Consider the following 57671-nt stretch of genomic DNA (forward strand, 5'->3'; position numbering starts at 1 on the left):
AGGACAATATTTGCGTAAAGGTTCTCTGGTGTACATCGAAGGGCAGTTGCAAACACGCAAGTGGACTGACCAATCTGGCCAAGATCGTTACACAACAGAAATCGTTGTGAACATGACAGGCACCATGCAGATGCTAGATCGCAAAGGTGCAATGGATGGCGCACAAGGCGATTATGGCGCTCAAAATATGGGTGGATATGATCAAGGAGCCAATTATGGCGGTCAACCACAGCATTCTAGCGCGCCCATGCGCGGGCAATCTGCACCACAATCAGGCGGTTATGGCGCAGCAGCACCCACACAATCTGCGGCGCCTAAGCCACCTGCAGTGCCTGCATTTGATGAAGATAAATTTGATGATGATATTCCATTCTAAATTATCTTTAAATTACTAATGTGTAGAAAAACCCAGTTAAAATACTGGGTTTTTTTATGAAAATAAAAAAAATTCATCAAATCATTCAAATTTTGTAAAAAAACTTTTGTACAATGAATTGCGTGGTATATAATTCGCGCAAAATACGTACAAGGGGAACATGACATGATCAAAAAAGAAGAACAAGTCATTGAAAATCAAGGCACGCGCCACAAAGAGTATGCAGTACTGTTAGCGGTGGCGGTGATCATTTTTGATGTCATTTTTAGAAACACTACATCCACACCATTTTTGGTTGTGATTAACCTCGTCTCATTGGGCGCCATTTTATACAGTGCATTTAGCGTGGTGCGCCATGCGGATATCTTTGCACACCGTTTAGGTGAGCCATATGGTTCATTGATTTTAAGTTTGTCGGTGGTGATTTTAGAGGTGAGTTTGATCACCGCTGTGATGACCTCAGGCAGCTCTGCTGCCGAAAATGGTGGCGTTAGCCCATATGCCACATTGATGCGTGATACGCTGTATTCTCTGATTATGTTGGTCACCAGTGGTTTTGTGGGTGTTTCCTTATTGTTAGGCGGACGAAAATTTAGAACACAACACGTAAATTTAGCAGGCGTAACACAATATTTAACAGGCATCATTCCATTGGTGTTTGTGGTGCTCATTTTGCCAAGCGTATTACCATCAGGCACCTACAGCAATGGTCAATTATTGGTGGTGGCCTTTTTATCCGCAGCTTTGTATGCAGTCTTTTTGATCATTCAAACGAAAACGCATCAAAATTTGTTCATTTATGCGCATGAAGATCAGGATGAGGATCACGAAGGGGTGCCATCGCCGCATTCAAACATTTGGCATGGCGTTTGGCTGGTTGTGCATTTGATTTCGGTTGTGGCCATTACAAAAGTGGATTCAACACCGCTTGAAACATTGCTTGGCAACTTAGAAGCCCCGAAAGCATTAACCGGTTTAATTGTGGCCATTTTGATTTTTGCGCCCGAAGGTTTAGGTGCCATTCGTGCTGTTTTGGCCAATGATTTACAACGTGCCATCAATATGTATTTTGGATCGGTATTGGCCACGATTTCATTGACAGTGCCAGCTGTGGTGATCATTTCGTTGTTAACGGGCAATAACATTGTGCTCGGACTTGATATGGTGGATGCGATGCTCTTAATCGGGATCTTTATTCTGTGTCAGGCAACATTTGCCAGCGGACGAACCAATCAAGTGGATGGCGTTGCGCACCTTGTAATTTTTGGTGCTTATTTAATGATGATTTTAAGTTAAACGATTTAAAGGCCATAAAAAAGCGATCCTAGGATCGCTTTTTTAATGCATCAGTTTATGACTTATGCGTCTTTAGAAGCACGAGCAAAACGTTTACGATCATTTTCCGTTAAGTATTTTTTACGTAAACGGATGGATTTTGGTGTCACTTCAACCAACTCATCGTCATCGATGAATTCGATGGCTTGTTCTAACGTCATGCGAATGGGTGGCGTTAATGTCAACGCTTCATCTGTACCAGAGGCACGCATGTTTGTTAACTGTTTTGCTTTCAATGGGTTCACAGTTAAGTCGTTATCGCGTGAATGGATACCGATCAATTGACCTTCGTACACTTCTTCAGCATGGCCAATGAATAAACGACCACGATCTTGTAAGTTAAACAATGAGTAAGCAGAGGCTTTACCTGTACCGATGGAGATCAATACACCGTTCAAACGTTGACCCACTTCGCCTTTTTTGAAAGGACCGTAGTGATCAAAGTTGTGGAACATTAAGCCTGTACCACTTGTTAATGTCATAAATTCAGTTTGGAAACCGATCAAACCACGAGATGGGATCATGTATTCTAAACGAATGCGGCCTTTGCCATCTGGTACCATGTTGGTCAATTCACCAAAGCGAATGCCCATTTGTTCCATGATTTTACCTTGGTGATCTTCTTCGATGTCGAACGTTAATGTTTCATAAGGCTCAACTTTCACGCCATTTTCTTCACGAATGATGACTTCAGGACGGCCAACAGCCATTTCAAAGCCTTCACGGCGCATGGTTTCGATCAAGATAGACAAATGAAGCTCGCCGCGGCCAGAGATCTTGAAGCGATCTGGATCATCTGTTTCTTCAACACGAAGGGCAACGTTGTGTAACAACTCTTTCTCTAAGCGCTCTTTGATTTGACGAGAGGTCACAAATTTACCCTCTTTACCGGCAAATGGAGAGGTGTTCACTTGGACAGACATCGAAACCGTTGGTTCATCAACAGTTAATGGTTTCAAGGCTTCAGGGTGTGCAGGATCACACAATGTATCTGAGATGAACAAAGGATCAATCCCTGTAAAACAGATGATGTCGCCCGCTTGTGCAGATTCAAATTCAATGCGGTCTAAGCCGTGGAAGCCCAAGATTTTTTGAACTTTACCATTGCGTTTTTTACCATCTGCGCCCACAACGGTCACAGGTGTATTGCATTTGATTTGACCACGTTGAATGCGGCCCACACCAATTAAGCCCACATAAGAGTTGTAATCTAATGAGGAAACTTGTAATTGGAAAGGTGCATCGATTTCAACTTTAGGTGGTTCTACGTATTTAACAATCGCTTCAAATAATGCAGTCATGTCGCCATCACGCACATCAGGATTGTCACCTGCAAAGCCGCTTAAGCCTGAAGCATAGATGACAGGGAAGTCTAATTGCTCTTCTGTTGCGCCTAATTTGTCAAACAAGTCAAATGTTTGATCCAATACCCAATCAGGACGTGCGCCAGGACGGTCAATTTTGTTGATCACAACGATTGGCTTAAAGCCCATTGCGAATGCTTTTTGTGTGACAAAGCGTGTTTGAGGCATCGGGCCTTCAACCGCATCCACTAATAATAAAACAGAGTCAACCATGGATAATACACGTTCAACTTCGCCGCCAAAGTCAGCATGTCCTGGTGTATCTACGATGTTGATGCGATAATCATTCCAATTGATCGCCGTGTTTTTTGCCAAAATAGTGATGCCGCGTTCTTTCTCGATTTGTCCTGAGTCCATTACACGATCAGCCACTTGCATGCGTGGGTCGAATGTGCCGGATTGTTTAAGGAGTTGGTTAACGAGAGTGGTTTTGCCATGGTCAACATGGGCAATAATCGCAATATTGCGTAATTTTTCGATCACTTGAGTAAGCCCTTATCAGTGAATGGTTGTGAAAAAATGAGATCAAACATTTTAGCATACTAAATGCTCACGCTGTCAATTTTATGAATTTTATGGTAATTGGCAGCTTTTAATGAAATTAAAGGGTATATTGGAAGAAAGGAGAGCAAGCGATGACTGTATATTTAATGCAAATTGATTTTCATACACAAGGCCCGTTTGGGGAACAGATGAGTGAAGTTTATGCGCCATTGGCACAAGACATTGCCGGCACACAAGGGCTCATTTGGAAAATTTGGACTGAAAACCAGGAAACCTCGCGCGCAGGCGGTTGGTATGCATTTAGTGATTATGAATCATTAGTGGCCTATCAAGAGATGCATTGTGCACGATTGACGAGCTTTGGCATTACGGACATTGAGACGAAAATCTTCACCCCAAATGTGGCGTTGTCTGTGATTGACCATTTCCCCGCGGATTTAATTTCATAAGGAGCATGATCATGGATGAAGAGTAGATGGAGATTAAACGCATGCCTGGCATGCACATCAAAATGGAAAAAGCCTCAGAAATCTGAGGCTTTTTTTGAAACGTTCTAATGCAATAAAATTGTATTAGTATAAGCGTTTACGATGAATTGAATCACGCATGATACGCTTATAATGGCGTTTCTGAGCAGCGGCAGCCTTGCGCTTACGCTCTTGCGTTGGTTTTTCATAGAATTCACGTGCACGTACGTCCGCGATAACGCCAGCTTTTTCACAAGCACGTTTAAAACGACGCAGAGCTACGTCAAAAGGTTCATTGTCACGAATCTTGACGGAAGGCATTAAACATCACCCCAATTAGTAATTAATTAAATAAAAACGTTTTTTGAAAGTTCAAAAAACACCAAGCTCAAAATTATATAGGAAATTGATTTTAATGTAAAAGAAAAAGCGCATTTTCTTTTGTTTGCGTCGATGATTGCCTGCAAAATTGATTTACGAGAAATTTACTTTTCATGACGAATGTTTGCAAAAACGAACCTATACTGCTGCCATCACGATTGTATAAAAATTTCCATAAGGAGACAATTTTATGAAAAAACCTTGGATGGCGCGCGTTTGTGTGGGTGTGATGGGCTCGTTGTTACTGATGAGTGTTGCCGTCTCACAAACGTTGCCCGATTGGAGTACATTGTTTGAAAATAATAAATCCTCGATTGTGAGCATCACAGTCAAAGGCAAAGAGGAAGTGCCGACCATGCCGGGCTTTCCGTTCTTTTTTGATGAGCGCGATCCCTTTTCATTCTTTTTTGGCGAGCCAAGACAGCGCCCACAAAAGCCGCGTGAGCGAGTGGTGCAAGCAGGCGGATCTGGCTTTATTGTGGATCAAAATGGTTTGATCGTCACCAATGCGCATGTGGTGGGCAAAGCCGATGAAATTTTGGTGCAGTTGTCTGATCGCCGTGAATTGCCAGCAAAACTTGTGGGTAAAGATGATCGCTCAGATGTAGCAGTACTGCAAATTGATGCCAAAAATTTACCAGCTGTCAAAATTGCTGATGTGAAAGATTTAAAAGTGGGACAATGGGTCATGGCCGTGGGTTCACCCTTTGGGCTTGATTATACCGCCACACAAGGCATCATCAGCTCCCTTGGCCGCAATCTACCTAGCGATAGTTATACGCCATTCATTCAAACGGATGCAGCGATTAACCCTGGCAATTCAGGCGGTCCGCTGTTTAACACAAAGGGTGAAGTGATCGGCATCAACTCACAGATTTATACCAGTACCGGCAGTTATGCAGGTGTGAGTTTTGCCATTCCGATTGATTTGGCGATGGATGTGGTGCAGCAGCTGCAATCCAACGGTAAAGTGGTGCGCGGCTGGCTTGGCGTACAGATTCAAGATGTCAATGCGGATTTAGCGAAAACCTTTAACCTTGATAAACCACAAGGTGCGATTGTTTCGAGCATTGTGCCCAATGGCCCTGCTGCAAAATCCGACCTTCAAGTGGGTGATGTGATTTTATCTTTCAATGGTCAGCCCATTACCACATCGAGTGAATTGCCGGTGTTGGTTAGCCGTGCAAAAGTAGATCAACCTGCAACGCTAGAGATTTTACGCAATGGCAAAAAACAGCCCTTGACGGTGGAAATTAAAGCGATAGATGGTGATCAATTGGCGGTAACGGCACAAAACGGCGCACAAAATGCTTTGGGCATCAGCATTGAAGCATTGCCACAAAACAGTGTGCAGCAAGGCGTTGTGATCAGTGGCGTGACCGATGGCGCTGCCTCTGATGTGGGCATTCGCGAAGGAGACATCATCAGCCAAGTCAATGGTCAAAACATTTTGACAGTGGCAGATTTCAATCAAGCGCTGGCGGCCGTGAAAAAAGGTGATGTGGTGCGTTTATTGGTGCATCGCGGTGCAAATGCCTACTTTGTGGCCGTGCCCATTAAATAAAAATGTGAAGATTGATTCATAAATGGATGAAGAAAGCCCCGCAAAGGGGCTTTTTTCTTCGGTATACTAATGGCTTTCAATCAAAAGGTGACATCATGGCGAAGTCAAAAGTGGAGAAAACCAATGCAATGCGCGCATTGGATCAATTGAAAATCAATTATGAAGCCTTGAGTTATCCGTGCGCGGGTGATGAAGTCAAAGGCGGATTAGAAGTGGCAGAATTGCTGGGTGAATCGCCGAATGTTGTGTATAAAACACTGGTCACCCACAGTGATCATGATTATGTGGTGGCGGTGATCCCAAGTGCGGAGCATCTCTCTTTAAAACGTTTAGCGAAGGCAAGCGGGCACAAAAAATTAGAGATGATTGCAGTGGCGAAATTAGAGCCATTAACAGGCTATGTGCGCGGCGGTTGCTCACCGATTAAAATGAAAAAAACGTTTCCAACCTTTATTGCAAGTGCTGCAGAGTCTTTGCCATACATCATCATTTCAGCGGGTAAGCGCGGTGCGCAAATCAAAATTGCCCCACAAGATTTATTAAAAGCCGTGCGATGTCAATTTGCGGACATTTCCGACCTTGAAGCGGAGTGATTTGTGGTATGATCGCTTCTTTTTATTTTAGGGTTTTGAGTAAAAATGGCAAAGCGTAGACACAGACAAAAATTTTCCCAAGAACCATTTGAAGTGGCCATCACGGACATTACACACGATGGCCGCGGCGTTGCCCATGTGGAGGGTAAGGTGGTGTTTGTCAATGGCGCATTGCCGGATGAAGTGGTGATGGCGCAATACGTCAAAAGCCGCAAAGATTACGATGAAGCCAAAACCCTTGAAGTGTTAAAAGCATCGCCAGATCGTGTGGCGCCCATTTGTGATGTGTTTGGCACATGCGGTGGTTGCTCGTTGCAGCATTTAGATCCTGAAAAACAGATCTATTTTAAAGCCAAACAATTGGCTTCTAACTTAAAAAAACAGGCAAAACTGGATTTTGATGTGGCAGAACAAATGCCGCCATTAAGATCGCCAAGTGAGCATTATCGCTATAAAGCGCGTTTAGGCGTGAAATATGTGGCGAAAAAAGAGAAAGTATTGGTGGGCTTTCGTGAGAAATTTGCACCATTTATTGTGGATATGGACAGTTGCCCTGTGCTTGAAGACAAAGTGGCGAACTTATTGCCCGCGTTGTCTGCTTTAATTGGTGATTTAACGCTGTTGGATAAAATCCCACAAATTGAAGTGGCCATTGGTTCTGAGCAAGTGGCTTTGAGCTTTCGCGTGTTAGAAACGCCGACTGAAGAAGATGAAGCAAAACTCAAAGCGTTTGGCATTGCACACAACATCCTCATCTATTTGCAGCCTAAAAATGAAGCCTCAACCTATTTATTGAGTGATGTGGAAGATCGCGATGATCTATTGAATTATCAATTGCTTGATCGCTTAACGATGGCTTTTAAACCGTATCACTTTACGCAAGTTAATCCAATGATCAACCAACAAATGGTCAAACAAGCGCTCGATTTATTAAAGCTTCAAAAAGATGAAACGGTGCTTGACCTCTTTTGTGGTTTAGGCAACTTTACTTTGCCCTTAGCGTTAGAAGCCGGTAAGGTCATTGGGGTTGAAGGCGATCAGAGTTTAACTGAGTGGGCTGCGAAAAATGCGGCACGTAATGGTTTAGAAAATGTTGATTTTTATTGTACGGATCTGACACAAAACCAAGATGATGCCGATTGGATGCAATTGAAATATGATGCCATCTTGGTGGATCCGCCGCGTTCAGGTGCATTGGAAATGATGCCATATTTAGGCAAATTGGCCCCTAAACGCATTTTATATGTGTCGTGTCATCCTGCAACATTGGCGCGTGACTTAGCTGAGCTTGTGCAATATGGCTATGAAGTGACCGATGCAGGTGTAATGGACATGTTCCCACACACAGCCCATGTGGAATCCATGGCGCTGCTCGTTAAAAAATAAGGAGTCATCATGGCAATTGAGGCAATTGGTTTTGATTTAGATGGTACGTTGGTGGACAGCGCTCAAGGCTTAGCCAATACCGTCGATGGCATGTGTGAGCGTTTAGGCTTGCCTAAGCCTGGCAAAGCATTGGTCACCACATGGATTGGCAATGGCATTGAGATGCTATTGACTCGGGCATTGGCTTGGGCAGGTGCGCCAAGTGATGATGAATACCGCGCGCGTGCCATGGCCATATTGTCCGATTGCTATCAGGATGAATTACTCAGTGGCAGCCCATTGTTTCCTGAGGTCAAGGCAACGCTGGAAACACTCAAAGCACAAGACTATGAATTGGTGCTCATCACCAATAAGCCGTCAAAATTTGTGCCGGAATTGATGCGTTACTTAGGCATTGATCACCTCTTTACTGAAATGCTTGGCGCAAATGATGTGGCGCGCATCAAACCGCATCCTGCGCCCATTTTTAAAATTTTGGGGCAGTTGGGTTTAACGCAGCGTGAGTTTGTGTTTGTGGGCGATTCACGCAATGACATTTTAGCGGCGAAAAATGCCGGCGTGCGCTCGATTGCCTTAACGTATGGTTATAACTATGGGGAATCGATCGCCCATGAATCCCCAGATGCTGTGGTGGATGATTTTGCGGCGATCTTACCTGTGATCGAAACATGGAAGAATGACTGATGAGCTTTAAAAATTTATTGATTTACCGCTTTGAAGAGCCCTTTGCCGGTTCTTTTGAAGAGATGGAAGCGCAGCTTTCTGCCAAGCCGTTAACGGGCTGTTTGACAGAAGAGTTAGAGAGTTTAGGTTGGTTGCCCATTTATAAAGATGGTCAGCAGTATGTGGAAAAAGTCAATCAAGCGCTGTTTGTGCGTTTGGGGATTGAGCATAAAATTTTGCCAAACTCTGCCGTTAAAACAGCGGTTGAGAAGAAAATCGAAGAGAAAAAATTAAAAAATGTGAGCCGCTCTGAGCTTAAAGAACTGACAGAAATGGTGACCAATGAATTGTTGCCCAATGCGTTGGTCAATCGCTCTTCTATGCTTGCGTACATTGACCTTGAGAAAAATTGGTTGGTGGTGGATGCAAGCTCTGCGAAAAAAGCTTCACTGTTGACGAGCCATTTGCGTAAAACATTGGGCAGCTTGCCCATCATTCCTTTAGTGCCAGACAATTCTGTGACAGCAGCCATGACTCATTGGGTGCAATATGGCATTGAGTCCGATGCCCTTGATCTTTTATATGATGTTGAGCTCAAAGAGATGAAAGATGAAGGCGGCAATGCGAAGTTTAAAGGCGTGCCCCTTGAGGCAAAAGAGATTCAAGAGCCGCTCAAAGAAGGCTGGCAAGTGACCAAACTCTCTTTAGGGTTTGATGAACAAGTGACGTTTTCAATGGCGGGCGATTTTGTGTTTAAACGCCTGAAGTTTTTAGAACGTTTCCAAGAGAATTTAGATCATGACGATGATCCTGCGGCTGCAATGCAAGCTGAATGGTATTTAGCAGTGGATTTATACCGCAAGCTCATCGATCATGTGTATGCATTAAGCAATCACGCATCGAATGCATAATTGATCCCATTTCATTTGTTTTTAGATTAAAGAATTTATAGGTTGACCATGGCTGAAAAGAAATATACCGCAAGCTCGATTGAAGTATTAACGGGGCTTGATCCTGTCAAAAAACGCCCAGGCATGTACACCGACACCACGCGTCCAAATCACTTATTGCAAGAAGTGATTGATAACTCAGTCGATGAGGCGCTCGCGGGGTTTGCGGATCATGTCACCATCACGTTGTATAAAGATGGCTCATATGGGGTCAAAGACAATGGACGCGGCATGCCAGTGGACATCCATCCTGAACATGGCGTCAGCGGTGTGGAATTGATTTTAACCAAACTGCATGCGGGCGGTAAATTCAATCAAGATGTGTATCACTATTCAGGTGGTTTGCATGGCGTTGGCGTCTCTGTGGTCAATGCTTTGTCTGAGCGTTTAGAAGTGACGGTGTGGCAAGCGGGCATTGAGTATAAAATTGCTTTTGCCAATGGTGAATGTGTTGAATCGTTGACGCAAGCGCCGTTTGCCAATAAAAAATCAACCGGGACAGAAGTGCGCTTTTGGCCAAATGCCAGTTACTTTGATTATGACAAAGTGGCCAAAGCGCGTTTGATTCCGCTCTTAAAGGCCAAAGCCTTGTTAGCGGCAGGTTTAAAAATCACATTGATTGATGAAACCGTGGCTGAAGGCGCAGAAGGTGCATATTTAGAATGGTATTTTGAAGGCGGCATCACCGAATACATTGAAGATCAATTAAGTGGTGAAGAGATTGTGCCGGTTGCGCCCATCATTGGTGAATTCACCGGTGAAACCGAGGAATTCACATGGGGCATTGCATGGATGAAAGAGGGCACGCCATTGATGATGGAAAGCTATGCCAACTTAATCCCCACCATTGCAGGCGGTACACACGTCAATGGTTTAAAAAATGGTTTAACCGATGCCATTCGTGAATTTTGTGAGCAGCGCAATCTGTTGCCGCGCAATTTGAAAATTGCCCCGGAAGATGTGATGCACAGCCTTAACTTCTTATTGTCCTTAAAAATGGTGGAGCCACAATTTGCGAGCCAAACCAAGGAGCGTTTAAGTTCTCGTCACATTGCCAACATTGTTTCGGCGGCGGTGAAGGACTTTTTCACCCTTTGGCTCAATAAACATGTGGAAGAAGGGTTAGAGATTGTTACCCTCATCATTGAAAATGCCCATGCGCGCATTAAATCCTCAAAAGCTGTGGTGCGTAAAAAAATCTCCCAAGGCCCAAAATTACCCGGAAAATTGGCCGATTGCATCAGCAATGATGTGGCATTGACGGAACTCTTTTTAGTGGAAGGGGATTCTGCGGGCGGTTCAGCAAAGCAAGCGCGTGATAAAGAAGTACAAGCGATCATGGCGCTGCGCGGTAAGATTCTTAACACTTGGGAAGTGGATTCCAGTCAAATTTTATCCTCACAAGAGATTCATGACATCTCTGTGGCAATGGGGATTGATCCTGAATGTGAAACCCTCGAAGGCTTGCGTTATGGCAAAATCTGTATCCTCGCGGATGCGGATTCCGATGGTTTACACATTGCAACCTTATTGTGTGCATTATTCTTGCGCCACTTTAGAAAATTGGTGGAAGAAGGGCATGTCTTTGTGGCAGTGCCGCCGTTGTATCGCATCGACATTGGCAAGGAAGTGCATTACGCATTAGATGAGTATGAAAAAAGCGAGATCATAAAAAAATACAATAAAAGCCGTAAACAAATCGCTGTGACACGCTTTAAAGGGCTCGGTGAAATGAACCCGATTCAGCTCAGAGAGACCACAATGGCTCAGGATACACGCCGCTTAGTACAATTAACGATGGATGACACTGATATAAATCAAGTATTTGATCGTTTGTTGAATAAAAAATTGAGCGCTAAGCGTAAAGAATGGATTGAAAATCAGGAATTTAGCAAGGTTGAGGCATAATTAAAAAAATTGATTTTACATAATGCTACTAGTAGAATCAGGCAGCTAATTTTAAATAAGAATGAATCGAGGATAATAAGTATGGCTAAAAAGCCGAGTGTGTGTATCGGAATAGACATAGGATCATATTCAATCAAGATCGCAGAAGTGCAACGAAAAGGCAAAGATTTTCGTTTAACCCGCGCCCTTGTGTTTAACTGTGAAGGCGACTGGAAAGATGGCATGCCCGTTGAAATTGATGTGGCCGGCATCAGCTTAAATAAAGCGATGTCAGCGTTTGGTAGCTGTAAAGAGGCAACATTGGCGATCCCGACATCGGTGGCGATGGTGCGTTCTGTGCCGATGGAAACAAAGTTAAAAACCGATGAATTGTGGAAAACCATTGAGGCAAACGTGTCACAATATTTTCCATTCTCTTCTGAAGAAGTGTTCATTGACTTTGTACCGATTAAACCCTCTTTAAGTGCAGAAGGGCACACGGATGTGTTGATCGTTGCGGCGCAAAAAGAGTTTGTCAATCAGCGCGAAATCTGTGCGGACATCGCAGGGCTTAAAGTCAATGCCATCGACATCAATATTTATGGCTTATTAGATCTGTTGCACTTAAAAGGTGACATAGACAATATGTCTGATTATGATGCCGTGATGATTTTTGACATCGGTTTGATGCATTCAAGTTTAAATGTGGTCACCGGTGATCAATCTGTTTATGTGCGCGATGTGCCCATTGGCGGCGAGCGCTTAACACAGTTGATCACAGAACAAAAATCCCTCTCTTTGCAAGATGCGGAAAAATATAAATTAAGTGGCGCTGCGGACATTCAAGAGAGCATTCAGCAATTCATCTCTGAAATGATGGTGCAATTACAATCATCGATTGACGTCTATGTGGCCAATAACCCACAAGTGACATGTCATCGTTTATACATCTCAGGGGCAACCGCTTGTTATCCACAAATCCTCGATGCGTTGAGCACACAATTGACGAATGTTGAGGTGGAAGTGTTGTCACCCGACATGATTTTTGATGTGGATGACAAAGTCTATACTAAATTAAACGGCTCAAGCATTGAAGCACTTTCAACCGCAGCCGGCTTAGCAACGCGAGGATTACTCTAATATGATCGTTAAAATCAATCTATTACCGTGGCGCGAAGAGCTTAAGCTTCAGCGTGAGAAAAAAGTTAAAAGCTGGTTGGTGACAAGCTGCTTCATTGGGGCGATTTTAGCTGCCGCGGTGATCTTTTTTGTCAATGAAGAGCTTGAGTCGCGTGAAGTGCGCACCAGCATCATTGATATGGAACTTGCTAAACTCAGCCAAGTTGAAAAGCAGATGAATGAGCGTAAAGCCCAAACAGAAGCGTTAAAACAACAGCTCAATGTATTGCGTGAATTGGCCGCCCAACGCTCTGAAGTCGTTGGCATGATGGAGCAGTTTTCATCAGTGATGCCAGATGATGCCTTCTTAATCTCTTTAGCCTTTACCCTCAATCAATTGAGCTTTAATGCATTGGCGAAAGATCGTGATGTTTTAGCTGGCCACTTAGATCAGCTGGATAAAAACATTGGCCCTGCGCCGATTCCGCCACATCGTGAAGTGGTGATTGATGGCAACAACGTTGTTTCTTACAGCGTGGTTGTGGACCCTGCAAAAAAATCGGCGATTGAAGAGGATGCAAAATGAATTTAAACAGCATTGATTTTAATGAACTCTTTTCCATTGAGAATTTAGCCAAGCAACCTAAATGGACGCGTGCCCTTGTTTGTGTGGGCAGTGCCATTTTAACGTTTGCATTGGTGACGTTTGGGGCATTTAAATATTTTGAATTTGTGGATCAATTCCAAGCACAAAAAGATCGCGAAAACCAAAAATTGAGTGAATTGGCCAAAAAACTTGAGTTTAAAGCTTTAGCGGATCTTTACTTGGCTGAAATTGAGCAAGTGAACCAACTTTTATTGGAAGTGCGTAAGAAATTACCGCGTGAATTGAACGCTGCGAACTTTATCGAGCAGTTGAACATGAATGCGATGCGCGCCGGAATCGATGTGAGACAATCGATGCCATTAGCAGAGCAATCGGCAGGCTTTTACACCAAGATTCCTGTGAGAATTGAAGGGTGTGCAACATATGATCAAATTGGTCAATTTGTGGCAAACTTATCAGAAATTGAACGCATCATTACGCTCGATAACTTTGGCATCAACAGTTTTGTCCCCGTGACACAATTGCCACAAGGCATTGAGATGTTAAAAAATGTGCCAAACGTTGTGGTGCCAAATTTTGACTGCGGTGTGTCGGGTCGTCAGGCATTTTCAGCATTGATTGCAACCTATCGATATAACTCATAAGGAAAGAATGATGAATCCAAAAATTATGACAGTATTGGTATCGGCGTTCATTTTACAAGGTTGCTTTGAGCAATTTGAGCGTGGGGAACCGGTAGAAGAGCGCATCATGGATACAAAGCAATCTGTGGCACTCAAAGTAAAATCTCGTAAATTTGACAGCATCGCCAATAGCTTAGATATGGGCGATACCACCTTATTTTATATTGCCCAAGGCCGCGATCCATTTGTGGCATCGGGTTCATTTAAAGGGGTGTTTGATTATGGCGATTTTGACATCGCTGTACAAAGTAAAGTGCGTTTAAAACATGACCCTGAAAGACCTGAAGGCTATAAACCAGGGCCACTTGAAAAGTATGAGTTAGACAACCTAAAAATGATTGGTGTCATGTCATTGCAAAATGGCGAAACGGCAGCGTTGATCGATGATGGCAAAGGTAAAATCATCATGGCACGCGTCGGTGATTACATTGGCCGCGATTTTGGACGCATTAACAAAATCACAGAGCGCGACATTTTCATTGATGAAAAATTCGCCCCCGGCAATAAAGAAGATCCGAATGCATGGGTCTCTGCACCAAATAAAATATCGTTAAAAATAAAATAATTGGAGAGTATTTATGAGATTAACTCAGCCCGTTAATGGCTATCACTTAGGCGCAGTTTCAGTTGCATTGTCTGCTTTATTGTTCTCCACGGCCAGTGCGCAGCGCTTGACTGCGGTGGAATCTGTGGCATTGTCCGATGGTAATGTTGAATTGCGTTATCACTTTGATCGTGATGTGCAAGCCCCAAAAACCTTCTATTTAGACAACAAAAATTTATTGGTGCTTGATTTTGCCTCCACAGGCGTCAATCAAGTGTTGAAAAATCGTCCGATCAATAACAACATTGTCTCTGATGTACAAAACATGTACGCGAACAATAAAGTGCGCTCGACGGTTAAGCTTAAAGAGAACAGCAGCTATTCGGTCAATAGCCGCGGCAATGAAGTGGTGGTGACGTTAGCCCCTAAAAATTTATATGAAATCAATCAATCGGGTTGGGAAAATTCTGTGCAGTCGAATGTGCCAAGCGATGATTTGAAGGTCAATCAACCGATTGCCAAAGATGTGGGCTTTTTCCGTAACTCACAAGGTGCGGGCGTGATTGAAGTCTTTTTACCAAATGCCCAAACGCAAGTGCAAATGGTGGATGAACAAACACGCGGCTTAACGGTTTCTGTGCCGGGCGTTGTGTGGAATCCTGCACAAGTTCGCCGCATTGAAGTGACCGACTTTGCAACGCCTGTGTCTGCATTAGAAGTGGTGAATAATAATGGCACGGCTGCAGTGCGCATTCGCACGCAATCGAACTATGAATATAGCACGCAGCAAATTGGCTCTAAGTTTCAGTTGATTGTGAAGCCTAAGCGTCAAATGGTTGAGCAAAAGAAAAGTGCACTGGGTGACAAAGATGTGTTCACTGGCGATTTGATCAGCATCAACTTCCAAGACATTGATGTGCGCGCCATTTTACAGATCATTGCAGACTTTACGGGCTTAAACATTGTCGTGAGTGACAGCGTCAATAGCCGCATCACCATCCGTTTACAAAATGTTCCATGGGATCAAGCATTAGATGTGGTTTTGCGCTCAAAAGGTTTAGTGAAACAACAAAGCGGTAATGTTGTGTACATCATGCCAGCGAATGAAGCACGCACATTAGCGCCTGATTTGATCACAGAGATCATCCAAATCAACAATGCAAAAGCAGCAGAATTGGCACAAGTATTATCCTCTCAACAAGGCACCAATGCAGATGGTACACGCGTGCAATCCACCGGTATTTCTGAACACGGTTCTTTAACGGTGGATCCGAACCAAAACTTATTGATCGTGCGTGATACGCCTGAGCAAATGCGGATTGTGCGTGAGCTCATCAATCGTTTAGATCGTCCATTAAGACAAGTGGTCATTAAAGCACAAATTGTGGCAACAACAGATACATTTGCAAGAGAATTGGGTGTTAAATGGGGCATTCAAAGAGCCAATAGAGGCAGTTGGACAGGTGATGGGACAACAGCACCTGAAGGTGGTGGTTCAAGCTTTAATCCATGGAATCCAAACGTGCAAGGTACTTATCAACCTGGTGGTAGTAACATTTGGGGCGGTGGTATTGTAGATGCAGGCGTTGCAGGTAATACAGGGATTTTTGCATTAAATGTTTTACGCCGTAACTTTGCGGCTGCATTTGAACTGCAAGCCATGCAAACACAAGGGCGCGGCGAAGTGTTAGCGAGCCCAACATTAATGACAACGGATCGCCAAGAAGCATACATTAATGAAGGTTCACAAATTGCTTACTCAACAGTGAGTGAGAACGGCACTAATACTGAGTTTAAAGATGTGGTGATGGAGTTGAAAGTAACGCCAAGCATTACGCCAGATGATCATATTATTATGGACATTCAGATTAAGAAAGATGATCCGGATGGTGCCACACCTAAAGGTGATATCAAAATCCGTAAGCGTGAGATTAAAACACAAGCCATTGTTCGTGATGGTGAAACTGTTGTGTTAGGTGGTATCTATACTGTGACTTCTGCTGAGGATGTACAAAAAGTTCCATTTTTAGGTGACATTCCATTTGTGGGTAATTTATTTAAAAATAATATTACAACCAATAATAAAGCTGAATTGGTCATCTTCTTGACGCCGAATATTGTGAAATAAGTATTGATTCTTGCAGTAAAACGATAGAAACTATTGGTCATGAAAATGATCAATAGTTTTTTTTTAGTGGGCCCGATGGGCGTGGGGAAAACCACGGTGGGTCAAGCCTTAGCCGAACAACTCGGCTTTTCCTTTATTGACAGCGATGCCTATATTGAAAATCAGGCAGGGCAGTCGATTGCTGAAATTTTTAAAGCGCACGGTGAAACTGCATTTCGTGACCTTGAAACACAAGCGATCGATGCACTGTCGATGTTGCCGAACATTGTGTTGTCAACCGGTGGCGGTGCCATTTTGCGAGAAACCAATCGTGATTATTTACAATCACGCGGCACAGTGATCTTTTTAGATTTAGATCCAAGCGCCATTTATGAGCGCTTAAAAGGCGATCAAACCCGCCCGCTGCTAAAAACCGCTTCGCCCTTGGCAACCCTACAAAATATTTATGATGAACGTCATCCCATTTATTTAGATGCAGCGCATTATCGTATCTTGGTGGAAGGTCGATCCCCACAAGAGATTTCTGATCTTCTGTTTTCTTTGTATAATGACCCGATGAATGTTTCAGCCGATTGGTGTATTCCGTTAAAGGATTTAAAGAATTAAGTTATGAAAATTATAGATATCGAACTTGGTGACCGTTCTTATCCCATTTGTATTGCCTCTACAAATATGTTCACTGACCGCTTAGAAGATAAAGTGCGCGGCGAAACAGTCTTGGTGGTTTCAAACACCACAATTGCCCCTTTGTATATGGATTATGTGGTGGGATTATTGCCCAATAAACGCGTTGAAACATTGGTGCTCGAAGATGGTGAAATCTTTAAAAACAATGAATCCTTACAAAAAATCATCACCAAATTATTGACCTTAAAATATAATCGCTCGGCCACATTGATTGCTTTAGGCGGCGGTGTGATTGGCGATTTGGTGGGCTTTGCGGCGAGCATTTATCAGCGCGGCATTGATTTCATTCAATTTCCCACAAGTTTATTGGCTCAAGTGGACAGTTCTGTGGGCGGTAAAACGGCCATCAATCATCCATTGGGTAAAAACATGGTGGGCACGTTTTATCAACCCAAAGCGGTGTTCATCAATGTGGATGTGCTAGACACATTGCCGCGCCGTGAATTCATCAGCGGTTTATCTGAAGTGATTAAATATGGTTTGATCCGTGACCGCGACTTTTTCTATTGGTTGTGTGAGCATAAAGATGCCATTTTAATGCGTGATAAAACGGCCATTAAAGAGCTTGTGGCACGTTCTTGTCAGAATAAGAAAGAGATCGTGATGGAGGATGAGTTTGAGCAAGGCAGCCGTGCATTGTTGAACTTAGGGCACACATTTGGCCATGCCATTGAGAAAAACATGGGTTATAAAGGCATTTTGCATGGCGAAGCAGTGGCCGTTGGCATGCGCATGGCGGCGATTGTTTCTCATAAAATGGGCTTATTGAGCGCAGAAAATGTTACAAAAATCGAAGAGACATTGACTGCATTTTTATTGCCAACCTCGATGAAAGAACAATTTTCATTTGAGGCCATGTGGGAAGTGATGTTGCTGGATAAGAAAAACACAGCAACCGATATCCGTTACATTCTATTATCCGACATCGGTGAAGGGATTGTGATGGGCAATGTGCCAAAAGAGTACATTGAAGAAGCTTTCCATATGACCATGACAAAGGACGCGTAAGACATTGAGGTTAGATCGACTCCCTTGGATCAAAGTGCCACCTTATGATCAAATTTTGACGCATTTAATCGATGTTTGTCGAGCGCGTCAAACCCATTTATTGTGCATACAAGGACCGAATGGTTCAGGTAAGAGTCGATTGCTCTCTGAGTTGTTTCACGCATTGTCTGATGATCCAACATCAGCTGTGGCCCGTTTAAATGGCCATGATCATAGCATCCTGCCAAATGGCTTATCAGCATGGCCAAATTTTGATGCGCCAGATGCTGAGCATGCGTTAGAAGCATGGTTTTCTGATTTATTACAAAATAAAGGGCATGCTTATTTATTGATTGATGATGTAGAGGCGTTGCCTTATGCGCAAATGAGCGCAGTGATGACGCTGTTTTCTCATCATCCTGAACTGTTCTCAAAAGTGACATTGGTGGCCTTTATGGGCATTGCGCCGGCACACATTGAGATGCGTGGGCTCTTAAAAGGGGCAGAAGTGATCACGCTCACCTCCATGAATATGATGGAGTCAAAGCAGTTTGTGGACAGCGTTTTTGAGCATCTGAATCAAAATAGAGAGGTTTCGATTGCAGAGATCAATCAGCTGCATAATCTTTCGTACGGTTACATTGGCAGATTATTAAAATTACTGGAAGAAGAGCGCCCGCTGCCGAATAAAAGCGCGCCGCGATCCTTAAAAGGATTGTGGTGGTTAAGTGTGCCAGTCATTGGCATTGTGGGCTTTTTATCTTGGCAATGGTGGCAGAATGATCCACAAGAAACGGCTAAACCTGAAATGCCCGATTTAGCCGTTGTGGTGGAAGAAGTGATGCCGCCTGTGAAAGTGGTGGAGCCAGTGCCAAAGGTGATCACTGTGGTGCCAGAGCCGAAAGCACCTGTGAAAGTGGTCAAACCCATTGAAACGGTGATGGTGGCGCCTGCCTTAATGGTCAAGGGTGAACCGATTGTTGAGGCAGCGCATCCATCTGAAGCAATTTCGAAAGCCAAAGTCCCGCCGCCACAGAAAGAAAAAGCATCCACGAAAAACAAAAAAGTGGCAGTGCCTTACATTATTGAGCTCAGTCGTGACACAGAACGCGCAGCGCTTGAGAAGCAATTAAAAGGACGATCGATCCCCGGGCAAGTACAATATGCTAAAATCCATGAGCGGGGTCAAACCGTATGGATTGCTTTCATTGGCCCGTATGACACTGAGTCACAAGCCATTGAGGGCAAAAAGAAGCTGCCAGCGAGTGTGCAGCGCTTACCGTTGAAAGTTAGAAAGGAATCCTAAAGTGGGTAGACGTAATGATCATTCGCGCGACGAATTAAAAGAAATGGTGATTTTGGCTGCCGAAAAAATTTTAGTCGATGAGGGTTACAATAAACTCACGACGCGCCGCATTGCCAAAGAGATTGGTTATACGGTGGGCTCTTTGTACATGGTGATCAAAAATGTAGATGATTTGATGCTCTTGCTCAATGCCCGAACTTTACAACATTTGTTGGAAAAAATTGAACGTGATTTAGAGAATGGCGCACAAGATCCTGAAGCTGCTTTGATGCAAATTGCCATCAGTTATGTGGACTTTGCCTTTGAGCATAAAGAGAAATGGCAGGCGATCTTCATGCACCGCGTGACCGATGAAGCCTTGCTGACAGAAGATTACTTTGTGCACATTAAAAACCTCTTTTATGTGATCGGTCAGCAGTTGTCGCAATTGGCGCCGCATCTTTCTGAAGATGAACTTGGTTTATTGACGCGCGGCTTATGGGGCGCAGTGCATGGCGTGACCATGTTGAGCCTTGATCACAAATTTAGCATTGGTGCGCCTGTTGAATATGACACTCAGCGCGTGGTGAAAAGCGTGGTGGGCAGCGCATTATACGGGATTCAAAATAGAGCTTAATTATGGCAATTTTAACATTACACAACATTTCATTGGCTTATGGGGATCGTCCTTTATTGCAAAATTTAGATTTTGCGTTAGAAAAGGGCGACCGCGTGGCTTTAATTGGCCGCAATGGCGAGGGCAAAAGCTCTTTATTAAAAGTGATCACAGGCGATGCTGTGCCAGATGATGGCGAAGTGATTATTGATCGCGGCTATCGCATTGCGGCGCTTTCTCAAGAGATTCCTCGTGATCTAACACAAACAGTTTATGACGTAGTGGCTGAAGGCATTCCTGAGGTTGGGCAAAAATTGGTGGCGTATCATCAAATTTTATTGCAGCCAGAAGATCAGATGGATTTGGCAGAGCTCAGCCGTTTGCAGCATGAGATTGAAGCCCTTGATGGTTGGTCGCTTGATCAAAAAGTGATGACCATCATTTCGCAATTGTCTTTGCCAAAGGATGAGATCATCGCCAATTTATCGGGCGGTTGGATTCGTCGTGTGCTCCTTGGTAAAGCGTTGGTCTCTGAGCCTGATTTATTATTGCTCGATGAGCCCACCAACCATTTAGACATTGATGCCATTTTGTGGCTCGAAGAGATGCTGCTTAAGAATTATCATGGCGCACTTTTGTTCATCACCCATGACCGACAATTTTTGGGCAAGATCGCCAATAAGATCATTGAGCTTGATCGCGGTGTGCTCTCTGAGTTTCCGGGCAGTTATGACAATTATCAGCGCCGTAAAGCGGAGATGCTCCATGCAGAGAATCAAGAACGCGCGCTGTTTGATAAGCGTTTGGCTGAAGAAGAAGTGTGGATTCGTAAAGGCATCGAAGCACGCAGAACCCGTAATGAAGGACGTGTGCGTGCTTTAAAAGCGATGCGTGAGCAATTTAAAGAGCGCATTTCGCGTCAAGGGATTGCTAAACTCAATTTTGAGGAAGGTTCAACATCTGGTAAGCGCGTCATCAGTGCGGAAAACATCTCATATTCCATTGATGGTAAATCCATCATCAAAGATTTCAGCATGACGCTGATGCGTGGCGATCGTGTGGGTTTAATTGGCGCGAATGGCGCGGGTAAATCCACATTGTTAAAGTTGCTCTTTGAACAATTAACGCCAGAGAGCGGCAAAGTGGAAGTGGGTACGAAGCTTGAGATTGCCTATTTTGATCAATTGCGTTCTGCGTTAGATTTAGAAAAAAGCGTGATGGACAATGTGGCAGAAGGCAGCGACTTCATTGAGATCAACGGTAAAAAACAACATTTGATCGGCTGGCTTCAGGACTTTATGTTCACGCCAGAAAAAGCGAGAAGCCCTGTGAAAGCATTATCAGGCGGTGAGCGCAACCGCTTATTGCTCGCTAAACTCTTTGCAAAGCCAGCGAATGTCATCGTGCTCGATGAACCGACGAATGATTTAGACATTGAAACGCTAGAGGTGCTCGAAGAGTTATTGCTGAAATTTGAAGGCACGCTTTTGATCGTTTCCCATGACCGTGCATTCATTGATAAAACGGTCACTTCAACGTTGGTATTTGAAGGCGATGGCTCGGTGAGTCAATATGTGGGCGGTTACAGCGACTGGCTGGAGAGTGTGGAGAGTCAAAAGTACTTTAATCACACCGCAGCACAGGCAGAGAATCACAAGTCTGAAAAGAAAAATGTTGTGGAAAAGAAGCCGGAAACAGAAGCACCTAAACCACAAAAGGTGAAATTATCATATAAAGAGACGCGTGAATTAGAGACATTGCCCGCATTGCTCGAGCAATTAGATCAAGAGATTCAAGCGCTCTCTGAACAAACGCAACACAATGATTTTTATCAACAAGATCATGTGAAGCAGGCGGCAGTTTTAGATGCTTTAGCACGTAAGAATGAAGAACTTGACGAAGCCTTCATACGTTGGGAGCTATTGGAACAGAAGCGTTCGCAGATGTGACATATTGCTTTTCAGCAAATTACTGTATAGTATCTTGAGCTACAAATAAGTTACAACTAGAAAGATTAATTAGGAGGATGTTTATGGAACAGTTAAAAGCGCAAGCGGCCGGTAAAATTCGTAATCCAAATTTTGAAAATAAAATTGTCTCGGCAGAAGAAGCCGCATCATGGATGGAAGATGGTATGACCATCGGAATGAGTGGCTTTACTTTGTTTGGCGAACCTAAAGTGTTCCCGGGTGCATTAGCGGCTCGCGCACATAAAGATGGCATTAAAGTGAACATCTTTACCGGTGCGTCAATGGGACCGGATGCCGATGGCGTATTGGCTGAAAACAAAGCGATCAATTTGCGCTTACCTTACCAAGGCAATCCCATTTTACGTAAAGAGATCAATGGCGGCGAAGTGAAATACATCGACCAACATTTATCACACACCGCAGAACAATTGCGCCAAGGCGTGTTAGGTGAGATTGATTATGCTGTGATTGAAGCGGCAGCCATCACAGAAGATGGTCAAATCATTCCAACAGGTTCTGTGGGTAACTCACCGATTTTTGTGGACAAAGCAAAACACGTGATCATTGAATTGAACGTATCTGCACCCGCAGCTTATGAAGGCATTCATGACGTGTATGTGCCAAAAGATCAAGGCGAAAACAGCCGTGAAGCGATTCCTGTGTATGATGTGAGTAAACGCATCGGCAGCGTTGGCATCAAAGTGGATCCTGCAAAAGTGCGCGGCATTGTATTATCAGATCGCCCAGACATTCCATCACCTTTATTTGAACCAAATGAAGAGACGCAAAAAATTGCGGACAATTTATTAGAATTCTTAGAAAAAGAAGTGGAAGAAGGCCGTTTGACAGAAAGCTTAGCGCCGTTACAATCAGGCGTAGGTTCTGTGGCAAATGCTGTATTGAGCGGCATGAAGCACTCTAAATTTAAAGACATCACTGTGGCATCAGAAGTGTTGCAAGATGGCATCTTTGACTTGATCGATGCGGGCGTTGTGAAATTTGCAGCCGCGACGGCATTCTCTTTATCCGCTAAACTCGTGGCAACCCTTGCGGAAGATTTAGAGCGTTATAAAGGCAAAGTGATTTTCCGCCCACAAGAGATCACCAACCATCCTGAAGTGATTCGTCGTTTAGGCGTGATTTCTTTTAACACAGCGTTAGAAGCGGACATTTACGGCAACATCAACTCTACCCATGTCAATGGCACGCACATGATGAACGGCATTGGCGGCTCAGGTGACTTTGCCCGCAATGCGCGCATCACGATCTTTGTGACGCAATCGACCGCGAAAAATGGTGACATCTCTGCCATCGTGCCATTTGTAACGCACGTAGATCACGCAAACCATGATGTGGACGTGATTGTGACAGAACAAGGCTATGCGGATCTTCGTGGTAAATCACCTAAAGAGATCGCAGCCTTGGTGATTGAAAACTGTATGCATCCTAAATTTAAAGCCCAAGCACGTGATTACTTTGATCGCGCTTGTGCAAAAGGTGGTCAAACACCACACATCTTGTCTGAAGCATTCTCATGGCATGATCATTATGCGAAACATGGCACCATGGTTTTAGGCGAAAGCAAAAAATAAATTGGGTCATTAAAAAAATCCCTGATGACGATCAGGGATTTTTTTTGTCTCAATGTTTAGTGCCGATTAATCGAGTGTGGCATAAAGCGCGATGGCATCTTTTAATTTCTCTTCACTTGGCATTCTGCGAATGGATGTGAATGCAGTGATGTTGCCATCTTTATCAAATGAAGGCACAACGGTGGCGTACACCCAATAATATTCACCATCTTTACAAAGATTTTTCACATAACCATTCCAACTTTTGCCGGATTCAATGGTGCTCCACATGTCCTTAAATGCCGCTTTTGGCATGTCAGGATGGCGCAAAATGTTTTGAGGCTGACCGATCAATTCATCTCTTGTATAGCCGGAGATGTCAATAAAAGCTTGATTCGCTTGCATGATTATTCCGTTCGTATCCGTATATGAAACAATGAGTCGGCCAATCGGGTAAGGGATGCGTGTATCATTGACTGAGACTGTACGAGTTGAACCATCATAATAATGTAATTCTACTTCGCGAGAATTCGACATTTCCTTCTCTCCTAAGCTTGTGTAGAAATTTAAAATAGGCAATTTTCATTGTGTTATATTGCCGCGACAATTGACCATTATACGATAAAGCGGCCAAAGATAAACTGAGAATCAGGAAAATATTCGCTATAATTACGGCTCTATTCATGGTTGGAAGAGATTGAATGAACCCACAAGATCGCGCAATTGCTCATGCAAAACGAGTGTTGGAGATTGAAGCTAAAGCCGTGAGTGCTTTGCAATCAATCATTGATGAAAATTTTTATGCCATTTGCCAAGTCCTCAAAGCGTGCACAGGGCGCGTTGTGGTCACTGGTATGGGCAAGTCTGGACACATTGGCCATAAGATTGCCGCAACCTTAGCAAGCACCGGCACCCCTGCATTTTTTATGCATCCGGCAGAGGCAAGCCATGGTGATTTAGGCATGATCACGGCATCTGATGTGGTGATTGCTTTATCAAACTCAGGGGAATCCGATGAGATTGTTGCCATCATGCCCATCATGATTCGCCAAGGCACACAAGTGATCGCCATTACAGGCAATGATCAATCAACATTGGCAAAAAATGCGCAGTATCATTTGTTGGCAAAAGTGACAGAAGAGGCCTGCCCATTGAATTTAGCGCCCACGTCATCGACAACAGCAGTGCTTGCTTTAGGCGATGCCATTGCAGTGACGTTGATGGAAATGCGTGGCTTTACGGCAGATGATTTTGCGCGCTCTCATCCGGGGGGTAAATTAGGCCGCCGTTTATTGCTGCGTGTCTCAGATGTGATGGCACCATTTGATGAGCTCGCGAATGTTTCTGAAGATCAGCATTTAACCGATGGTTTGCTTGAAATGACCAAATATCCCCTTGGCATCATCGTGGTGACGGATGAATCTGCCCATTTAAAAGGTGTGTTCAGTGAAGGGGATTTGCGCCGCACGTGGACAAAGCATGCAGACATTCGTCAATTGACCATGAAAGCCTGCATGACAGAAACCCCCATCAGCATTGGACCTGACGCTTTAGCAGTGGATGCTGCAAATTTAATGGAAGCAAAACGCATCAGCGCGTTGCCTGTGTTAGATGATGCGGGTCATGTGGTGGGCGTTGTGACGATGCACCATTTATTAAAAGCGAGAGTCATGTAAGTCATGCAGTTGAATCAACAGCAGTTAGAAGCGGTCCATTCCATTGATCGACCGCTTTTGGTGTTAGCAGGTGCAGGCTCTGGTAAAACGCGCGTCATCACCGAAAAGATTAAATATCTTGTGCGCGAGTGTCATTATCCTGCCCGTAGCATTTATGCCGTCACGTTTACCAATAAAGCGGCCAAAGAGATGGCAGAGCGCATTAAAGGCACGCTCAAGCGTGAGGAGTCGAAAGGGCTTCGCGTCACGACCTTTCATCGCTTGGGTTTGCAGATTTTAAAAAAACATGGGCATTTATGTGGTTTAAAAGCAGGTTTTTCCATTTATGATCAGCGCGACAGTTTAGGATTATTGACCGATTACCTCAACGATAGTGATGAGGCGAAAATGATGCAAATGCAGATTTCTAACTGGAAAAATGACCATCAATCGGTGGAATCTGTGCAATCGATGGTGGATGATGAAGCCATGGTACATGCGGTGGATGTGTATCGTGAGTATCGTGATCAGCTCACCACTTATAATGCGGTGGATTTTGATGATTTGATTTTCCTGCCGCTCAATCTTTTGCAAACCCATGAAGAGGTGCGCCGTTATTGGCAGCGGGAGATTCGTTATTTGTTGGTGGATGAATATCAAGACACGAACTTATGCCAGTATGAATTGGTGAAGCTGTTGGTTGGCAGTAAAAGTGGTTTGACGGTGGTGGGGGATGATGATCAATCCATTTATGCTTGGCGGGGCGCACGACCTGAAAATCTCAATCAGCTGCACCATGATTTCCCAAATCTCAAGATGATTAAGCTTGAGCAAAATTACCGCTCAACGGGGCACATTCTCAATGCGGCGAACCATGTGATCCGTTTTAATCCCCATTTATATGAAAAGTCCTTATGGTCAAGTTTAGGGATGGGCGATGAGATCACCATTGATGAGTTTAAGAGCGCCCAAGATGAGATTGATTATGTGGTGCTCTCCATTGAAGAACAAGCGGCGCTGACGGGCAATGATTACAGTCAGTTTGCCATTTTATATCGCGGCAATCATCAGGCAAAAGCATATGAAATGGCGCTCAATATGCGCAATATTCCGGTGCGCGTTGTGGGTGGTACGAGCTTTTTTCAGCAGCCGGAAATTAAGGATTTAATCTCATATTTAAAAGTGATGGTCAATCCGAATGACACGGCATCTTTGGTGCGCATTTTAAACATTCCTAAGCGTGAAATTGGCGCGGTCTCTTTGAAAAAGCTGTTAGAGTTTGCCAAAGTCAATCAATTGTCACTTTATGAGACGCTGAGTCACTCACAATTGGGCAAAGTGATGGGCAAGGGCTTAGGCTTGCGCTGCGGCGATTTTTATCGGATTTTAGAGCACACCAAGACAATGTTGGATCAAGGGCAAACGTGCGAAGCATTGGAAAAGATGCTCGATGCCATTGGTTATGAAGATTATCTTCGCGATCAATCCACATCGCCGAAATCCTTTGAGCGCAAGCAAAGTAACATTCAGTATTTGATCAATTGGCTCGATCAATATGACATGCCGTTTGATGAGATATTATCGCACTTAACGCTGGTCTCCATTTTAGACAATGACAGCGAGCAAAAAGAACACAATGCAGTGACGCTCATGACTCTGCACAGTGCCAAAGGCCTTGAGTTTCCGTATGTGTATTTGGTGAGCATGGAAGAGGACATTTTGCCGCATAAAAACAGCATCGACAATGATACGGTGGAAGAGGAGCGGCGCCTTTTTTATGTGGGCATAACACGCGCGCGTCAGCGTTTATCCTTGACCTATTGCCGTCAGCGTAAACGTTATGGTGAATGGGAGCCGTGTACCCCAAGCCGATTTTTAGATGAATTGCCAGAGGCAAACATCATTTGGCGTCGCCCAGGTGATGAGTCGCTTCAGGTGAAGCCAGCACAAATGTCAGCGGTATTGGGGGATTTACAGGCGTTACTGGGGGGATGATTTAGTGTGTCAATGTGGCGCGGATGGTTTCAAAGTCACGTTGCAAGGCATAATCTTTTTTAAGCTCCGTTTCCACCTTACGGCAAGCATGCATCACGGTGGAATGGTCGCGTTCAAAGGCGCGGCCAATTTCAGGCAAACTGTGTTGTGTCAATAAGCGCGCCACATACATGGCCAATTGTCTAGGCTTGGCAATGTTGGCGGCTCTGGATTTACCCGTTAAATCCGCAGTTTTTAAGCCATAATATGTCGTGACCACTTTTTGGATGTTTGTTAGCGTGATTTGGCGGCTTTGGATCTCCATGAGGCTGCCCAGCGCATCTTGGGCAATGCTGACAGAGAGCGGCGAGCCTTTAAAGTTCGCAAGGGCATTGACTTGCTTTAATGCGCCTTCTAATTCTCGCACGCTGGCTTTGACGGTTTGAGCAATAAAAAATGCCGTCTCTTGCGGCAAATTTAGGCCCCAGTTTTCTGCTTTTTGCAGCAGGATGGCAATCCGATGCTCGAGCTCAGGCGGCTCAATGTTCACGATGAGCCCTGAGGCAAAACGTGATTTTAAACGATCTTCCATCATTTCAAGCTCTTTCGGATAACGGTCACAGGTTAAAATCACCTGATGGCCACCATCAAGGAGCGTATTAAATGTATGGAAAAAAACCTCTTGTGATGTGTCTTTGCCCGCTAAAAGTTGAATGTCATCGATCAATAGCGCATCTAAGGTTTTATAAAAGTGACGCAAATCCGAATGGGTGTTGTTGCGAAAGCTGCGCACAATGTCTTCAATGAAGCTGTCACAGTGCTGATAAATTAAGCGCGCATCGGGATATTTTTCACGAATGGAGTTACCCACAGCATGCATTAAATGGGTTTTGCCAAGCCCGGTGCTGCCGTAAATGAACAATGGATTGTGGGATGTGCCAGGATGCTGCGCCACTTGTGCGCACGCTGCGAGGGCAAATTGGTTTGATTTACCTTCCACAAAGTTATTGAAGGTAAAATCATGGTTAAGGTTACTGGTTTCAATGGCCGATTCTTTGATGAAATCCTTGATCACATCGCGTGAACGCCCGCCGCGTCCACCGCTTTTACGGCTTTTCTTTTCCACAACGGCCGGTGCTGAATATTCATCTTCAGTGCCAACGCCATATTGAATTGTGATGTCATGGTCTAATTTGCCTGAAAAGATCTTAGTGATGATCTCTTCATAGTTCTTTTTCACCCAACGAATGATCATGTCAGATGCTGCCAAAATAATGACCTTATCTTCTTTAATCAGAAATTTGAGCGGGGCAACCCACATAGCAAAGTCGTCTTCAGGGATATTGCCAGACAATTCCGAGAGACATTCTTCAATTATTACATCCATTTTAATTTTCTAGACCAATGACGGGGCGATATTGTAGCAAATAAATCCATTTTCAGAAAATGGGGAGAGGCAAATTATGCGATTATTTTTGGCAATCTGATGGCGTAATTTCACCGCTGCTTTTAAGCTCAATCGTTTTACATTGATCTTTCTCTTTTAACCAAGTGCCTTGTGCAGTTGCGGTTAAGGTGTATTGTTTACCTTGATGATACTGATAGGTGAGTCGATAGATGGGGGTGCTGCCATGCTTAACTAGATCATTGATTTTAGCATCGGCTAAGGTGATCTCACCATAAGTTTTGCGTTGCTCAAGGCGTGTTTTTTCAATCTGTGATTGTGCAGCGGTCAAAGCTGCGATGCCTTCTGCAATTTTGGTTTTGCGCTGGGCGTTTTGATAACTTGGCACAGCAAACATTGCAATGATGCCAATGATGGCCACAACAATCATCAGTTCAATCAGGGTAAAACCGTTCTTATGCATTTGATCACCTTTTCATTATGGGTTTAGTTAGGAGGCTCAGTTATTTTACATGATTAATGAATTGCTTAAAGCGCTCGGAGGTTGGATTGGTGAACATCACTTCAGGTTCGCCACTCTCTTCAATGACGCCTTGATGGAAAAAGAGGATTTGATCTGATACATTGCGCGCAAAGTCCATTTCATGGGTCACGATGATCATGGTCATGCCATCGGCCGCAAGTTCTTGAATCACTTTTAAGACTTCTTGTACCAATTCAGGATCAAGGGCAGAGGTGGGTTCATCAAATAAAATCACCTCAGGATTCATGGCAAGGGTGCGAGCAATGGCAACGCGCTGCTGCTGACCGCCTGATAAACTGCTTGGGTAGACATCTTTTTTATCCAATAAGCCCACTTTGTCTAAGAGTTTTTCTGCTGTGGCAATGGCCTCTTTTTTCGGGATGCCAAGGACATGGACGGGCGCTTCAATCACATTTTCAAGCACCGTCATGTGCGCCCATAAGTTAAAGCTTTGAAACACCATGCCCACTTTGCTGCGATATTTTTGGAGTTGTTTTTGGTTTTTCGCCACCAATCCTTTTGGGCTCTCTTTTAATTCAAGCACTTCTTGATTGAGGGCAATGGTGCCGGCATTTGGGTTTTCTAATAAGTTCAAACAGCGCAAAAAAGTACTTTTGCCAGAGCCCGAAGAACCTAAAAGAGAGATGACTTCTCCCTTATACAAGGATAGAGATATGCCCTTGAGAATTTCAAGTTCACCAAAGGACTTATGTAAGTTCTGTACCTCGAGCACGGGCGCAATGTTCTGTTGACTCATCATACCTAAAATCTGTAAATTAAAATAATGGGTGATTATAACAAATAAAATCTGTGACTTTGTTATAATTACCGCTCTTAATCATACAATGAACGAATTAGGATGAGAGTATACTTCCCGTGCATCGCCATTTTGTTGACGTTAGGTTTAGCGCATGCGGACAAATTGACTGTTCGCATCGAAGGCTTAGACGGGCACAAAACCGCCTTAACAAACGTGCAAAATGCTCTGAGCATTTATGAATATCAGAACCGAGAAGCGCCGCCTGCTTTGCGTGTTGAGTGGCTGAACGAGCAAGCCCCTGCGGAGATTGAGCAAGCCCTTGAACCTTACGGATTTTATCGCCCGAAGATTAAAACAAACCTCACCAAAGAGGGCGATACATGGATTGCCACTTATCAAATCAACCCTGAAGATCCCATTAAAATTAATGATCTGATCTTTGAGCTTGAAGGGGAAGGCCGCCGCAAAAAAATCTTCAAAACCATCATTCAAGAGAGCGATTTGCGTTTAGGTGCGCCGTTAAATCAGGTGAGCTATGAGAAGATGAAAAGTACCCTTTATAACCGCGCATTATCGATGGGTTATTTTGAGGTGGATTTTCCGGTGCATCAAATCATCGTCAATTTAGACACGTATAAAAGTCTTGTGCATTTAGCGATGGACACAGGTCGCCGTTATCACTTTGGGGAAGTGACGTTCCAAAGTGATTATTTCTCTGAAGATTTGTTGCGCCGTTATGTGATGATGAACGAAGAGACAGAATTTTCCGACACGCGCACGTTAGAGCTGCAGCAAGATTTAGATGCCTCTGACTATTTTGAAGAAGTGGTGATCACACCAACGATTGATCATCAAAATCGCACCGTGCCGCTTGACATTAAAGTGACGCCAAAAAAACGCCGCGTATTTAGCGTAGGCTTAGGTTACAGCACAGACATTGGCGCGAGAATTTCAGGGCTTGGCACATGGCGTTATTTAAACCCGATGGGGCATAAAATGACGGTGGATTTACTCTTAGCTCAAAAGCAACGCCGCGCGGCATTGGTTTATACGGTGCCTGGCAAACGACCGGCCACCAGTTTTTATGACTTTTATGTGCGCTATGATTATGAGGACACAAAATATCGGGATTACACCGCTTTTGTGTTAGGTGCTGCCAGCACATATCAAAAGGATAATTTAAAGCAGGTCTATGCATTAGATTACAGAAATGACCGCTTTAGAACGCCCGATGGCGTGCGCCGCCACACCAAAATGATCGTGCCAAGTGCCACCTTTACGTGGCAAAACATCGAAAACCCTTGGTTCACCGCTTGGGTGTTAAAAGGTTCTGTCATGGTGCGCGGGGCTGCAAAACAGATCGCTTCGGATGTGAATTTTCTTCAAGTCAAAGCCGAAGGCACCGCTGTGATTCCCATTCCAGGCTTTCAAAATGATCGCATCATTTTACGCGGGCAAATTGGCCACACCTTTGTGCCCAGTGAAGATTTATACAACATGCCGCCGGCGTTATTGTTCCAAACGGGCGGCGATAACTCTGTGCGCGGTTATCGTTACAATGGCATCGGCGAGAAAGGTTACCGCAGCAATGAGATTTATGGCGGTAAAAAATTGGTGGTGGCAAGCTTTGAGTATGAGCATCGCTTTACGAAAGAGTGGGCCGGCGTCACCTTTGTGGATGCAGGCGATGCATTTAATGGCCCAAAACCCAACTGGAAAGTGGGTGCAGGTGTTGGTGCCCGTTGGTATTCGCAAATTGGCGTGGTGAAGTTTGACATCGCCCACGGATTTAACCGTGAATTTGGTGATACCGTGCGTTTTCACTTAAACATTGGGGCTGAGTTATGATCCCCGATTGGTACGAGAAAATTTTTCAAAAATATCATGCCACTTTAAATGCATATGATCATCTCTACATTGGTTTAAGTGCAGGCATTGATTCAAACATGCTGCTTCATTGGTTGCACACATATCGTGCACAGTTGCCGCCCATTACGGCGATTCATGTCAATCATCAATGGCATGGTGAAGATTCCATCATTTGGGCAAATTTCGCCCGTGATAAAGCGAAGCATTATGGCATTGATTTTGTCAATTATGATGTGGTGATCGACATCGATCAAAAAGGAGCAGAAGCCTGCGGCCGTGAAGCCCGTTACATTCAGTTTGCCAAAACGATGGCACAAATGGGCGGCAAAGGCTTATTGTTGGTGGCGCATCATCGCTCCGATCAAGCAGAAACGGTGATGTATCGCTTGCTGCGCGGTTCAGGGACATTGGGTTTAGGTGGCATGCGCGCGATGACCACTTTGCACTTTGGATCCCATGCCATCGAAGTGCTGCGTCCATTCTTAAGCATCTCCAAATCCACGCTCTATCAAACCGGCAAACGCCTTGGCATTGCATGGATGGAGGATTATACCAATCACGGGGTTGAAGAGGCGCGCAACCAGATTCGTAATGGCATTTTCCCAAAAGTGGCAGAGTTTTTTCCCCATTATGAACAAACCTTTGCCAGAAGCGCGGAGCTCATTCAAGAGAGCGATGCATTGTTGTTAGAGATTGCCGAAATGGATGCTCAGCGTGCCATTGCCAATGGGCAATTGGATTTAACAGAGATGCGCACATTGTCACAGCTTCGCCAAAAGAATTTACTGCGCCATTGGCTCAATTTGCACCATGTGATTTTAGAAAAGCGCCAATTTGATCAGTGTTTTGCCATGTTTGTGGCGAAAAAGCCCACTTCCGAAAGCTGCTTTGCCATGCATGATTGGTGCATTCGCGCCTTTGAGCACACGTTGTATTTTTTAAAACCCAAACCTGTGGTCAATCATCGCGTGGCGTGGGTGAAAAGTGATCATGCGCCGCCATTATCTTTTTGGCGTGGGCTTGATTTAATGCTCGTAAACCGCGAAAATGGCGGTTCATTTCATCCCATGTGGCGAGATCGATCCCAAACTGTGAAAAAACTTCTCCAAGAAATCGCGTTAGAGCCATGGTTACGCCATGACATACAGCTCCTGAAAGACCGCGCAACCGGCGAGGTGATTTGGATCGAGCATTTAGGGCTAAGTCAGCGTTATCGAGCGCTGTGCGAGCCCTCAGGCATATTGCCAACCATCATCCGAGAGCACTGATAGCCATGATCATTCAAATGAGCAAACAGTGTGAAACATTCGGGATTCAATGCGCGCGTCGCAAAATTCATTGTTCATTTTTGAGTGAGGCTATATGCAAATCGTAATCATCAGTGGTTTGTCGGGGGCAGGAAAATCCATTGCCCTTGAAACGTTTGAGGATGAAGGCTTTTTCTGTGTGGATAATCTACCACTGAGCTTTGTTCTCTCCTTTGTGGAAAAGTTTGCCGAAGAGGACGATCAGAGAAATTTGGCCATTGTGGTGGATGCGCGAGGCTTTCCGGAGGATTTAGAGCGCACCGATGAGGTATTTCGTGCGCTGCGCGATTTGCCACAAAAGACAGACTTTGTTTTTTTAGATGCCACCAATGAGGCGATTTTACAGCGTTATCGTGACACGCGCCGCCGTCATCCTTTTTATAAAACCCATCGCTCATTGTTAGACACCATCGAATATGAGCGCTCGCTCCTGCAGCCTTTGTTGGAGTACACAGATTTACACATCGACACCTCAAGTTTAAGCGTGCATGATTTGCGCGCAGTGTTGAAAAAACATCTCTTAGCTGAACATGAGCGCCGCAAACTCTTCATACAAATTGAGTCTTTTGGCTTTAAAAATGGTGTGCCGCTCAATTCTGATTTTGTCTTCGATGCCAGATGCTTAACCAATCCTCATTGGGAGCCGTCACTTCGCCCGCAAACAGGGCGAGATCAAGCGGTGATTGAGTATTTAAACGCGCGTGAGGACGTTCAGACGTATTTAACAGATCTTGAGCAATTTTTTGATGCGTGGCTGCCAAAGTTTGAACAAGGCACCCGCGCTTATTTAACAATCGCCATTGGTTGCACCGGTGGTCAGCATCGATCCGTTTACTTGGTGGAGCAATTGGCACGTAATGTGGCCAAGCGCTATCCGTTAATCGTGAAACACCGCGAATTACACATTACACATTCTTGTCAGACACAGTTGGAGGAACAATGATTATTGATGGTAAATTATTTGCTCAAGGCTTACGTGCAAAATTGACTGAGCAAATTGCAGCGCTCAAAGCAACGCATGGCTTAGTCCCAGGATTAACGGTGATCTTAGTGGGTGAAGATCCTGCCAGCCAAGTGTATGTGCGCAATAAACAGAAATTTGCCGAAGAGTGCGGCATGAACTCTGTGACGCTCAAAAAAGATGCGAGCACAACGCAAGCAGAATTATTGGATTTGATCGCAACGCTCAATGCGGATCCTTCGGTGCACGGCATTTTGGTGCAATTGCCCTTGCCAAAACACATTCATGAACAAACGGTGTTACAAGCGATTTTACCCGCAAAAGATGTGGATGGCTTCCATCCTGTCAATGTGGGGCGCTTATCGATTGGCGAGCCTTCTTTGGTGCCATGCACGCCATTAGGATCATTGTTATTGCTGAAAGATAAATTGGGTGATTTAACCGGTAAAAAAGCAGTGATTGTTGGGCGCTCAAACATTGTGGGTAAACCGATGTTTCAGTTGTTACTCAGAGAAAACTGTACCGTTACGGTGGCGCATTCTAGAACGAAAAATTTACCAGAAGTGTGTCAAGAAGCGGACATCATTGTGGCTGCTGTGGGTCAACCTTTATTGATTAAAGGTGAGTGGATTAAAGAGGGTGCCACCATCATTGATGTGGGCATTAACCGCATTGAAGTGGATGGCAAAAATAAATTGGTGGGCGATGTGGATTTTGATTCCGCCGCGCCAAAAGCTGAATTCATCACACCGGTGCCAGGTGGCGTCGGTCCAATGACGATTGCCTGTTTGCTTCGCAATACATTATCTGCCGCTTGCATGCAAAATGAGATCGAAGATCCCAATCGTTTGATGAAATGATCAAATATTGACCAATTTTTGATCACGTAAACGGCGTGTATTGACAAGAAATGAGAAGCGCGTATAATTCTCTTCTCATTGCGAGAGTGGCGAAATTGGTAGACGCACTGGATTTAGGTTCCAGCGGGCAACCGTGAGAGTTCGAGTCTCTCCTCTCGCACCAGGTGACAAAGGTGCGTATATACGCACCTTTTTTTATTTCTACATTAAAATTAGGTGCTTAAATTATGTCAGCAGTTGAAGTATTAGAAGGTTTAAAACGTCGCGTACAGATCGCATTAGATGCAGCTGAAGTTTCCTTAGAAAAAGATAAGCGTTTAAAAGCATTGGCTAAGCGCATCCGCTTAGATGGTTTCCGTCCTGGAAAAGTGCCAGTAAAAGTTGTCGATAACATGCATGGCGCTGAAATTGAAAATGAAATCATCAACGAAAAAATCAATGAAACATTCAGAGATGCCATCAAAGATGCAGAATTTAAGCCTGCAGGTTACCCTGTGATCGTACCTTCTGAAGTTGAAGGTGAATTGAAGTTTGCGGTTGAATTTGAAGTAATGCCAGAAATCACATTGAATGATTTGGCACAATTAGAAATCGCTAAACCAACGGCTGAAGTGACAGACGCTGATTTAGAAGAGATGATCACAACATTGCGTAAGCAACAAGCCACTTGGAATGATGAAGATCGCGCAGCTGCAAATGGCGATAAAATCATGATCGACTTCGTTGGCCGTGCCAATGGCGTAGAATTTGAAGGCGGTAAAGGTACAGATGTTCCTTTAGTGTTGGGTTCAAACTCTATGATTCCTGGTTTTGAAGATGAGTTGATGGGCGTTAAAGCGGGCGAAACTCGCACAATCAACGTGACATTCCCTGAAAACTATCCTGCTGAAAACTTAAAAGGTCAAGCGGCTGAATTTGATGTGACTGTGCATAAAGTACAATCTCCACAATTGCCTGAATTGAACGATGAGTTTGCAAAAACTTTCGGCATCGAAGAAGGTGGCATTGCTAAATTGCGTGAAGAGTTGTCTAAAAACATGGTGCGTGAACTCAATAATGTGCTTCACAACCAATTGAAAACAAACGTGATGACAGCATTGTCTGAAGCGAATCCTTTTGACATTCCTGAAGCATTGGTGATGGCTGAGATTCAAGCCATGGCAAAACAATCTAATTTCCCAGAGCCAAAAGATCAAGAACAAGCAGAACAGTTCATGAAAATTGCACAACAAGCATTTGGCGCAGAAGCTGAAAAACGAGCACGTTTAGGCTTGATTTTGGCTGAATTGGTGAAAGCACAAGATTTGAAATTAGATGAAAAATATGTGGAAGCACGTTTAGATAACTTAGCGGCAACATATGAAGATCCTGAAGAAGTGAAAGCACATTTCAAGAAAGATGACAAAACAATGCAACAAGTGCGTAACATCGCATTAGAAGATCAAGTGATCGAAACTGTATTGGCAAAAGCAAAAGTGGTAGAAACAGCCACAACTTTCCAAGAAGTGATGAATCCTAAGAAAGCATAATTGCTGATCATTGGATCAAAAAGCCTGACAATGTCAGGCTTTTTTTTCATCTTTTAAAATGTATCTTATTGAAATGTTGATCATTCCTATAAAGATTGACAGAAAAAATGGATGAATTGCTTGACGAATGGCTCAAATCCTTTTATGTTAATTTCTATGAAAACAAATCCTGTGAATTTATCTCTCCTACGACTTATTCTGCTGTAATCGCAACGATTGCAGCCTTTGACGTTGGCCACGTATATGGCCAGAGTTTGAATCAGTAACGAGAAGAGATGATTGATGTTCATAGCGAGTTTTAAAATCCAAAATGACAGTACCCATGCGAAAAACTACCGTTGGTTTGCGTGGCGTTATGCTGTGCGACTTAGAAAAAACATAACAATTCAAAACCATTCATTCATCATTACACCGTAGGAAAAAAGGATACATTATGATTGCGCAACCTTCTGCTAAATACCAAGCTTTTACCCCCATTCGTTTAAAAGATCGCACATGGCCTGATAAAGTGATTGATAAAGCACCGCGCTGGTTATCATCGGATTTACGCGATGGCAACCAAGCTTTGATTGAACCCATGAACATCGAGCAAAAGTTACGCATGTTTGACTTGTTGATCGAATGTGGCTTTAAAGAGATTGAAGTGGCGTTCCCATCGGCATCTGACACGGAATTCACTTTTGTGCGCCGTTTGATTGAAGAAAATCGCATCCCTGAGGATGTCACCATTCAGGTGTTGACGCAATCGCGTGAAGATTTGATTGTGCGTACATTTGAAGCCTTAAAGGGCTGCAAGCAAGCGATTGTGCATGTCTATAATGCCACGTCCCCGACATTTCGCCGCGTCGTCTTTAATAAAACGAAAGAAGAGGTCATCGCTTTAGCAGAATATGGCATCTCATTATTGGTCAAAGAGGCGGCAAAATACCCAGAAACCGATTGGACATTTGAGTATTCGCCAGAAATTTTCTCAGACACAGAAGTGGACTTTGCCGTGGAAGTGTGTGAAGCGGTGATGAAAATTGCCAATCCAACGCCAGAAAAGCCCATCATCTTTAACTTACCGGCAACGGTTGAAGTGGCAACGCCAAATGTATATGCCGACCAAATTGAGTACTTTTGTCGCAACATCAGTCGTCGTGACAGCGTGATTGTGAGCATTCATACGCACAATGACAGAGGATGCGCTGTTGCGGCCACGGAGTTGGCATTGATGGCAGGTGGCGATCGCGTAGAAGGCTGTTTATTTGGCCATGGCGAGCGCACCGGGAATGTGGACATCATTACCGTTGCATTGAACATGTATACGCAAGGCGTGGATCCTGAGTTGAATTTCTCACAAATCAATAAAGTGGTGCGTGAGGTTGAGCATTGTACGGCCATTAAAGTGCATCCGCGTCATCCGTATGCAGGTGAATTGGTGTTCACAGCGTTTTCAGGCTCGCACCAAGATGCGATCCGTAAAGGCTTATCTGACATGAAAAATCAACCGGATCAAATGTGGAAAATCCCTTATTTACCGGTGGATCCCCATGATTTAGGCCGTTCTTATGAAGCGGTGATCCGCGTGAATAGCCAATCGGGCAAGGGCGGCATTGCGTACTTATTAGAAGAAGATCATGGCATCAACATGCCGCGCCGTTTACAAATTGAGTTCAGTCGAACCGTACAGGCAGAAGCCGATGCCAAAGGCATTGAAGTCACCTCGCCCATGATCTTTGATTTATTTAACCGTGAATATTTAACCAAAGGCAATGTGGTCATTGGTCAGCCGATTAGCATTGTGGAAGACGAAACAGGTAACACTGAAATCAGCGCGGTGATCACAACACCAACGCAGCAATATCATGCCAAAGGTCACGGCAATGGCCCAATTGCCGCTTTAGTCAATGCATTAAATGAAACCCTTAAGATTGATGTGGATGTGGTGAGTTATCATGAACATGCCCGCAGCCAAGGCTCAAAAGCTGAAGCGGTGGCATTTGTGGAAATGCAGGTGGAATCACGCACCTTATTTGGGGTGGCGATTCATGCAAATACTGCGCGTGCATCTATTGATGCGGTGATCTCTGCATTGAACCGCGCCATTGCAAAAGGCTGGGTTGAAGTAAAATAATCCTAGATTCTTATTCGATAGCTGATAAAATAGCGAAGTCCACCATGCGGGTGGGCTTTGTTATATGGGTTGTATTCGGTGGTTAACACGTTTCGGATACAAGAGTACAATAGATGTATTGTCTTAGGATTTTTGATCCTCGGACTCACCATTTACTTTGAGAGAATTCAATATGAGCTATTTATTTACGTCAGAATCTGTGTCTGAAGGACATCCAGATAAAATTGCCGACCAAATTTCCGATGCCGTATTAGACGCCATCATTCAAAAAGATCCTCATGCGCGTGTGGCGTGCGAAACCTTAGTGAAAACGGGTGCAGCGATCATCGCAGGTGAGATCTCCACAAGCGCGTGGGTGGATTTAGAAGATTTAGTGCGCAATGTCATCAATGACATTGGTTATAACTCTTCAAGCGTGGGTTTTGATGGTTCAACGTGCGCCATTTTAAACATCATTGGTAAGCAAAGCGTAGACATTGCTCAAGGTGTTGATCGCGTGAAGCCTGAAGATCAAGGTGCGGGCGACCAAGGCTTAATGTTTGGTTATGCATCAAATGAAACCGATGTATTGATGCCTGCGCCCATCACGTATGCACACCGTTTAGTGCAACGCCAATCTGAAGTGCGCAAATCTGGCCTATTGCCATGGCTTCGTCCGGATGCTAAAAGCCAAATCACATTTGAATATGATGATGAAGGCAACATTAAAGGCATCGATGCGATCGTATTGTCCACACAACACAATCCGGATGTGAGCTTAAAAGATTTAAAAGAAGCGGTGATGGAACTCATCATCAAGCATGTGATTCCTAAAGAGTGGATCACAGAAAAAACCAAATTCCACATCAATCCTACGGGCATTTTCGTCATTGGCGGACCTGTGGGTGACTGCGGTTTAACAGGCCGTAAAATCATTGTGGATACGTATGGTGGTATGGCACGCCATGGCGGGGGCGCTTTCTCAGGAAAAGACCCTTCCAAAGTTGACCGTTCAGCAGCATATGCAGGACGTTATGTTGCTAAGAACATTGTGGCAGCAGGCCTTGCAGATAAGTGTGAAATTCAAGTGTCTTACGCAATTGGTGTGGCTGAGCCAACATCGATCTCCATCACAACTTTTGGAACCAATAAGATTCCTGAAGCTGAGATTGAGCGTTTAGTGCGCACACATTTTGACCTTCGCCCTTATGCGATCACAAAGATGCTCGATTTATTGCATCCGATCTATCAACCAACCGCTGCTTATGGCCATTTTGGCCGTGATCCGTATGAAATCACATATCAAAATGCTGATCATATCGAGACTAAAGCCACGGCATTTAGTTGGGAAAAAACGGATAAAGCAGAGCTTTTACGAAGCGAAGCTAAACTATAACTTGACTTTTTGGTATAAAAAGCTAAAATTTTTGTTTATTTTTGCGTTACAAAACATTTAAGGGTTCAATATGAAACGTACATTTCAACCAAGCGTAATTAAGAGAAAACGTGACCACGGTTTCCGTGCACGTATGGCAACTAAAAACGGTCGTAAAGTTTTAAACCGTCGTCGTGCTCGCGGTCGTGCAAGTTTATCTGCATAATCACTGATTATTGCTAAAAAGGCGCTGTTAAAAGCGCCTTTTTACATTCTAGCGGGAAATTCATGAATTATCGTTTTACCAGAGCGCAGCGTTTATTAACGCCAGCGGATTACAGTCGCACATTTGATCATCCATTTCGATCCTCTGATCGCTACTTTACAGTGCTTGCAAAGGCACAAGCCGAAAAGGGGCAAGGGCGTTTAGGGCTTGCGATTGCAAAAAAGCAGCTTAAAAAGGCGCATGACCGAAATCTTGTAAAACGCATTGTGCGTGAGTCTTTTCGCTTGCATCAAGAAAAATTGACGGGGTTTGATATTGTTGTGCTTGTCAAAGGGAACGTTTCCTTAGATAATCGACAACTATTGCATCAATCTTTGAAACAGCATTGGGAGCGGATAGAAAAGTTGTGAAGACGATTTTAATTGGTTTAATTAAGTTGTATCAACTGATTTTGAGTCCATGGGTGGGGCAGCAGTGTCGCTTTACACCATCGTGTTCAAATTATTCCATCGAAGCCATTCAAAAATATGGTGCAATCAAAGGCTGTTGGCTAACATTCAAGCGATTGATCCGCTGTCATCCGTTTTGTGATGGCGGTAAAGATCCTGTTCCGTAGCATCTTCTTTGTTAAATTTTGAGTTAAAGATATTACTATGCAAAATAATCGATTAATCCTCTGGGGCATTTTTGGTCTGTTGGCCTTTATGCTTTTCAGTAAGTGGCAATTTGCCAATGCACCGAAGCCGCCTGAGGCAGAAAGTGCACAAGTCGTGACACAAATGCTCGATGGCCAAGCCACCGATGGCTCTGTGCCACAATTGAATTCAGCAAATGTGCCAAATGGCATGATGAACAATTCTAAAAAAATCTCTGTCACCACAGATGTTTTTTCCATTAATATCGCTTTAACCGGTGCGGACATCGAAGATGTTAAGTTATTAAAATACTCTGAAAGCTTAGAGCAAAAAGATGTGCCATTTGCTTTATTGTCCTCAGATCCAAAACGTCGCTTTGTGAGTCAAACGGGTTTAATCAGCACCTCTGGCCAAGCCTCTTTCCCACACAGCACAGAATTTACTGCTCAAGCGGACAGCTATACATTAGAAGAAGGTCAAGACACTTTGATCGTACCGTTAACGTACACAGATGCCAACGGCATTGTGGTGACAAAAACGTACGAGTTTAAACGTGGCAGCTATGACATCGGCTTTACCCAAAAAATTGACAATAATACGGATCAAGCATGGCAAGGCATCAACTACATGCAGTTATTGCAAAAAGATCCAAAAGCCAGCGGCCATTTAATGGGTGCATCGAGTTATACAGGTCCAGTATTTTCAATGGGTGAAGAGAGCTATAAAAAAGTTCCTTTTGATAAATTGATTGAAAAAGCACCGGCCATCAAGCAAGAAGGGACAGCGGGCTGGGGCGCGATGATTCAGCAATATTTCACCTCTGCATGGTTGGCATTAAATACTAATGCACATGTTGTGGAAGTGGCTAAATTACCGGGTGACATGGCGATGATCCGCTTAATGTCAAAAGATCCTGTTATGGTACCTGCACATGCATCCTATGAATTTAAAAACAGCTTGTATTCTGGTCCTAAAATCAAAAAGAATTTAGTGGATGCCGGTCAATACACATATGTGAATGACAAAGGCCAAGAAGAGACAGGCAATGCTAAATTAGAGTTGACGCTCGATTATGGTTGGTTCAGCCCGATTTCTGCATTGATGCTTTGGGTGCTTGAATTCTTCCACGGCATTGTGGGCAACTGGGGTTGGGCAATTGTATTATTAACCTTAACGGCAAAATTGATCTTGTATCCATTGTCTGAAAAAGGTTATCGCTCAATGGCCAAAATGCGTCATTTAGCACCTGAGATGCAGCGCATCAAAGAGCTTTATGGATCAGATAAACAAAAAATTGGTCAAGAAACCATTGCCCTTTATCGTAAAGAGAAAGTGAACCCAATGGGTGGTTGTTGGCCAATGCTCATTCAGATTCCAATTTTCATCTCATTGTTCTGGATGTTGCAAGAGAGTGTTCAGCTTCGCCAAGCGCCTTGGATCTTATGGATTCACGATTTGGCGATCATGGACCCTTACTTCATTTTACCGATCATCATGTGTGCGACGATGTTTGTTCAACAAATGTTTAACCCACCGCCACCAGATCCAATGCAAGCTAAAATCATGAAATTCATGCCATTGGTCTTTGGTTTCATGTTCATGTGGTTTGCCGCAGGGATCGTTTTATACTGGATCGTGAATAACTTATTAACCATTTTACAACAGTGGCTCATCAATCGTCGCATTGAAGCAGCTCAAAAGAAAATGTCATAATTTTTCAATGCATTGAATGATCATCTCCTATAATGGCGACATTGTAGGAGATTTTTTATTTCGCAAGATTAAATTGAAGAGGGAATCATGAAAGAGACAACCATTGCGGCCATTGCATCTGGCACCTCTATTGGTGGCGTGGGCATTGTGCGCATCTCAGGGCCAATGAGCCATGCCATTGGTGCACAAATTGCCAAAAAAGATGCGCTCGTTGCGCGTCACGCCACATTCACACAATTTTATGACGACAATGATGAAGTGATGGACGAAGGCCTTGTCATCTATTTTAAAGGACCAAACTCCTTTACGGGCGAAGAATGCGTAGAGCTTCAAGGTCATGGTGGCTTGGTGGTGCTCAATCGCTTGTTAAAACGTGTGTATGCCCTTGGGGCAGAGCCTGCAAAAGCCGGTGAATTCACAGAGCGTGCTTTTTTAAATGGTAAATTGGATTTGGTGCAGGCAGAAGCAATTCATGATTTGATCATGAGTCAAAGTGAAGCGCAGGCTAAAGCGGCAATGAACTCCCTGTCCGGACAATTTTCAGCACAAACAAGTGCCATCAATGATGCGTTGATCCATTTGCGTGTGTATGTGGAAGCCACCATTGATTTTAGTGAAGAGGACATTGATTTCATCACAGATGGCAATGTGCTAAAGCGTCTTGATGCCGTAGAGGGTGACATTCAAGCGCTATTGGCGAGTGCCAATCAAGGTAAGTTATTGACCGATGGCGTGACCGTTGTGTTAGCCGGTAAGCCGAATGCTGGTAAATCGAGCATTTTAAACGCATTATCCGGGGAAGAGAGCGCCATTGTGACGGACATTGCCGGCACAACCCGCGACACATTAAAAGAACATGTGGTGATTCACGGTTTGCCGCTTCACATCATTGACACTGCAGGGCTTCGCGAAACCACAGATGTGATTGAGCAAGAAGGGATTCGCCGTACACGTGAAGCCATGAAAAAAGCCGATTTAATTTTATGGATTCATGATGACCGTGATCAAACCATTGAGGAAGATCCTTTATTGTCCTCATTGAATGTGCCCATTTTGCATGTGCGCAATAAAGTGGATTTAACAGGTAAACCCACCGGTAAAGACGGCAATGTGATTGCCCTCTCTGCTAAAGAGCATCAAGGGGTGGATCTTTTAAGAGATGCCATTGTGGAGATTGTACAGTTTCAGCCAACACAAGGTTTGTTCAGTGCTCGCGAGCGCCATTTGGTGGCGTTAAAAGATAGCTTGGCGCATTTAGCAGTGGCCAAAACGTTGTTAACGGCCGGTCACAGCATTGATTTGGTGGCAGAAGAGATTCGCCTTGCACAAGATGACATCGGGCTCATTACCGGGCGATTTAGCACCGATGAGTTGCTTGGAGAGATCTTCTCAAGTTTCTGTATCGGTAAATAAAGAAAAATCCCCGCAGGTGCGGGGATTTTTTTATTCGCTAAACTCATTTAAAGCATCAATCACTTCCGATAATTTAGTGACCGAGACGACTTTTAATCCTTCTGGTATTTTGCGTGGTGCATTGCCTTTTGGCAAGATCGCTTTGGTAAAGCCATGTTTGAATGCTTCTTTTAAGCGCTCTTCACCATGGGGAATCGGGCGAATTTCACCGGATAAACCCACCTCGCCAAAGATCACTAAATCCGCCGGAATCACTTTATTGCGAAAACTGGAATAGGTTGCAGCAATGACGGCTAAATCTGCGGCAGTTTCTGTCACTTTAACGCCGCCAACGGCATTGACGTACACATCTTGATCATTCATTGCGATGCCTGCATGACGATGGAGCACCGCGAGCAGCATCGTTAAACGGGCTTGCTCAATCCCCAATGTTACACGGCGCGGATAGTTGCCAAAAGATTGATCCACCAATGCTTGAATCTCAACCAATAAGGGACGCGTGCCTTCTTTGGTTACCATGATGACGCTGCCGGCGCTGGGCTCATCGTGGCGCGATAAAAAGATGGCAGAAGGATTACTCACTTCACGTAAGCCCTTATCCGTCATTGCAAAGATGCCAAGCTCATTGACAGGACCAAAGCGGTTTTTATAGGCACGCATGACGCGAAAACGCGAACCGACTTCACCTTCAAAGTATAAAACAGAGTCAACCATATGTTCTAATACGCGTGGCCCTGCGATTGCGCCTTCTTTGGTGACATGACCCACTAAGAAGATGGCAGTGTTGGTGCGTTTGGCATAACGAGTGAGCAGGGCAGCACTCTCTCGCACTTGCGCCACATTGCCGGGTGCAGAGGTTAAGAACTCTGTAAAAATGGTTTGAATGGAGTCAATGACCATGATTTTTGGGGTCAGGGCTTCTGCCGTTGCAATGATCTTCTCCACTGAGGTTTCAGAGAGAATTTTAAGCTCACTTTGCGCAAGGGATAAACGCTCTGCCCGCAAGGCAATTTGGCTTGGGGATTCTTCGCCCGTCACATAGAGCACATCATAATGCTGACTAAAATGCACCATCGTTTGCAATAAGATGGTGGATTTACCAATGCCAGGATCGCCGCCAATGAGCACCACAGAACCTGTGACCAAACCACCGCCAAGGACTCGATTTAGCTCTGTCAATCCTGTATCATAACGCTGGTGTTCCTCTTTTTGAATATTGTTGAGGGTTTGAATCGCAGCACTGCCTGCGGTGCCCGCATAACCTGATAAACGCGCGGAAGTGGGCGGCGCTTTTTCCACAATTGCCTCTTCAATGGTGTTCCATTCTAGGCACTCAAGACACTGACCGGCCCATTTTTGGGTGACGTTGCCACAAGCATGACAAACGTACTGTTTTTTCGTTTTGCTCATAAATATCGCACTTATTCCTTAGTCTGTTCCTTTTTTAGAACGTAGCGTTTCATATATATATACGAATGTGTACAAAAAAAGGTCTATATCCTGCTCGTAAAAGGATATAATACAGACTGATTCCAATATATTCATCTAAAAATACAATACAGCTTGACGAAAAAGAAGAGCTGTTGAAAAAGTCGCTTTTTCAATGTGTGCAGGTCCAATGATCGATAAACGAGCTGTTTATGGATCTATCTGTGTTCTATTTCATTGTAAAAGTAGATAACATTGTGTTTTATGACAATGAAAGGCTGTTGAAAAAGTTGTATGATTGAGAGTGTAGCGTCTGACACCATCGGGTGAAGAGATTCTATGCTTTTAGTTGTTTTGATGTAAATTAAAAAGCACATCACTTGGTCAACATCTTTCTAGGTTCAGCAGTATTTGGTGACTTTATGATTGACATTTATAGTTTCTATCGCGTAATGGAAATATTTATGTATATAATGTTCACTAGGTGGAGATAGTCGAATCAGTACAATAAAGATGTAACAAATTTCTCAAAATTAATTAATATTAGTGAAGGATATAACAATGGCAAAATCTCAATCTCTCCAGGATCCATTTTTAAATGTGCTCCGTAAGGAAAAAATCCCAGTCTCTATTTATTTGATCAACGGTATTAAACTCCAAGGTCAAGTAGAATCTTTTGACCAATTTGTGGTGTTATTGCGCTCGAACGTTAGCCAAATGATCTACAAGCATGCGATTTCTACAATCGTACCTGCACGTAGCATTCGTGTGAGCTTTGATGGTGATGAAGCCGTTTCTGAAGAAGTTGAAACAGAAATCACAATTTAATCGCCAAAGCGAATTTCGTGTTAGAATTGACTTTTTAGCCGGCATACAGACATAAATGTTCGAAAACGAAAGTCAGACACGAAGTGGAGATCAAGCCGTTCTTGTGAGTCTACAGACACAAGATGCCCATGCAGAAGAAATTGTAGAATTCCAAGAACTGGTCAAAGCTGCGGACGTGAGCGAGCTTACCTTGATTAAAGGCAAGCTCGCAACGCCGAATCAAAAATACTTCTTAGGTTTAGGGAAAGTTGAAGAGGTTTTAGAGGCAGTCAATGCTCTAGAAGCGAACGTTGTCATCGTTAATCATGAACTCTCTCCCTCACAAAATCGTAACCTAGAACGTTTCTTAAAAGTCCGTGTGGTCGATCGTACCGCACTCATCCTTGACATCTTTGCACAGCGTGCAGAAAGCTTTGAAGGTAAACTTCAGGTGGAGCTTGCGCAATTGACGCATATTTCCTCGCGTTTGGTGCGGATGTGGACGCATTTAGACAGTTTGCGTGGCGGTAGCGTGGGTTTGCGTGGTCCCGGTGAATCTCAGCTTGAGATGGATAAACGCATGATTGGGCTACGCATTAAGCAGCTCAAAAGAAAATTAGAAAAAGTCCAACAAACCCGCGAGCAAGGACAAGCACTGCGCAATCGTTTAGGTGTGCCAGTTGTGGCGCTTGTCGGTTATACGAATGCGGGTAAATCGAGTCTATTTAACCGCTTAACAGATGCAGGCACTTATGTGGAAGATAAGCTCTTTGCCACGCTTGATCCTAAACATCGCACACTCTTTTTAGAAAACATTGGCGATGTAGTGTTGATCGATACTGTTGGTTTTATCTCTAAATTGCCCCATGAGCTTGTCACCGCATTCCATTCTACTTTACAAAGTGCAGCCGATGCGGATCTTCTCTTAGAAGTGATCGATGCCGGTGATCCTGAGCGTGAATTTAAAAGCGAGCAGGTGGCGAATGTATTGGTAGAAATCGGCGCTGAATCTGTGCCACGCATTCAAGTGAATAATAAAATTGATTTATTAGAAAATGTTGAGCCGCATGTTAGTTATAACGATGCGAATCAACCGACTGCAGTTTGGATTTCTGCAGAAAAAGATTTAGGGATTCAATCCCTTAAAGACGCCATTGGCGATTATTTTAAAGATCAACATGTGACGAAAAATGTTGTTCTCCCGCCATCACAAGGGCGATTACGTGCTAAGCTATTTGCATTAAATGCCGTTAAAAATGAGTCTGTGAATGAACAAGGTGAATTTGTGATGGCATTATTGATGCATAAAGCTGAGTGGGACCGCTTGTTAAAGCATGATGTTGATGCCCAAAAATACCTCAACTAGAGATTTTAGGTGCAATTTATGGCAAAAATTGGTAGCGTATGGCAAGTTTTGTCTAAAAATTCTTTAATTTAAGGGAAAGATGAAAGAGAGTACTGTAGAAATGGCTTGGAATGAGCCTAAAAATGGTCAAAATTCGGGGGGTTCTAACGAGCCGCCACGTGGTCAAGATCAAAAACCAAAGCAAGAGGATATGCCAGATTTAGACGTTTTATTGAAAGATTTAAAAAATAAAATGTTTGGTAAATCTTCAAACAATGGTGGGAATGGCAATCAGCCAAATCAAGCACCTCGATCACCTAGCAAAATGCCCAATAATTTAAGCGGCAAAGTGATGGGCTTTGGTGCATTTGTGGTGTTCATTCTTTGGATGCTCACAGGGATTTATATTGTCGATACCGGTAACAATGCCGTGGTGCTTTTTTTAGGTAAAGAGCAATCGGTCACAGGTCCTGGTATGCATTGGCGCTTCCCATCACCGATTGGTGAGCACCGCATCATCAACGTTGAAAACCGTTTTTCAGCAACCATTGGCACAAACAAAGAGACCATGATGCTCACAAAAGATGAGGCCATTGTGGATGTGCGCGTGGAAGTGCAATATGAAATTGATCGCCAAGATCCTGCGGCTTATTGGTTTGCCTCAAGTAATCCTGATGGTACCCTTCGCGATGTGGTGGAAAGTGCCTTGCGTGAACGTGTGGGTCAAACCAGTTTAGATGCCATTTTAACGTCAGGGCGTGCTCAATTGGTGGCAGAGGTTAAATCCTTAGCACAACAAGTGCTCGATTCTTATGGTGTGGGCTTAAAAATCACCAATGTGAACTTAGTGGATGCACAAGCACCAAAATCTGTGCAAGCCGCCTTTACAGATGCCATCAAAGCACGTGAAGATGAACAGCGCATGATCAACCAAGCGAATACTTATGTCACAGATGTGTTAGCACGCATCAATGGTGAAGTTGAACGTGAATTGGCTCAAGCGGAAGGTTACAAGCAAAGTGTTGTGGCTAAAGCAGAAGGTGAGGCGGCACGTTTTACGTTATTAAATACTGCGTATGCTAAATCCCCTGTGATCATGCGTCAGCGCTTGTATTTAGATGCGATGGAAAACATTTTCCAAACCACCAATAAAGTGTTGATGAATACACAAAGCAATAATTTGATGGTGTTGCCATTAGATCAGTTGTTAAGCAATGGTCAGCAACAAACCATTAAATTAGACATTGATTCCACAACGATTCGCGAATCTCAAAACAAAACTGCACCGCAAGCCATGTTGCCAAAACAGTCGGCAACGAGCGTGAATACCACCCCAGAGCGTGCTGTGAACATTCGCAGTCGCCAAGATGGTCGTTAATTTAGAGTAGGGCAAGACATGAATCAGAGAATTACACAAATCGTGATTGGCGCTGTTATTGCAGTGTTCTTATTAGCGAACTCCATTTACATTGTCAAACAGTGGGAAACGGCCATTCGCTTACAGTTTGGTGTTGTGCAACAAAACAATATCGGGCCGGGCTTGCATTTTAAAGTGCCATTCATCAATACCATCAAAAAATTTGATCGTCGTCTACAAACCTTAGACACCGATCCTGAACCCTTTTTAACCCTTGAGAAGAAAAATCTCATCGTCGATACGTTTGTGCAATGGCGTGTTGAAGATCCAAAAGTCTTCTATGAACGTGTACAAGGGAATCCTGCGCGTTTGAATAATTTATTGCGCCCTGTGGTGCAAGACAATTATCGTGCGGAATTTGCCAATCGTAATTTACAAGAAGTGGTGGCAGGGATTGATGAAGTCAGCGGCAATACGACGCGTTCGATCATTCAAAATGACATTTTAAAAAATGTGCGTTTAACCGGTGAACAATACGGGATCGCGATTGTTGATATGCGCATCAAAGGTGTTGAATTGCCTGAAGATGTGAAACAAAGCGTTTATGATCGTATGAACACTGAGCGTGAACGCGCGGCAAAAGAGTTCCGTGCCCGCGGTGAAGCAACCTATGTAGAAAAAGTGGCCAAAGCCGATAAAGAGCGCGAAATTCGTTTAGCCGATGCATATAAGAAAGCGGAAATTTTACGCGGTGAAGGCGATGCCACTGCCGCAGAGATCTATGCAAAATCGTTCTCGGCCAATCCTGAGTTTTACGAATTTAATCGTAGTTTAGAAGTGTACCAGAAGAGTATTAAGCGAGATGGCGACATCTTAATTCTCGATACGGATTCTGAATTCTTTAAATATTTTCAGCCTAAATAGCGTGCGAAAACATCATTGAATTGCATTTCTTTTTTTTTTATTCAAAATTTGAAATCGGGGAATAAAACAAATGGGTAAGAATGTCATTGTCGTTGGCACTCAATGGGGTGATGAAGGTAAAGGTAAGATTGTTGATCTTCTCACGGAAAAAGCAACCGCAGTTGCGCGTTTCCAAGGCGGTCACAATGCCGGTCATACCTTGGTGATCAATGGTGAAAAAACAGTCTTACGCTTGATTCCATCTGGTATTTTACGTCCACACATCACATGTTACATCGGTAACGGTGTTGTGTTGTCGCCAGTTGCTTTATTAAGCGAAATGGATGAATTATTGTCTAAAGGTGTGGATGTTGATAAGCGTTTGAAAATCTCAGAAGCTTGTCCTTTAGTGATGCCTTATCACATTGCCATTGACCTTGCGCGCGAAGAAAAATTGGGCGTGAACAAAATTGGTACCACAGGCCGCGGCATTGGCCCGACGTACGAAGATAAAGTGGCACGTCGCGCAATTCGTGTGGCGGATCTTTTCTATCCTGAACGTTTTAAAGAAAAATTGGTTCAAGTGATGGAATTCCACAACTTTGTATTGCAAAACTACTTTGGCAAAGAACCATTGAGTGTGGATGCTGTGTACAATGAAATCATGGCATTGGCACCACGCATTTTACCGATGGTGACGGATGTTTCTGAAGAGTTGAATGATTTACGCAAAGAAGGTAAGAGCGTGATGTATGAAGGTGCTCAAGGCACATTCTTAGACATTGATCACGGAACTTATCCATTTGTGACATCAAGCAACACATCAGCCGGTGGTGCCGCTGTGGGTACAGGCGTTGGTCCTTTATACTTTGATTATGTGATGGGTATTGTTAAAGCGTACACAACACGTGTGGGTTCAGGTCCATTCCCAACAGAATTGCATGATGATGTGGGTTATGGCTTGGCAGAACGTGGCCATGAATTTGGTTCAGTGACTGGCCGTGCGCGTCGTTGTGGTTGGTTTGATGCACCTGTATTGCGCCGCTCTGTAGAAGTGAACAGTATTTCTGGTTTATGCTTAACGAAATTAGACGTACTCGATGGCATGGAAGAAGTGAAAATCTGTACAGGTTACCATTTAGATGGTGAAACCTTAGATTATCCTCCATACGGTGCCGATCGCTTTGCACGTTGTGAGCCGATCTATGAATCTCATCCTGGCTGGTCTGAAAGCACAGTGGGCGTGAAAACGTTTGAAGAGTTGCCAATCAACGCGCAAAACTACATCAAACGCATTGAGCAATTGATTGATGCGCCAGTGGATGTGATTTCAACAGGTCCAGATCGTTCTGAAACCATCGTATTGAACGACCCATTTGCTGAATTGTAAGATTCGTTGCATCAAAGATTAAATGAAAAGGGCCATGGGCCCTTTTTTTATGTCAGGCGTTGAAACGCAGCAGTGTCAATGATAGGGTAAAACCTTTCGTTCATTCAAAAGAGTCACCATGGCAAAGGATTATCAAAAACAATTAAAGCAGATGAAAGCCGTCATTCGTCGCGATGAGTTGAAGGCAAAGATGGCGGCTGCGGCGCAAAAGCCCATGGCACCTGAGCCAGAATTTGCAAGCGTGATGAAAGATGTGAAGCGCATTTACAGTGATCGTGTTGATCCATTGACTTTGATGCCAAAGCGCAAAGTACGTGTGCGTCCCCATTATGAAGAGATTGAATATGATTATCTTTATATTGGTGAAACCTATGAAGCTGCACCCATTTGTCACTCAAAAAATGGGCAGGGCAACCGTGATGTGCAAAAGCTTCAGCAGCGCACCTATCGCATTATAGAGAGCTTAGATCTGCATGGCCATAAAATGGATGGGTTAGACGAGCTGTTGACAGAATTTTGCCATTATGTGCAGTCTAAGGGCGTGTGTGGGCGCATCATCCATGGCAGCGGTTTAGGTTCTAAAAATTTTACGCCGATTTTGAAAAATCATGTGCGCCGCTGGCTGTATGAATATCCTGAAGTGCTCGCTTATACAGAAGAGCGCAATAATGATGGCGCGGTTATTTTTTTATTAAAGCGCAAAGCGTGGGTCAAAGAGTAAAAAACCGCCCGTAGGCGGTTTTTGATGTTTTATGAGAAATAGTTGATGAGATAGGTGTGATAAGGGATCGACACAATGTCAATCAACACCGCACCACTTAAGGGCACAATCATCAATGCACGAGTGGAGATCACTTTGTAATGGTCACACACGCTCGTCATGTTTGCCATTGCGTTTGGCGTTGCGCCTAAACCATGACCCATTAAGCCTGCACACATGACGGCAGCATCATAGTTTTTGCCAAGCACTCGAAAGACAAAGAAAACGGCAAAGAGCACAATGAATGTCACTTGCAGCAATAAAATGATGAGTAACGGTAACGCAATGTCGCTCAACTCCCAGATTTTCAGAGACATCATCGCCATCGTTAAGAATAAGCCAAGGGATACGCCAGAGATCAAATCAATGGATTTTTGATGCAAATTCACAATGCCTGCAGCATCATTAAAGTTACGCACAATGATGGCGATGATCATCGCACCCACATAGCTTGGCAGAGAAAAACCGGTCCATTGTGTAAATTGTGCAGAGGCAATGCGACCAACCACCATAATGCCAAGAATGATGGCCAAAACCTTTAAAAAGGCTGTCACATCAATCTCTTTGACAGCATTGGCCAATGTTTTTGGCTCATTGGGGAGATTTTGAGCATCATCAATGGCTTCAATTTTTACATTGTGGCGTTTGATTAAAAAGCGTGCAACAGGACCACCTAAAATGCTGCCGGCAATTAAACCAAAAGTTGCAGCAGCAATTGCGGCAACGGCTGCCGATGAGTGGCCTAAGCCTTCTGCCATGCCACCAAAGGCCGCCGCACCGCCGTGTCCGCCCGTTAAGGAGACAGCGCCAGCCATTACGCCTAAAATCGGGTCTGCACCCAATGAAAGGGCAATGCCAACACCAAATGTATTTTGAAAGAGTGCTAAAAACCAACAGATGCACAAATAAATGAGGAGCAATTTACCGCCGCTTTTGAGGATGCGAAAGCTGCCATCAATCCCAACGGTGGTGAAAAATGCCACCATTAAAAAGCTTTGAATGCTTGTGTCAAAGGAAAAAGTGGCCAGCTCAAAACTTCTAAGCACCCAGATCACGATGCTGACGATAAACCCGCCGATCACCGGTGCCGGAATACAGAATTTTTGTAACCAAGTGATGCGATTTTTTAAGAACAATCCCAAAAGTAGGCACAAAACTGTTAAAAAGAGCGTGCTGAGTGAGTCAAGGTGCAAGTTCATGAGGGCTCCTTTTGAATGTGATGTTGAATGAATTGGTAAGCAATGAAGGCGGCCAATTTTGTGGTGCGCTGATCAATGTCAAAATTCGGGTTGCACTCGACAATGTCTAATAAGCGCACTTTACCGCTGTCAATTAAATGGGTGAACAAGGCTTCAAAGGTGGCCACACTGATCCCACGCACGGCAGGTGCACTGACGCCGGGGGCAATGAAGTTTGAGAACACATCTAAATCAATGGTAATGTAAATATGATCCACAGCATTCACAAATGTGTTGAGGATTGTGAATGTGTGCTGAAGATCACTCAATGCAGTGTCCATGATGTATGTCGCATTGAGTTGATCGGCTGTTTCAAAAAGCACGCGCGTATTGGCATGGGCAGCAATGCCAAGCACAAGATAATGAAAGGGTTGATCATGCGCTTGGCATAGGTGAGCGGCATTTAAAAATGGCGTACCGGAGGTGTTTTCATCGGCAGATCTTAAATCAAAGTGCGCATCAAAATTGATGATGCCAATGGATTCATTCGGATGCTGCTGTGCCACATGGTGAAAAATGCCTTGAAAGCTGCCATAAGCGGTTTCATGACCACCACCTAACACAATGGGTGTGATGCCTTGATTCATGAGCATGGTCACGTGTTGACCAAGCTTTGTTTGTGCGGCTTCTAGATTTTGATGCTCAACGCGGACATTGCCAAAATCTGTGAGGCTAAAGTCTTGATGCACCGGAAAACCCGCCATTTGTTGACGAATCAAATCAGGGGCTGCGACTGCACCTAAACGACCTTGATTGCGGCGCACGCCTTCATCGCTTTGAAAGCCAAGCAGCCCAAATTGTGGGGCAGTGGATTGGTTGATCACTTGAAATAGGCGGCGATGACAAGCGTCGTCGCCATCAAAGCGTCCGGACCAGACAAATGGATCAGGCATGATGACTCCTTTGGTTAATCATTATTGGTCGTGGCCAATTAAGGCAGTAATGGCGGCGCTTGCGTCTAAAATGGCTTCAATCCATTGTGCTTCATGTGCGCTGCCACGGAAATAAGGGGCCATCAATGTCACCACGGCAATGGCGGATTGATGACGGAAAATGGGGGCAGAGATGCCAAGCACGCCAGGATCAATTTCACCCATCGTGCGGCCATAACCTTGATCACGAATGCAGGCCAAATCTTTCATGAGGCTTGTCCGCTCCGGGCAATCATTCGGGTAGGCATGTTCAATGATGGCATCACGAATGTGTGCCTCTTTAAAGGCGAGCAATGTTTTACCGCTTGCGCCTAGTGTCAATTGATTGACGCGCCCAGGTAAAAATGAGCAGCGCAGCGCTTGTTCGCTCTCCACCATTTTGATGCAGATGGTTTCTGTGTAATCTGCCACCACAATACCGGCGGATTCTCCGGTGACATCACAGAGATTTTGTAAGACGGCATCGACATCATCATTAAAAATGGAATAGGTTTGATGTAAATGTTGCCCCTTTAAGCTTTGTGCGCCTAAAGTGTATGCCCCATATTTACGAGATGGTGTGACAAATTCCCATTCTATGAGAATGTTTAAGATCCTATAAACCGAGGATAACGGGATGTTTAACTCCTGTGCCATGTGCTTTGGGAAGACAGGCTTACCACAAGAGGCAATATAAGACAGGATATTCAATAATCGATCAGTGCTTTTCATAATCTAACTCCTAGGATTACAATAGCAATGATCTTTTTTGAAAACAAAAAAAATTCCTATTTTATGAGAATATTTATTTATGGCATAAAAAATCCCGCAAGGCGCGGGATTCTGTGAAGGCTTGATGTTTGCTTACTCAGCAGCGCCGCCAACGATCACAATGGTGAAGTCATCAGGATGAATGTGTTTCTCAAACGCCTGTTGGATCTCTTCTTTTGTGATGGCACGAATGCGCTCAGGATAAGTGTCATAATAATCCAATGGCAGATCATATTGAGCAATGGTCAGCAGCGCTGTGGCTAAACCACGGTTGCTGCTTAAAGCCAAAATGCCGCTGCCAATCAAATTATTTTTAGCGCGCTCTAAATCCTCATCTGTTGGGCCATTGGCAATGAATGCCTTGGTCTCTTTTAGCGTCGCTTCAATGGCATGATCAACGCTTTCATTTTTGGTGGCAAGGCCAATGGTAAACGGTCCATGGAGTAAGGTTGGGCTAAAATAGCTGTAAATGCCATAGGTTAAGCCCTGTTTTTCGCGGATGTCCATCATTAAAAGCGAGGTCAAACCGCTGCCGCCCAACACATGGTTGCCAAGTGTTAAAGATAAAAAGTCAGGATCGAAGCGATCAATGCTCACTTGTCCCATCATGATTTGGCTTTGTGGGCCATTGAAGGGCTCACGCACTGTTTGTGCTTTGACAGGCTTGGCGGTATTGCGAATTGGACTTAAGGTTTTGTCTGTTTTGCCAAGCTTGGCGCTCAATGCATAGCTGATGGCTTTGGCATCTTGTTCGGACAATGCACCAACAATTACAATATTGGCATTTGTGGCGTGGTAATACGCATCACGAAATGCTTTGACATCTTCAATTGTCATTTTTTTCAATGAGGCTTTAAGCATTTGACTTGTCACGCCTTGCAATTGATCTGGAAAGAGCAGGGATTGATACATTTCACCGGCAATGGCGTTGGGATTATCTAAACGCGCTTTTTGTGCATCGATGGCTTGGGCGCGTTCACGATCAAAGATCGCCGCATCCATGCGTGGTGATGCCATCATCTCTGACCATAAAGCAAGCGTGCGATTGAGTACATCTGCATCGGTTAAGGAGCGAATGCTGACGCTTGTGGTGGCAATGCTACTGTTTGCAGAGATGCTGCTGCCGATGTTTTCTAATGCTTCAGAGAAAGCATTTTCATCCATCTCTTTGGTGCCAAGTGTCATCATTGTGGCGGTCATGGCAGCTAAACCATGTTGATCACCTTCACGAAAACTGCCTGCATCCATGGAGACAACGATGTCCACCATGGGAATTTCAGGTGCATTGATGAAGAGTACGCGGGCACCTTCATCAGTGCGCCACTCTTTAATTTTTGATTTCATATCGGATGCCATGGCTGTGGTACTGATCGCGAGGCAGGTGAGTGTCATGATAATGCGTTTAAACATGGTTATTCCTCCTGACTGTCGGGTGCATGCGCACGCAAACGACCAATGGTTAAGTTGCTGTCATTGAGATATTTTTGTGCCACTTGTTGAATTTGTTCAGGTGTCACTTGTTCTAAATAACTCACCAAATTGTCACGATTTTGCCAACCTTCGCCGGTGGTTTCAGCAGCGCCAATGGCCATCGCTTGAGAATAGATGGAATCTTTGGCATAAATCTGCTCTGTGCGATAGGCAGTGAGGATCTTTTTAAGCTCCTCTTGGCTGACCAAGGTATTTTGTAAATCTTTAATGGCCGCTTTGAGCTCAGCTTCTAAAGTCTCAAGCGCCACGCCTTCAGCCGGAACGGCACTTAAAAAGAAAGTGGTGTCATAGCGGGCGCCTTCATTGTAGTAACTAGAAGCATCGAGGGATTGCTGCGTCTCTTTGACCAGTTTTTTCGGTAAACGTGCCGTTGCACTGCCACTTAAAATTTCTGAGGCAAGCAATAATGCATACGCTTCTTCTTTGTGTTCAGTGCTGTTGATGCTCGGCACTTTGTAAGCCATAAAGAGCACCGGTAGATTGGCAGGCGCTGCCATGTCAATGTATTTTGTGGCGTTTTGTGGCACTTCAAAGTTATTTTCTCGAACGATTTTCGCACCGCGTGGAATCTCCCCAAAGTATTTTTGTACCATTTGATGAGTTTTTTCAGGATCCACATCCCCAACAATCACGAGGGTTGCATTGTTTGGGCGATAAAATTCGTTGTACCAACTCTGTAAATCTGACAATGTCCAACTTTCAATTTCTGGCATCCAACCGATGATGGGATTGCGATAGGCATTGGTGGTCCAAACTGTTGCATTGAACGCTTCATAAAAGAGGGCTTGTGGATTGCTGTCGGTGCGCATGCGGCGCTCTTCTGCCACCACTTGGCGCTCTGGCGCAAAGTCTGCTTCTTTGAGCACAAGATTGTGCATGCGATCAGATTCTAAGCGTAAACTGGTCTCTAATTCCCAGCTGGGTAAAATCTCAAAATAAGCCGTGTAATCATAGGAGGTAAAGGCATTATCTTTACCACCTAAATTGGCCACAATGGTGGAATGCTCATTAGGACCTAGGGTTGGCGTGCCTTTGAACATCATGTGTTCAAGCATGTGTGAGATGCCACCTTTGCCGCGAGGCTCATCAACTGAGCCGACTTTATACCACACCATGGTGATGACAACGGGTGCTCTGTGATCTTCGCGCACAATGAGTTTTAAGCCATTGTCTAAGGTGTATTCATGCGTGGGTTGTGTGGTAATGTGATCGTTTCCGTAGCTGATGGCCATCACAGATAATGTGGTGATGGCGGCCAATTTTTTAAAAAATGCCATGTCACTCTCCTTATTCAGTCAGGTGA

The 57671-nt window shown here is 44.2% G+C and carries 52 protein-coding genes and 1 tRNA gene (1 of these 53 only partly in view); 41 read left to right on the plus strand and 12 right to left on the minus strand.

The window, feature by feature from the left end; genetic code table 11:
• Both ssb and B9T20_RS05135 read left to right on the plus strand, forming a co-directional pair.
• Positions 1 to 376 carry the 3' portion of a single-stranded DNA-binding protein gene (ssb, locus tag B9T20_RS05130; protein ID WP_199415231.1) on the plus strand. The gene continues 203 nt to the left of window position 1, outside the view, so the window shows 376 of its 579 coding nt (coding positions 204–579); the start codon falls outside the window, past its left edge; its stop codon occupies positions 374 to 376.
• A gap of 165 nt (positions 377 to 541) precedes the next feature.
• Complete coding sequence (locus B9T20_RS05135; RefSeq protein WP_094490106.1) at positions 542 to 1672, plus strand: sodium-potassium/proton antiporter ChaA; 1131 nt, start codon at positions 542 to 544, stop codon at positions 1670 to 1672.
• A 62-nt stretch (positions 1673 to 1734) separates the two neighbouring features.
• Here the strand turns inward: B9T20_RS05135 and typA are convergent, their stop codons facing one another.
• Positions 1735 to 3558 carry a translational GTPase TypA gene (gene typA / locus B9T20_RS05140; RefSeq protein WP_094490107.1) on the minus strand — a complete coding sequence of 608 codons (1824 nt, stop codon included), beginning with the start codon at positions 3556 to 3558 and terminating at the stop codon, positions 1735 to 1737.
• Positions 3559 to 3710: 152 nt separating this feature from the next.
• Between typA and B9T20_RS05145 the strand changes: the two genes are divergently transcribed.
• A complete protein-coding gene (locus B9T20_RS05145) occupies positions 3711 to 4028 on the plus strand; it encodes a monooxygenase (protein ID WP_094490108.1) in 318 nt (105 codons plus the stop codon).
• 123 nt (positions 4029 to 4151) lie between these two features.
• Here B9T20_RS05145 and rpsU read toward each other — a convergent pair whose 3' ends face one another.
• Complete coding sequence (gene rpsU / locus B9T20_RS05150; protein ID WP_077924984.1) at positions 4152 to 4367, minus strand: 30S ribosomal protein S21; 216 nt, start codon at positions 4365 to 4367, stop codon at positions 4152 to 4154.
• 250 nt (positions 4368 to 4617) lie between these two features.
• Between rpsU and B9T20_RS05155 the strand changes: the two genes are divergently transcribed.
• The 17 genes from B9T20_RS05155 to B9T20_RS05235 all read left to right on the plus strand — a co-directional run bounded on the left by B9T20_RS05155 (position 4618) and on the right by B9T20_RS05235 (position 23688).
• Positions 4618 to 5991, plus strand: a complete 1374-nt coding sequence (locus B9T20_RS05155) for a DegQ family serine endoprotease (protein WP_094490109.1) — start codon at positions 4618 to 4620, stop codon at positions 5989 to 5991.
• A gap of 95 nt (positions 5992 to 6086) precedes the next feature.
• A complete protein-coding gene (gene ybaK, locus B9T20_RS05160) occupies positions 6087 to 6584 on the plus strand; it encodes a Cys-tRNA(Pro) deacylase (RefSeq protein WP_199415226.1) in 498 nt (165 codons plus the stop codon).
• Between the two features lie 45 nt (positions 6585 to 6629).
• Complete coding sequence (gene rlmD / locus B9T20_RS05165) at positions 6630 to 7970, plus strand: 23S rRNA (uracil(1939)-C(5))-methyltransferase RlmD (RefSeq protein WP_094490111.1); 1341 nt, start codon at positions 6630 to 6632, stop codon at positions 7968 to 7970.
• Positions 7971 to 7979: 9 nt separating this feature from the next.
• Positions 7980 to 8654: a phosphoglycolate phosphatase gene (locus B9T20_RS05170; protein WP_094490112.1), complete on the plus strand. Its 675-nt coding sequence runs from the start codon at positions 7980 to 7982 to the stop codon at positions 8652 to 8654.
• Entirely contained in the window at positions 8654 to 9544 is an 891-nt protein-coding gene (locus tag B9T20_RS05175) for a recombination-associated protein RdgC (RefSeq protein WP_094490113.1), read from the plus strand. Before B9T20_RS05170 ends, B9T20_RS05175 begins: the two co-directional genes overlap by 1 nt.
• 48 nt (positions 9545 to 9592) lie before the next feature.
• A complete protein-coding gene (gene parE / locus B9T20_RS05180; protein WP_094490114.1) occupies positions 9593 to 11491 on the plus strand; it encodes a DNA topoisomerase IV subunit B in 1899 nt (632 codons plus the stop codon).
• Positions 11492 to 11572: 81 nt separating this feature from the next.
• Positions 11573 to 12610, plus strand: coding sequence for a type IV pilus assembly protein PilM (gene pilM / locus B9T20_RS05185; protein ID WP_008316475.1), 1038 nt, complete (start codon positions 11573 to 11575; stop codon positions 12608 to 12610).
• A gap of 1 nt (position 12611) precedes the next feature.
• Positions 12612 to 13175 (plus strand): PilN domain-containing protein, encoded by a 564-nt coding sequence (locus B9T20_RS05190; RefSeq protein WP_094490115.1) that lies wholly within the window; start codon positions 12612 to 12614, stop codon positions 13173 to 13175.
• Positions 13172 to 13840, plus strand: coding sequence for a type 4a pilus biogenesis protein PilO (locus B9T20_RS05195; RefSeq protein WP_094490116.1), 669 nt, complete (start codon positions 13172 to 13174; stop codon positions 13838 to 13840). The genes B9T20_RS05190 and B9T20_RS05195 overlap by 4 nt, the downstream gene beginning before the upstream one ends.
• A gap of 10 nt (positions 13841 to 13850) precedes the next feature.
• The gene (locus B9T20_RS05200) at positions 13851 to 14444 is read left to right on the plus strand and encodes a pilus assembly protein PilP (protein ID WP_094490117.1); all 594 of its coding nucleotides are present in this window, start codon (positions 13851 to 13853) and stop codon (positions 14442 to 14444) included.
• Positions 14445 to 14457: 13 nt separating this feature from the next.
• Positions 14458 to 16551, plus strand: a complete 2094-nt coding sequence (gene pilQ / locus B9T20_RS05205; protein ID WP_094490118.1) for a type IV pilus secretin PilQ — start codon at positions 14458 to 14460, stop codon at positions 16549 to 16551.
• A 45-nt stretch (positions 16552 to 16596) separates the two neighbouring features.
• The gene (locus B9T20_RS05210; RefSeq protein ID WP_233491601.1) at positions 16597 to 17157 is read left to right on the plus strand and encodes a shikimate kinase; all 561 of its coding nucleotides are present in this window, start codon (positions 16597 to 16599) and stop codon (positions 17155 to 17157) included.
• A 3-nt stretch (positions 17158 to 17160) separates the two neighbouring features.
• Entirely contained in the window at positions 17161 to 18246 is a 1086-nt protein-coding gene (gene aroB, locus B9T20_RS05215) for a 3-dehydroquinate synthase (RefSeq protein ID WP_094490120.1), read from the plus strand.
• 4 nt (positions 18247 to 18250) lie between these two features.
• Entirely contained in the window at positions 18251 to 19531 is a 1281-nt protein-coding gene (locus B9T20_RS05220) for an SPOR domain-containing protein (RefSeq protein ID WP_233491603.1), read from the plus strand.
• 1 nt (position 19532) lies between these two features.
• On the plus strand, positions 19533 to 20147 hold the full coding sequence (locus B9T20_RS05225; protein ID WP_094490121.1) for a TetR/AcrR family transcriptional regulator: 615 nt from the start codon (positions 19533 to 19535) through the stop codon (positions 20145 to 20147).
• 2 nt (positions 20148 to 20149) lie between these two features.
• Complete coding sequence (locus B9T20_RS05230) at positions 20150 to 22075, plus strand: ATP-binding cassette domain-containing protein (RefSeq protein WP_094490122.1); 1926 nt, start codon at positions 20150 to 20152, stop codon at positions 22073 to 22075.
• An 83-nt stretch (positions 22076 to 22158) separates the two neighbouring features.
• Entirely contained in the window at positions 22159 to 23688 is a 1530-nt protein-coding gene (locus B9T20_RS05235; RefSeq protein ID WP_094490123.1) for a succinate CoA transferase, read from the plus strand.
• 66 nt (positions 23689 to 23754) lie between these two features.
• Here the strand turns inward: B9T20_RS05235 and B9T20_RS05240 are convergent, their stop codons facing one another.
• Positions 23755 to 24204 (minus strand): PAS domain-containing protein, encoded by a 450-nt coding sequence (locus tag B9T20_RS05240; protein ID WP_081601008.1) that lies wholly within the window; start codon positions 24202 to 24204, stop codon positions 23755 to 23757.
• A gap of 164 nt (positions 24205 to 24368) precedes the next feature.
• On the opposite strand from B9T20_RS05240, the gene B9T20_RS05245 reads away from it, so the two are divergent.
• Positions 24369 to 25343, plus strand: a complete 975-nt coding sequence (locus B9T20_RS05245; RefSeq protein WP_008316489.1) for an SIS domain-containing protein — start codon at positions 24369 to 24371, stop codon at positions 25341 to 25343.
• Positions 25344 to 25346: 3 nt separating this feature from the next.
• Complete coding sequence (locus tag B9T20_RS05250; protein WP_094490124.1) at positions 25347 to 27317, plus strand: ATP-dependent helicase; 1971 nt, start codon at positions 25347 to 25349, stop codon at positions 27315 to 27317.
• Position 27318: 1 nt separating this feature from the next.
• Here B9T20_RS05250 and dnaA read toward each other — a convergent pair whose 3' ends face one another.
• The 3 genes from dnaA to B9T20_RS05265 all read right to left on the minus strand — a co-directional run bounded on the left by dnaA (position 27319) and on the right by B9T20_RS05265 (position 29984).
• Positions 27319 to 28683: a chromosomal replication initiator protein DnaA gene (gene dnaA, locus B9T20_RS05255; RefSeq protein WP_094490125.1), complete on the minus strand. Its 1365-nt coding sequence runs from the start codon at positions 28681 to 28683 to the stop codon at positions 27319 to 27321.
• Between the two features lie 82 nt (positions 28684 to 28765).
• Positions 28766 to 29164: a type IV pilin protein gene (locus B9T20_RS05260; RefSeq protein ID WP_094490126.1), complete on the minus strand. Its 399-nt coding sequence runs from the start codon at positions 29162 to 29164 to the stop codon at positions 28766 to 28768.
• A gap of 40 nt (positions 29165 to 29204) precedes the next feature.
• Positions 29205 to 29984 carry an ABC transporter ATP-binding protein gene (locus B9T20_RS05265; protein WP_094490127.1) on the minus strand — a complete coding sequence of 260 codons (780 nt, stop codon included), beginning with the start codon at positions 29982 to 29984 and terminating at the stop codon, positions 29205 to 29207.
• A 99-nt stretch (positions 29985 to 30083) separates the two neighbouring features.
• Here B9T20_RS05265 and B9T20_RS05270 point away from each other — a divergent pair, with 99 nt between their 5' ends.
• From B9T20_RS05270 to mnmE, 13 genes are all read left to right on the plus strand, one after another.
• Positions 30084 to 31832 (plus strand): autotransporter assembly complex family protein, encoded by a 1749-nt coding sequence (locus tag B9T20_RS05270; protein ID WP_094490128.1) that lies wholly within the window; start codon positions 30084 to 30086, stop codon positions 31830 to 31832.
• A complete protein-coding gene (gene tilS / locus B9T20_RS05275) occupies positions 31829 to 33121 on the plus strand; it encodes a tRNA lysidine(34) synthetase TilS (protein WP_094490129.1) in 1293 nt (430 codons plus the stop codon). Before B9T20_RS05270 ends, tilS begins: the two co-directional genes overlap by 4 nt.
• Positions 33122 to 33215: 94 nt before the next feature.
• Positions 33216 to 34103 carry an RNase adapter RapZ gene (rapZ, locus tag B9T20_RS05280; protein ID WP_094490130.1) on the plus strand — a complete coding sequence of 296 codons (888 nt, stop codon included), beginning with the start codon at positions 33216 to 33218 and terminating at the stop codon, positions 34101 to 34103.
• Complete coding sequence (gene folD / locus B9T20_RS05285) at positions 34100 to 34981, plus strand: bifunctional methylenetetrahydrofolate dehydrogenase/methenyltetrahydrofolate cyclohydrolase FolD (RefSeq protein ID WP_094490131.1); 882 nt, start codon at positions 34100 to 34102, stop codon at positions 34979 to 34981. The genes rapZ and folD overlap by 4 nt, the downstream gene beginning before the upstream one ends.
• Before the next feature lie 80 nt (positions 34982 to 35061).
• Positions 35062 to 35144, plus strand: a tRNA-Leu gene (locus B9T20_RS05290).
• 64 nt (positions 35145 to 35208) lie between these two features.
• On the plus strand, positions 35209 to 36510 hold the full coding sequence (tig, locus tag B9T20_RS05295) for a trigger factor (protein ID WP_094490132.1): 1302 nt from the start codon (positions 35209 to 35211) through the stop codon (positions 36508 to 36510).
• A gap of 433 nt (positions 36511 to 36943) precedes the next feature.
• Positions 36944 to 38626, plus strand: a complete 1683-nt coding sequence (gene leuA / locus B9T20_RS05300; RefSeq protein ID WP_094490133.1) for a 2-isopropylmalate synthase — start codon at positions 36944 to 36946, stop codon at positions 38624 to 38626.
• A gap of 172 nt (positions 38627 to 38798) precedes the next feature.
• Positions 38799 to 40001: a methionine adenosyltransferase gene (gene metK / locus B9T20_RS05305; protein ID WP_369907451.1), complete on the plus strand. Its 1203-nt coding sequence runs from the start codon at positions 38799 to 38801 to the stop codon at positions 39999 to 40001.
• A 70-nt stretch (positions 40002 to 40071) separates the two neighbouring features.
• The gene (gene rpmH, locus B9T20_RS05310) at positions 40072 to 40206 is read left to right on the plus strand and encodes a 50S ribosomal protein L34 (RefSeq protein WP_081600433.1); all 135 of its coding nucleotides are present in this window, start codon (positions 40072 to 40074) and stop codon (positions 40204 to 40206) included.
• 62 nt (positions 40207 to 40268) lie between these two features.
• Positions 40269 to 40616: a ribonuclease P protein component gene (gene rnpA, locus B9T20_RS05315; RefSeq protein WP_094490135.1), complete on the plus strand. Its 348-nt coding sequence runs from the start codon at positions 40269 to 40271 to the stop codon at positions 40614 to 40616.
• Positions 40613 to 40822, plus strand: coding sequence for a membrane protein insertion efficiency factor YidD (gene yidD, locus B9T20_RS05320; RefSeq protein ID WP_008316510.1), 210 nt, complete (start codon positions 40613 to 40615; stop codon positions 40820 to 40822). The genes rnpA and yidD overlap by 4 nt, the downstream gene beginning before the upstream one ends.
• A 37-nt stretch (positions 40823 to 40859) precedes the next feature.
• Positions 40860 to 42554, plus strand: a complete 1695-nt coding sequence (gene yidC / locus B9T20_RS05325; RefSeq protein WP_094490136.1) for a membrane protein insertase YidC — start codon at positions 40860 to 40862, stop codon at positions 42552 to 42554.
• Positions 42555 to 42641: 87 nt separating this feature from the next.
• Positions 42642 to 43967 carry a tRNA uridine-5-carboxymethylaminomethyl(34) synthesis GTPase MnmE gene (gene mnmE / locus B9T20_RS05330; RefSeq protein WP_094490137.1) on the plus strand — a complete coding sequence of 442 codons (1326 nt, stop codon included), beginning with the start codon at positions 42642 to 42644 and terminating at the stop codon, positions 43965 to 43967.
• A gap of 30 nt (positions 43968 to 43997) precedes the next feature.
• Here the strand turns inward: mnmE and radA are convergent, their stop codons facing one another.
• Entirely contained in the window at positions 43998 to 45377 is a 1380-nt protein-coding gene (gene radA, locus B9T20_RS05335; protein ID WP_094490138.1) for a DNA repair protein RadA, read from the minus strand.
• A gap of 579 nt (positions 45378 to 45956) precedes the next feature.
• Between radA and hfq the strand changes: the two genes are divergently transcribed.
• From hfq to B9T20_RS05365, 6 genes are all read left to right on the plus strand, one after another.
• Positions 45957 to 46223, plus strand: a complete 267-nt coding sequence (gene hfq, locus B9T20_RS05340) for an RNA chaperone Hfq (RefSeq protein ID WP_008316518.1) — start codon at positions 45957 to 45959, stop codon at positions 46221 to 46223.
• A gap of 55 nt (positions 46224 to 46278) precedes the next feature.
• Positions 46279 to 47568: a ribosome rescue GTPase HflX gene (gene hflX, locus B9T20_RS05345; protein ID WP_094490139.1), complete on the plus strand. Its 1290-nt coding sequence runs from the start codon at positions 46279 to 46281 to the stop codon at positions 47566 to 47568.
• Positions 47569 to 47647: 79 nt separating this feature from the next.
• A complete protein-coding gene (gene hflK / locus B9T20_RS05350; protein ID WP_008316522.1) occupies positions 47648 to 48925 on the plus strand; it encodes an FtsH protease activity modulator HflK in 1278 nt (425 codons plus the stop codon).
• An 18-nt stretch (positions 48926 to 48943) separates the two neighbouring features.
• A complete protein-coding gene (gene hflC / locus B9T20_RS05355) occupies positions 48944 to 49828 on the plus strand; it encodes a protease modulator HflC (RefSeq protein WP_094490140.1) in 885 nt (294 codons plus the stop codon).
• A 70-nt stretch (positions 49829 to 49898) separates the two neighbouring features.
• Complete coding sequence (locus tag B9T20_RS05360; protein ID WP_008316525.1) at positions 49899 to 51197, plus strand: adenylosuccinate synthase; 1299 nt, start codon at positions 49899 to 49901, stop codon at positions 51195 to 51197.
• A gap of 118 nt (positions 51198 to 51315) precedes the next feature.
• Positions 51316 to 51918, plus strand: coding sequence for a Smr/MutS family protein (locus tag B9T20_RS05365; RefSeq protein WP_094490141.1), 603 nt, complete (start codon positions 51316 to 51318; stop codon positions 51916 to 51918).
• A gap of 29 nt (positions 51919 to 51947) precedes the next feature.
• Here the strand turns inward: B9T20_RS05365 and gltS are convergent, their stop codons facing one another.
• The 5 genes from gltS to B9T20_RS05390 form a co-directional block, all read right to left on the minus strand.
• Positions 51948 to 53156 carry a sodium/glutamate symporter gene (gene gltS, locus B9T20_RS05370; protein WP_094490142.1) on the minus strand — a complete coding sequence of 403 codons (1209 nt, stop codon included), beginning with the start codon at positions 53154 to 53156 and terminating at the stop codon, positions 51948 to 51950.
• Positions 53153 to 54088 carry a formimidoylglutamase gene (gene hutG / locus B9T20_RS05375; protein ID WP_094490143.1) on the minus strand — a complete coding sequence of 312 codons (936 nt, stop codon included), beginning with the start codon at positions 54086 to 54088 and terminating at the stop codon, positions 53153 to 53155. Before hutG ends, gltS begins: the two co-directional genes overlap by 4 nt.
• A gap of 21 nt (positions 54089 to 54109) precedes the next feature.
• Complete coding sequence (locus B9T20_RS05380; protein WP_094490144.1) at positions 54110 to 54838, minus strand: IclR family transcriptional regulator; 729 nt, start codon at positions 54836 to 54838, stop codon at positions 54110 to 54112.
• Between the two features lie 132 nt (positions 54839 to 54970).
• Positions 54971 to 56287, minus strand: a complete 1317-nt coding sequence (locus B9T20_RS05385; protein ID WP_094490145.1) for a pitrilysin family protein — start codon at positions 56285 to 56287, stop codon at positions 54971 to 54973.
• A gap of 2 nt (positions 56288 to 56289) precedes the next feature.
• Positions 56290 to 57645, minus strand: a complete 1356-nt coding sequence (locus B9T20_RS05390; protein ID WP_094490146.1) for a pitrilysin family protein — start codon at positions 57643 to 57645, stop codon at positions 56290 to 56292.
• Between the last annotated feature and the right edge of the window lie 26 nt (positions 57646 to 57671).

Origin of the sequence: Wohlfahrtiimonas sp. G9077 (genome assembly GCF_002252155.1) — a bacterium.
GTDB lineage: Bacteria > Pseudomonadota > Gammaproteobacteria > Cardiobacteriales > Wohlfahrtiimonadaceae > Wohlfahrtiimonas.

Bases quoted from the DNA above. Each gene is read 5' to 3' on its own strand.
- B9T20_RS05135 (WP_094490106.1), top strand. From the start codon at position 542: ATGATCAAAAAAGAAGAACAAGTCATTGAAAATCAAGGCACGCGCCAC.
- B9T20_RS05145 (WP_094490108.1), top strand. From the start codon at position 3,711: ATGACTGTATATTTAATGCAAATTGATTTTCATACACAAGGCCCGTTT.
- rpsU (WP_077924984.1), bottom strand. From the start codon at position 4,367: ATGCCTTCCGTCAAGATTCGTGACAATGAACCTTTTGACGTAGCTCTG.
- B9T20_RS05155 (WP_094490109.1), top strand. From the start codon at position 4,618: ATGAAAAAACCTTGGATGGCGCGCGTTTGTGTGGGTGTGATGGGCTCG.
- ybaK (WP_199415226.1), top strand. From the start codon at position 6,087: ATGGCGAAGTCAAAAGTGGAGAAAACCAATGCAATGCGCGCATTGGAT.
- rlmD (WP_094490111.1), top strand. From the start codon at position 6,630: ATGGCAAAGCGTAGACACAGACAAAAATTTTCCCAAGAACCATTTGAA.
- B9T20_RS05170 (WP_094490112.1), top strand. From the start codon at position 7,980: ATGGCAATTGAGGCAATTGGTTTTGATTTAGATGGTACGTTGGTGGAC.
- B9T20_RS05175 (WP_094490113.1), top strand. From the start codon at position 8,654: ATGAGCTTTAAAAATTTATTGATTTACCGCTTTGAAGAGCCCTTTGCC.
- parE (WP_094490114.1), top strand. From the start codon at position 9,593: ATGGCTGAAAAGAAATATACCGCAAGCTCGATTGAAGTATTAACGGGG.
- pilM (WP_008316475.1), top strand. From the start codon at position 11,573: ATGGCTAAAAAGCCGAGTGTGTGTATCGGAATAGACATAGGATCATAT.
- B9T20_RS05190 (WP_094490115.1), top strand. From the start codon at position 12,612: ATGATCGTTAAAATCAATCTATTACCGTGGCGCGAAGAGCTTAAGCTT.
- B9T20_RS05195 (WP_094490116.1), top strand. From the start codon at position 13,172: ATGAATTTAAACAGCATTGATTTTAATGAACTCTTTTCCATTGAGAAT.
- B9T20_RS05200 (WP_094490117.1), top strand. From the start codon at position 13,851: ATGAATCCAAAAATTATGACAGTATTGGTATCGGCGTTCATTTTACAA.
- pilQ (WP_094490118.1), top strand. From the start codon at position 14,458: ATGAGATTAACTCAGCCCGTTAATGGCTATCACTTAGGCGCAGTTTCA.
- B9T20_RS05210 (WP_233491601.1), top strand. From the start codon at position 16,597: ATGATCAATAGTTTTTTTTTAGTGGGCCCGATGGGCGTGGGGAAAACC.
- aroB (WP_094490120.1), top strand. From the start codon at position 17,161: ATGAAAATTATAGATATCGAACTTGGTGACCGTTCTTATCCCATTTGT.
- B9T20_RS05230 (WP_094490122.1), top strand. From the start codon at position 20,150: ATGGCAATTTTAACATTACACAACATTTCATTGGCTTATGGGGATCGT.
- B9T20_RS05235 (WP_094490123.1), top strand. From the start codon at position 22,159: ATGGAACAGTTAAAAGCGCAAGCGGCCGGTAAAATTCGTAATCCAAAT.
- B9T20_RS05240 (WP_081601008.1), bottom strand. From the start codon at position 24,204: ATGTCGAATTCTCGCGAAGTAGAATTACATTATTATGATGGTTCAACT.
- B9T20_RS05245 (WP_008316489.1), top strand. From the start codon at position 24,369: ATGAACCCACAAGATCGCGCAATTGCTCATGCAAAACGAGTGTTGGAG.
- B9T20_RS05250 (WP_094490124.1), top strand. From the start codon at position 25,347: ATGCAGTTGAATCAACAGCAGTTAGAAGCGGTCCATTCCATTGATCGA.
- dnaA (WP_094490125.1), bottom strand. From the start codon at position 28,683: ATGGATGTAATAATTGAAGAATGTCTCTCGGAATTGTCTGGCAATATC.
- B9T20_RS05260 (WP_094490126.1), bottom strand. From the start codon at position 29,164: ATGCATAAGAACGGTTTTACCCTGATTGAACTGATGATTGTTGTGGCC.
- B9T20_RS05265 (WP_094490127.1), bottom strand. From the start codon at position 29,984: ATGATGAGTCAACAGAACATTGCGCCCGTGCTCGAGGTACAGAACTTA.
- B9T20_RS05270 (WP_094490128.1), top strand. From the start codon at position 30,084: ATGAGAGTATACTTCCCGTGCATCGCCATTTTGTTGACGTTAGGTTTA.
- tilS (WP_094490129.1), top strand. From the start codon at position 31,829: ATGATCCCCGATTGGTACGAGAAAATTTTTCAAAAATATCATGCCACT.
- rapZ (WP_094490130.1), top strand. From the start codon at position 33,216: ATGCAAATCGTAATCATCAGTGGTTTGTCGGGGGCAGGAAAATCCATT.
- folD (WP_094490131.1), top strand. From the start codon at position 34,100: ATGATTATTGATGGTAAATTATTTGCTCAAGGCTTACGTGCAAAATTG.
- tig (WP_094490132.1), top strand. From the start codon at position 35,209: ATGTCAGCAGTTGAAGTATTAGAAGGTTTAAAACGTCGCGTACAGATC.
- leuA (WP_094490133.1), top strand. From the start codon at position 36,944: ATGATTGCGCAACCTTCTGCTAAATACCAAGCTTTTACCCCCATTCGT.
- metK (WP_369907451.1), top strand. From the start codon at position 38,799: ATGAGCTATTTATTTACGTCAGAATCTGTGTCTGAAGGACATCCAGAT.
- rpmH (WP_081600433.1), top strand. From the start codon at position 40,072: ATGAAACGTACATTTCAACCAAGCGTAATTAAGAGAAAACGTGACCAC.
- rnpA (WP_094490135.1), top strand. From the start codon at position 40,269: ATGAATTATCGTTTTACCAGAGCGCAGCGTTTATTAACGCCAGCGGAT.
- yidC (WP_094490136.1), top strand. From the start codon at position 40,860: ATGCAAAATAATCGATTAATCCTCTGGGGCATTTTTGGTCTGTTGGCC.
- mnmE (WP_094490137.1), top strand. From the start codon at position 42,642: ATGAAAGAGACAACCATTGCGGCCATTGCATCTGGCACCTCTATTGGT.
- radA (WP_094490138.1), bottom strand. From the start codon at position 45,377: ATGAGCAAAACGAAAAAACAGTACGTTTGTCATGCTTGTGGCAACGTC.
- hfq (WP_008316518.1), top strand. From the start codon at position 45,957: ATGGCAAAATCTCAATCTCTCCAGGATCCATTTTTAAATGTGCTCCGT.
- hflX (WP_094490139.1), top strand. From the start codon at position 46,279: ATGTTCGAAAACGAAAGTCAGACACGAAGTGGAGATCAAGCCGTTCTT.
- hflK (WP_008316522.1), top strand. From the start codon at position 47,648: ATGAAAGAGAGTACTGTAGAAATGGCTTGGAATGAGCCTAAAAATGGT.
- hflC (WP_094490140.1), top strand. From the start codon at position 48,944: ATGAATCAGAGAATTACACAAATCGTGATTGGCGCTGTTATTGCAGTG.
- B9T20_RS05360 (WP_008316525.1), top strand. From the start codon at position 49,899: ATGGGTAAGAATGTCATTGTCGTTGGCACTCAATGGGGTGATGAAGGT.
- B9T20_RS05365 (WP_094490141.1), top strand. From the start codon at position 51,316: ATGGCAAAGGATTATCAAAAACAATTAAAGCAGATGAAAGCCGTCATT.
- gltS (WP_094490142.1), bottom strand. From the start codon at position 53,156: ATGAACTTGCACCTTGACTCACTCAGCACGCTCTTTTTAACAGTTTTG.
- hutG (WP_094490143.1), bottom strand. From the start codon at position 54,088: ATGCCTGATCCATTTGTCTGGTCCGGACGCTTTGATGGCGACGACGCT.
- B9T20_RS05380 (WP_094490144.1), bottom strand. From the start codon at position 54,838: ATGAAAAGCACTGATCGATTATTGAATATCCTGTCTTATATTGCCTCT.
- B9T20_RS05385 (WP_094490145.1), bottom strand. From the start codon at position 56,287: ATGTTTAAACGCATTATCATGACACTCACCTGCCTCGCGATCAGTACC.
- B9T20_RS05390 (WP_094490146.1), bottom strand. From the start codon at position 57,645: ATGGCATTTTTTAAAAAATTGGCCGCCATCACCACATTATCTGTGATG.